Below are 55485 nucleotides of genomic sequence, written 5' to 3' on the forward strand. Positions count from 1 at the left end.
CCCCAGCCCCAGATCATCGTCGGGCCCTGGCCGGCGCCGATCGAGGTCTTGATCTTCTGCTTGTACGCGTCGTTCTGATAGAAGGTCGCGGTCAGCCTGGTGTCGGGGTTGGCCTTGTTGAACCGGTCGATCGCGGCCTGGCGGTAAGGCTCGCCGGGCGGGCCGCTGAGCGACCAGTAGGTGGCCGCGCCACCGCCACTGCTTCCGCCGCTGCTGCCGCTGCCACTCGGGCCGCTGCTGCCACAGGCCGCGAGCGCGGCGGCCGCGCCGGCTCCCACACCAAGACCGAGGAAATTACGCCGATTGATCACGTTGAACTCCGTACTCGAAGCCGGGAGGCGAGCTGGCGTTAACGTAAGATTGCGAAAAGGTCATGTCAAGGGTTCGAAAACTTTCGAAGGCCCCGCGGTCGATTTCCGGATGATCAGCTGAGTGGCCAGCTCGATCCGGGGCGAGGCCAGCTCCTCCCCCGCGATCAGGCGTAACAGATTTCGCATGGCGACCCGGCCCATTTCGGCGAACGGCTGCCGCACGGTGGTCAGCGGCGGCGCCGACCAGCGGGCGGCCGAGATGTCGTCGAAACCCACGATGCTGACGTCCTCGGGCACCCGCAGGCCCAGCGTGCGGGCGGCCTCGATGGCGCCCAGGGCCTGGCTGTCGTTCGAGGCGAACAGCGCGCTCGGGCGCCCGCTGCGACCCAGCAGCTCCAGGGCGGCCGTGAACCCGGTGTCGAACATGAACGGGCCGGCCATCATCAGTTCGGGGTCGCTGGTCAGGCCGCGCTGGGCCAGGGCGGCGTGATAGCCGTGCAGGCGGGCGATGGCCACCATGGCACCGGGCGGGCCCTCGATGAAGCCGATCCGGCGGTGCCCCAGCTCGAGCAGGTGGGTGGTGGCCGCCATCCCGCCGTTGAAGTTCGTGGCGCCGACGCTGGGCACGTCCGGGTTGGGCAGGTTGACCGGGTCGATCGTGACCACCGGGATGTGCTGCTCGGCGAAGTGCCGCGCCTGCTGCGAGTTGATGTCCGAGGTGACCAGGATCAGCCCCTCGCGCCGGGCCGCGGCCATCCGCCGGGCCCAGGCCGCGCCCAGCGGGTCCTCGGGCAGGATGCCCACCACGACGTCGACCTCTTCGGCCGCGGCGGCCTCGAGCGCGCCGTGCATGATGTCGAGATTGTTGGGCGTCTGCATGGCGTCGAAGACCAGTTCGACCGTACGGGCCGGGGCCTGGGCCCCACCGGCCCCGCGGGCCACATAACCGTGCCGGACCAGCAACGATTCGATCCGGGCCCGGGTGTCGGGCGCGACGTCGGTGCGCCCGTTCACCACCTTGGAGACGGTCGGCACCGAGACGCCGGCCTCCCGGGCCACCGCGGACAGGGTCGCCCGCCGAGCCTTCTCCACCCTGTGCCTCCGATCACACCGAAAGCAGTATCGCAACATTTCGAATGACCGAAGTCCAGAGCCCATTCGTGCGATGCGCTCGCCACCGGGAGGACGTTCCGCCACCCCCGGCCGGACGACGGTGGGCGCTGCCCGGAGTGTCCGAGGCCGCCGCCGGGCGGCTCAACGCCTGCCGCGGTCAGGCGCTGAGCGAGCGCAAGTGCAGAGCCAGCCGCAGGCGCAGGCCGTTCACCCCGTCCGGCCAGCCGTCGCCGAGCAGTTGGGTCACCCGTTCCAGCCGCTTGGTCATCGTGTTGGGGTGGATGAACAGCCGGCGCGCCGACTGGCTGGCGTTGCCCCCGGTGGCCAGGAAGACGTGGACCGTGCCGACCAGGTCGACGCGGTGCTCCCGCTCGTAGTCGAGCAACGGCCGCAGCGCGGTGTCGAGCAGGTCCCGCACGTCGCCGGAGCGTTCGGGGTCGAACAGCGGGCGGTACAGGGCCAGGTCGCGGGTGGTGGCGCTGCGGTGGGCCGAACCGGCCGCCCGCAGCAGGGCCAGGCCGTGCCGGGACGCCTCGAACGCCTCGGCCAGCGCGCCCTCGGCCGGGTGGGCCGGGTCGGAGCCGCACAGCCGCGGCGTCGCCCCGGTCACCCGGCGCATCCGGGCCGACAGGGCCTCGACCACGGCCTGCGGGTCGGCGCCGGGCAGCACCGCCACCGGCACCTCGTCGTGCCGGCCACCCACCCCGCCGAGCAGAGCCGCGGCGTCGGCCACGACCCGGCCCAGGGCGGCGTCGCCGTCGACCGCGACGACCACACACGGCCGGTCCAGGGCGAACCGCCGGGCCTCGGCCAGCACCCGGACCGGCCGGGACAGCGGTCGGCGGGCCGACAGCAGCTCGGTCAGCAGGTCGGTGCGCATCTCCTCGTACGCCTGCAGCAGCGCGTTCTGCCGGATGCGGAGCGCCGCCAGCACGTGCGCGGCCCGGCGCAACCCGGCCACCTCGTCCCCCGTGAGCGGCGTGCGCCGGACCAGCAGGACGGTCCCCTCGGATCGGGCCACGGTGGCCACCGACACCGCGTACCGGAACGAGGCCCCCGCCTCGAGGACCACCCGGCCCGGGTCGGCCGCGGCCCGCTGCACCAGCCCGGGCTCGGCCGCCACCGGGCCCGCCGGGTACGTGGCGAGCAGGCGGCCGCCCGGGTCGAGCAGGGCCGCGACCCCGCCCAGACCGGTGGCCAGGGCCTCGGCCACGGCGGCGGGCAGCGGCGGCTCGGGCGCCGTGCTCAGGGCCAGCAGGCTGTCCACCATCGACCCGGTCCGGTCGAGCACGGCCAGCCGCCCGGCCAGTTCGTCGGCCCGCTCGGCCAGGCCGGTAGCGGCGAGCCCGGCCAGCCCGCGGTCCAGGTCGGCGGCGGCCCGCCGGACCCGCGCCAGCGCCTCGTCGACCGGGTCGACGTTCCCGACGATCACCTGGCCGTTCCTCAGTGCGTTCATGGGCCCAATCTGCGGCGCCGGCCGGGGCGCCCACATCACTCAGACGCAGTATTCGCGCCGCTCATGACGAGCGTCACGACGCCGCAGCCTGGATCAGGAAGCGATGGGAGCGCACCCGGAACTCGCCGGTCGCTCCGATCCGGGCGTCGATGCGGCGCAGCGGCGCCTCATAACGGGCGATGGTGAAATCGCGGACCTGCCACGGCACGGCCCGTAATTGAAACACCAGAGCACCGATGTCCCGGAAGATGAAAAGCGGCCATTCCTCGCGGACGTCAAGAACAGTCATACCCGCGGCGGTCAGCTGCGCCACGGCGGTCTCGGCATTCCAGACGGTGTCGTAGGGCTCGGGAGCGCCGAGCGCTTCGTTGATCTCGCGGCAGTCGTCGCTGCCGACCTGCTGGGTCAGCAGGGTGCCGCCGGGCTGCAGCACCCGGGCGACCTCGCCCGGATGCAGGCGGCCGTGCCGGTTGAGCACAGCGTCGACCGAGCGGTCGGCGACGGGTAGTTCGGGGCCGGGCGCGAAACGCACCTCGACCCCGAGCGGGGCGAGCCGGTCGCGGGCCACGGCGACGTTCGGCTCCCAGCCCTCAGTGGCCACGGCGCCGGCGGGCAGCGGGGCCAGGGAGGCCAGCATCTCGCCGCCACCGGTGTCGGTGTCGAGCACGCTCCCGCTCGATCGCACCAGGTCACGAGCCCGTTCCGGATAGGACCAGGTGGGATCGGAGCCGGCCGCCCGGCCTTTCAGGAATGCGAAATCCCAGCCTTTCACCGGCGCCTCGGATGCTTCGGTCACCAATTGCTCGAACATCGGGCGACCGTAACGGTTCGAGCGTCCGGCCGCGCGCCGATTTTCGTCGGCTGATCAGCCTCCGGAATCGACCGTCCAGCCGAACAGCGGACGCACGACTTCGCCGTTAAGTGGTGCAGCGACATCCGAGTCTCATGTGGAAGGTGGAAACGGTGAAGAAGAAGTTTCTGGTCGCGGCCTCCGTCGCGGCCTCATTGATGGGGATGGGCTTCGCCGCGCCGGCTCAGGCGGCCGAGGCGCCGGTCTATTTCAGCCGGATCCAGTACGACTCGCCGGGCAAGGACACCCGCAGCAACGCGAGCCTGAACGCGGAATGGTTCCGGCTGTCCAACAGCACCAAGAAGGCCATCCAGCTCAAGGGTTTCACGGTGCGCGACGCCTCCAGCCACGTCTACACGTTCACCGCGTACGTGCTCAACCCCGGCAAGTCGGTGGTCGTCCGCACCGGCAAGGGCACCAACGGCAAGCCGGCCGCCACCGACCGGTACTGGGGTTCGGGCAACTACGTCTGGAACAACACCGGCGACACCGCGACCCTGCGCAGCGCCACCGGCAAGGTCATCAACACCTGCAAGTTCAAGAAGGGCACCGCTACGAATTGCTGAACAAGGTCACTCCGGCCGCGGTGAAGCCGAGGCCGAGGACCAGCATCCCGAGCACGTTGCGGACGTTCTCGCGACGCTCGTCGATGTACGCGCTGGCCGGATTCCCGGCCAGGTAGCGGACGGTCACCGGCTCGCCGATCCCGATGGTGGGCACGCTGGACGCCTGCGAACTGGTCAGTTGGTGGGTCGTGCCGTAGTCGTCGGTCCAGGAGACGACTACGGCCCGGGCGCCGCTGGGCTTGCGCTCGTGGCTGGTGACCGTGCCGAAGGCCTGGCGGCCCTCGCGGCGCAGCCGGCGGACGTGCTGCCATTCGCGGACGCCCTTGTAGAGCACGAACAACCCGATCAGCAAGAGGATCGCCGCCAGCACCATGCCGCCCATCCTGGGCCACCGCGCGGCCGCCGTCGATAGCGCCAACGGGCCGTTAGCAGATGACGTTCGGCCTGATGCCAGGCCCTTGATCAACCGTGACCTGCGCCCCGAGTTGCCCGGGCCACTGACCGGCTCCAGACTTCATTGTTAGGTTAGGCAGACCTTACTTGAAGATTGAAGAACTGGAGACCGCGCATGCGCGCTCACCGTTTGCTGGCGGCTGCTGTCGCCACCGCCACCGCCCTGGCGCTCGCCGCCTGCGGTGGCGGTTCCGACGATTCCGGCGAACCGGCAACCGGCGGCAGCTCCGCCGCGACCGCCTCGTTCCCGATCACCATCAAGCACAAGCTCGGCACGACCACGATCGAGAAGAAGCCCGAGCGCGTCGCCACCGTGCAGTGGGAGAACCACGAGGTCCCGCTGGCCCTGGGCATCGTCCCGGTCGGCATGGCCAAGGCCAACTTCGGGGACGACGACGGCGACGGCATGCTGCCGTGGGTCGGCGACAAGATCAAGGAGCTCGGCGGCCAGGCCCCGGTCATGTTCGACGAGACCGACGGCATCGCGTTCGAGGCCGTGGCCAACACCAAGCCGGACGTCATCCTGGCCACGTACTCCGGCCTGACCCAGCAGGACTACGACACGCTGAGCAAGATCGCGCCGGTCGTGGCCTACCCGGACGCCCCGTGGGCCACCCCGTGGCGCGACATCGTCAAGCTCTCGAGCCAGGCTCTCGGCCTCGAGGCGCAGGGCAACGAGCTCATCGCGAGCACCGAGAAGGCCATGAAGGACGCGGCCGCCAAGAAGCCGCAGCTGGCCGGTAAGCAGACGATGTTCGTCACGCACATCGACCCGACCGACCTCAGCAAGATCGGCTACTACACCTCGCACGACACCCGGACCCAGTTCTTCAGCGACCTCGGCCTCAAGATCGCCGACGTGGTCGAGAAGGACTCGGCGGGCACCGACGCGTTCACGCTCAACAAGAGCTCCGAGCAGATCCAGGCCTTCGACGACGTCGACGTCATCGTGATGTACGCCGACAGCGAGGACCAGCTGGCCAAGCTCCAGGCCGACCCGCTGCTGTCCAAGATCCCGGCGCTGAAGCGCGGCTCGGTGGTCAGCCTGGTCGGCAGCACCCCGCTCGCCACCGCGGCCAACCCGACCGTGCTGGCCATCCCGTTCGTGCTCGACGACTACGTCAACCTGCTGGCCGCCGCCGCCGACAAGGTGTCATGACGCAGCTCGACTCCCGTCCCGGGCCGGGCCCTGCCGTTCGCCGGCAGCGCCCGGCCCGGGTGCGTACGCTCTGGCTGCTCGCCGCGCTGGCCGTGCTCGCGCTGGTCATGGTCACGTCGGTCGCCTTCGGCTCACGGATCGTGGGCTGGTCCGACATCGTGGCCGGCGTCCAGGGCCACGACGACAACCTGGGCCAGGCCGCCGTGGTCAAGCGCATCCCCCGTACGTTCCTCGCGGTGCTGGCCGGGGCCGCGCTCGGCCTGGCCGGCGCGGTGATGCAGGGCGTCACCCGCAACCCGCTCGCCGACCCCGGCATCCTCGGCGTCAACATGGGCGCCTCGCTGGCCGTGGTCACCGGCATCGTCTCATTCGGCCTGTCCACGGCCACCGGCTACATCTGGGTGGCCATCCTGGGAGCGGCGGTCACGGCGGTTTTCGTGTACGCCGTGGGCTCCCTCGGCCGCGGCGGGGCCACCCCGCTCAAGCTGGCCCTGGCCGGCGCCGCCATCTCGGCCGCGCTGGCCTCGCTGATCAGCGCGTTCATCCTGCCCCGGAGCGACCTCGCGACCGGCTTCCAGTCGTGGCAGATCGGCGGCGTCGGCGGCGCCTCGTACGACAGCCTGCGCCACGTGCTGCCGTTCCTCGCGGTCGGCTTCGTGGTCTCGCTGCTCTCGGCCAAGGCGCTCAACTCGCTGGCCCTGGGCGACGACCTCGCGGCCGGGCTCGGCGAGCGGGTGGCCCTGGTCCGCGGTGTGGCCGCCCTCGGCGCGGTGCTGCTGTGCGGCGCGTCGACCGCCGTGGCCGGGCCGATCGCCTTCGTCGGGCTGGTCGTCCCCCACTTCTGCCGGCTGCTGGTCGGCCTCGACCACCGCTGGCTGCTGCCGTTCTCGGCCCTGACCGGCGCCGCCCTGCTGACCGCGGCCGACGTGGTGGGCCGGGTCGTGGCCCGCCCGCAGGAGATCGACGTCGGCATCATCACGGCGCTGATCGGCGCCCCGTTCTTCATCTACTTCGTCCGGCGGCAGAAGGTGCGCGAGCTGTGACTGTTCTTCCGCCGGCGTCGTCGCCGACTCTCGCGGCGGTCGTGGCCGACCGGGTGCGCCGCTCGCGCCGCCGCGCTCTGGTCATCGGCGTCCTGGCCGTGCTGGTCGTGGCCGCGTACGCCGTCAACCTGATGGTCGGCGAGACCTTCTACACCCCGGCCGAGATCGGGCGGGTGATCCTGGGCGAGACCGTGCCCGGCGCGTCGTTCACCGTGGGCGAGCTGCGGCTGCCCCGGGCGACCCTGGCCGCGCTGGCCGGGTTCTGCTTCGGGATGGGCGGGGTCACCTTCCAGACCATGCTGCGCAACCCCCTGGCCAGCCCCGACGTCATCGGCATCACGTCGGGCGCGAGCGCGGCCGCCGCCTTCGCCATCGTGGTGCTCGGCCTGACCGAGACCGGGGTGTCGGTGTTCGCCATCGTGGCCGGCCTCGGCGTGGCGGTCGTCGTCTACACGCTGTCGTTCCGCGACGGGGTGGCCGGCACCCGGCTCATCCTCATCGGCATCGGGATCGCGGCCATGCTCGACAGCGCCACCGCGTACGTGCTGAGCCAGGCCGCCCAGTGGGACCTGCAGCAGGCCCAGCGCTGGCTCACCGGCAGCCTCAACGGCGCCACCTGGGACGAGACGCTGCAGGTGGCGCCGGCCCTGATCGTGCTGGGTCCGCTGCTGCTGGGCCAGGCCCGCAACCTGTTCATGCTGCAACTCGGCGACGACACGGCGGCGGCCCTCGGCGTACGGCTGGAACGCACCCGCATCATCGTGATCGTGGCCGCCGTCGGGCTGCTCGCGTTCGCCACCGCGGCCACCGGCCCGATCGCCTTCGTGGCCTTCCTGTCCGGCCCGATCGCGGCTCGGATCATCGGCGGCGCCGGGTCCCTGCTCGTGCCGTCCGGCCTGGTCGGCGCGCTGCTGGTGCTGGTGGCCGATCTGATCGGGCAGTACGCGTTCGACACCCGCTACCCGGTCGGCGTGGTCACCGGCGTGCTCGGCGCGCCCTACCTCGTCTACCTGCTCATCCGCACCAACCGCGCAGGAGGCTCGCTGTGACCACCACCCACACCCTGCTCGTCGAGAACCTGAAGCTGGGCTACGGCGACCGCACGGTCATCGAGTCGCTCGACCTCTCGTTGCCGCCAGGGAAGATCACGGCGATCGTCGGGGCCAACGCGTGCGGCAAGTCGACGCTGCTGCGCTCGATGTCGCGCCTGCTCGCGCCGAAGCACGGCCACGTGCTGCTGGACGGCCGCGAGGTGCACCGCCTGCCGGCCAAGGAACTCGCCCGTACGCTCGGACTGCTCCCCCAGTCCCCGATCGCCCCCGAGGGCATCACCGTGAGCGACCTGGTCGGCCGCGGCCGCAACCCGCACCAGCGGCTGCTGTCGCGCTGGAGTCGCGAGGACGATCTTGCTGTCGCCGCCGCCCTGGACGCCACGCACACGGCCGACCTGGCCGACCGCTCGGTCGACGAGCTTTCGGGCGGGCAGCGGCAGCGGGTGTGGATCGCGATGGCGCTGGCCCAGCAGACCGACGTGCTGCTGCTCGACGAGCCGACCACGTTCCTCGACGTGAGCCACCAGGTCGAGGTGCTCGACCTGCTCACCGACCTCAACCAGGCCCGGGGCACGACCATCGTGATGGTGCTGCACGACCTGAACATGGCGGCCCGGTACGCCGACCATCTCATCGCGCTGGCCGACGGCCGCCTTCACGCCGCCGGGGACCCGGCCTCGGTGCTGACCGAGGATTGCGTACGGGCTGTCTTCGGTCTCGACAGCCAGGTGATCACCGATCCCACGTCGGGCAAGCCGCTCATGCTGCCGCTCGGCCGCCATCACGTGAACGCCTGACCCGGGCATGGCCTGATCGGCTAATCGGTCAGAAAGTGGGACAATTCGGTCATGGTTCTGACTGACTGGCACCGCCTGCTGACCACCGCCGTCGGCTTCCAACTGCGGATGGCGGCCACCGAGGAGGAACTGGCCTTCTACGAGGAACTGCTCCAGGCCACCCTGCCGCTGCAGCTCAGGCGCTTGTACCTGGTCAGCGACGGCGTCTACGACGAGCGCGGCCGGTGGTTCGTGGTCTGGCCGCTGGCCGCCCTGCCCGGACGCAACGAGCTCGACTGGTCCAAGGACGGTCCCCGCCGCCGCGAACTGGTCGCGTTCGGCGACGACGGCACCGGCGGCCCGTTCTGCGTCCCTCGCGACGGCGGCCACGGCGTGTTCCTGTGGGACGCGCTGACCCCGGCCCCGCTATGGCTGGCCAACGACGTCGGCGACTTCTGGACCGGCCGCCAGCGCCTCGCCCAGGGCGGTGCGGCGGTAAAGGACCGACCGGCCGGAACGGGCCCGTTCGACCAGGTGGGAGCGGCGTAGCACGGTCAGGTGGTCGCCGACGGCACCGGGCGACATGCCGAAGGCCCGGGCCAGCTGGCTGGTGCTGGCCGGGTGGGCCAGGGCCACCAGCAGCACCGCCCGCGACCGGCCGATCAGGGCCGACAGGTGGCCCGGCGGGTCGGGCGGCCCGCTCTCGAGCAGCGTCCCCACACCGCGGGCCGGATAGACGATCGCCTTGGGCCAGGGCTCGTCGGCGAAGACGGCCAACCCGGGCCAGACGAAGACCGACGGTACGAGCAACAGCCCCGCTCCGCCCAGGCCGACCTCGCCGCCCGGCCGGCCGAGCAGGTCGATGCCGCCGTCGCGCCACCGCACCTCCGGGTGCAACCCGCCGATGGCGCCGGCCCAGCCACCCCGGCTCAGCTCGCTGGTGCGGTGCACGACGTCGCGCTCGCAGAGCAGGCGCAGCATGGGCCAGTCGTCGGCCAGCAGCGCCGTCCACGCCGCGGCCAGCACATCGGCCAGCCGGTCGAGCACATCCGGCGCGGTGAGAATCGCGTCCGCGGCCGGACTCACGTCGGACCGCCGCCGCCGGTAGAAGTCGATCTCGTCGCGGGCTGCGGCGGCCGGGGCGTTGCGCACGGCCGCGAGGTCGTCGGCGATGGTCTGCCCGTAGCGGCGCGGCGGCGGGGCCAGCAGGGTCGCCCCGAGCTGCGGCAGGAAGAGCGCGAGCACCGCCTCGAGCGCCGGATCGGCCCGCAGCGGCTCGAAACGGGGCCGCAGCCGGGCCAGCCAGGCCGCAGGCACGCTGCGCCGGTCCGGGCCGGCCAGCGCCTGGATCAGGTGTTGCAGCTCGAAGATCGGCGACAGCGCGAACCGCGTGTGCAGCAGATCGTCCGCCCCGACCAGGAAACGCAGCACGAGCCCGACCTTACGCCCCTGAACGAAACATTCGTCAGCAGTAGCAAGAGACCCGACTCTGGTCGCATGACCGTCGCCGACCGTCCGGCCACCTACCGCGAGGTGTTCGCCGAGCGCACCTTCCGCTCCCTGTTCGTGGCCCGCACGTTCGCCATCAGCGCCACGTCGCTGCAGATCTTCGCGCTGTCGGTGCTGGTCTACGCGACCACGGGCTCCCCGCTGCTGAGCGCGCTGGCCTTCGCCGCCGGTTTCCTGCCCCAGATCTTCGGCGGCCTGCTGTTCGGCGCGCTGACCGATCGCCTGCGCCCCCGCCCCCTGATCGTGGCCGGCTACGCCGTGGAGACCGCCCTGGCCGCCGCACTGGGCGTGTTCGACCTGCCGGTAGCGGCCAGCCTGCTGCTGGTCGGCGTGGTAGCCCTGGGCACCCCCCTCTTCGCCGGCTCCGCGGCCCGGGTAATCGCCGAACGCCTCACCGGCGACGCCTACGTGCTGGGCCGCTCCCTGACCAACATGTCCTCCTCAGCCGCCCAACTACTGGGCCTGGCCGGCGGCGGCGTCGCCGTAGCCGCCCTGGGCCCCCAACACGCCCTCCTGGTCGCCGCCGCCTGCCACGCCGTAGCCGCCTTCATCGTCTGGCGCGGCCTCCCCACCACTGCCACCGCTGAGGAGCGGACTGGCGCTGAAAGCCGAACCGGCGCAGACAAGCGGGCCGGCGCGGTCCGCGACAGCTGGAGCGGGACTGTGCTGCTGTTCTCCGACCCCACCATCCGGCGTTTACTTCTCGCCCAGTGGCTGCCGTCGGCGCTGGTCGCCGGGGCCGAAGCCCTCCTGGTCGCCTACGGCGCGGCCCGCGGCTTCCCGTCGGGCGCGGCCGCGCTGTTGATGGCCGCCCCCGCCGTAGGCATGCTGGCCGGCAACTTCGTCATCGGCCGCTTCCTGCGGCCCTCCCTGCGCGAACGCTTCTCGAGCGCCTTCGTCCTGGTGCTGGGCGCACCGCTGATTCTTCTGCTGCTCGACGTCCCGCTGCTCGTGGTGAGCGCCCTGCTGGTCGTGGCCGGCTTCGGCTTCGCCTACGGCCTGGGCCTGCAACGCGCGTTCCTGGCCGCCTCCCCCGACGGCCGCCAGGGCCAACTGTTCGCCCTGCTCTCCACCGGCATGATGACCTTCCAGGGCCTGGCCCCACTGGCCCTGGGCGTTCTGGCCGAGGCCACCTCCCCCGCCACCGCGATAGCCACCGCCGGCGCAGCAACGATGCTGCTGGCGACCCTCATCCCCGCGCCAGTCCGCAGCACCCGTCACCGCCCTGCATAGATCACCCGCAACGAAGCGAGCTCCGGACACGCCCGGGCCGCACCGCCCGTCGATGAACGGAGCGACGGTGGGCGGTCGTGCTCGACATCCCGGGTAAGGCCGCGCGGCGACGCTCGACAAACGGAGCAACGGTGCGCGGCCGTGCTCGACGGGCGGAGCGGCGGCGTACGGCTGTAGTCGGGCGGCGGCGGGGTGTGGTGGATCAAGAATCGGGGGGAGTTCTTCATCAGTTCTGCACAGGCCGGGCTCAGGGTCCCGGGCCATGACAAGCAGCATGACCGCTACGCGGGCGGTGGGGGTTCGGACCAACCGGCTGCACGCGCTGGATGGGCTGCGGCTGGTGTGTGCGCTGGCCGTCGCGGGGTTTCACTACTCGGTGTCGTGGCGGCTCGACGGGGTGCGGCTGCCCGAGTACCACCTGCCCACGGCCAGCCACGTGCTGATCTACGGGTTTCTCGGGGTCGAGATGTTCTTTCTGATCAGCGGGTTCGTGATCGGGATGAGCGCCTTCGACCGCACGCCCCGGCAGTACGCCGCCGCTCGGATCGCGCGGCTCTACCCCGCCTTCTGGGCCTGCGTCGTCATCACGGCGGCCGTGGTGACGATCTGGCCCGTCAGCACGGGGGTGCCGGTCAGCGGCGTGCCCACCGTACGGGAAATTCTCGTGAATCTGACCATGCTGGGCGAGCCGGCCGGGGTGAAGCTGGTCGACACCGTCTATTGGACGCTCTGGATCGAGCTGCGCTTCTACCTGCTGTTCGCGCTGCTGGTGATGTGGGGCCTGACTTATCGGCGGGTGGCCGGTTTCGCCACGGTCTGGCTGGTCGCCGCGTCGGCCGGAGCCGTGCTGCCGGACTGGACGGACCAGGTGATCATGCCGGGGTACGCGCCGTACTTCGTGATCGGGCTGGCCCTGTGCCTGATGCGGCGATACGGGGCGGCGCCGTGGCTGTGGGCGCTGGTGGCCGGCGGCTGGCTGCTCGCCCTGCCCCGCCTGACGGCCCGGGTGGCCGACCTGCGCCCGGGCTTCCCGGTGCCGCCCGCGCCGGCGCTGGTGATACTCACGCTGGCCGTGGTCGTGCTGACCGCCATCGCGCTCGGCTGTACCGACCACTGGAACGTACGATGGCTGGCCACCGCGGGCGCCCTCACCTACCCGTTCTATCTGCTGCACCAGCGCATCGGCTACACCGTGCTGCGCCACGCCCGCGAGCACACCGAGCTCCCGGCCTGGTTGTTGCTCGCGGGCACCGTACTGCTGCTTCTCGGGGTGGCCTGGCTGGTCCACCGGTACGTCGAACGGCCGCTGGCGCCGCGGCTCAGGTCGCTCGTGGCAGCCTGATCTCGAAGGTGCTGCCCTCGCCCAGCGTGCTCCGCACCGTCACCTCGCCGCCGTGGTCACGCACGATCTGCCGGACGATGGCCAGGCCGAGCCCGCTGCCGCCGGACTCGCGCCCGCGGGCCGGGTCGGCCCGCCACAAGCGGTCGAAGACCAGCGGCAGGTGCTCGGGGTCGATGCCGGTGCCCGTGTCGGCCACTTCGAGCACCGCCCGGTCGCCGTCGGCCCGCGACCGCAGCGTGACCGTCCCGCCCTCGGGGACGGCCCGCAGCGCGTTGCCGACCAGGTTGCTCACGGCCTGCCGGATGCGGTCGGCGTCGACGTCGGCCATCAGCGGCCCGTCCGTCTCGACGACCAGGTCGGCCCGGTACGCCGTCCGGACCGTCTCGAGCAGCTCGGCCAGGTCGGTCGGGGCCCGGTGGTAGACCAGCGCGCCCGCCTCGGCCAGGGCCAGCTCCTGCAGGTCGTCGACGATGCGCTGGTTGTGGATGGCCTCGTCGTGCAGCGAGGCGAACAGTTCGGGCGTGGGGTCGAGCACCCCGTCCTGGATCGCCTCCAGGTAGCCGCGCAGGTTGGCCAGCGGGGTCCGCAGCTCGTGGGCCACGTCGGCGATCAGGCGGCGCTGGTCGGCCTCGGCCGCGCGCAGCGAGTCGGCCATCTGGTTGAACGCGCGGGACAGCTCGCCCAGCTCGTCGCGCGCGGTGTCGGGGACCCGGCGGAACCGGTCGCCGCTGCCCAGGCTGCGTACGGCCGAGGTCAGCGTCCCGATCGGACTGAGCACGCGCCGGCTGATCAGCAGCGCCCCGCCGGTCACCAGCACGGCCACCATGACCGTGATGAGCAGGATCGGACCGGGGTCGAACACCCGGGCCGGCTCGTTGGCGGCCCCGACGGTCAGGGTCAGCGGCGGCAGCTCCTCCACCGTGTAGACGATCTGCCGGCGGAACGCCGCCTGCAGGCACGCCGGCACCGCCCCGGTCCGGCCCGGACCGCACCGGTCGACCTCCGCCTGGTCGTCGAGTTCCTGTTGCTCGTTGACGGGCAGCGCCTCGCAGCCGGTCGCGTCCAGGTCGTAGTCGCGGGGCAGCAGATGCCGGGGCAGTCCGTCCGGACCGGTCACGACCTCCGGTTCGAACTCGCTCGCGAACAGGCAGACCGCGAGCTCGGCCTCGGCGCGGTAGCTGCGGATGGCCTTCAGCGTGGTTTTCTGCGGGTCCGGGTCGCCGGCGGCCAGGATCAGGGTGGGGGTGGGGTCGACGACCTGCACGTACGACCCGGCCGGGCGGCTGGCCCGCCCCTCCAGGTGATCGGTGTCCACCACCACCGTGCCGTACGGGTCGACCAGCCGGATCCGCTGCCCGGTCCGTTCCCGCAGCGAGAGCACGGTCTGGTCCACCCGCTGCCAGGTGCCGTCGCGCACGGCCTTGTCCAGCAACTCACCGCGGATCAACGCGGTCGTCTCCTGTGAGGCCGACGCCGCCTCCCGCACCTGGTTGCGCACCTGGTCGAGCAGGAGGCCCGCGGTGACCGCGGTCGCGCCGAACGCCACGAAGGCGATCAGCAGGAAGACCCGTACGCGGAAACTCACGAGCCGTCCGCGAGCCGGTAGCCCCGCCCGTACACGGTCTGCACGTAGCGCGGCTCGTCCGGGTTGTCGCCGAGCTTGCGGCGCAGGTTGCGCACGTGCGCGTCGACGGTGCGTTCCAGCACGTACTTGTCGAACCCGAACGCCTTCTCGATGATCTCGGCCCGGGTGAAGGCCCGCCCCGGCGTGCCCGCCAGCACCTCGAGGATGCCGAACTCCTTGGCCGTGAGCACGACCGCCCGGCCCCCGATCCGGGCCTCGAACCGCCCGACATCAACTTCCAGGTCCCCCGTACGCAGCACCGGTTGGTCCTTGTCCCGCAGCGCCCCCGACCGCCGCAGCAGCGCGCGCACCCGGGCCGCGAGCTCGCGCGGACTGTACGGCTTGGTCAGGTAGTCGTCGGCCCCCGCGTCCAGCCCGCGCAGCACGTCGTCCTCGGCCGTCCGCGCGGTCAGCATCAGGATCGGGATGTCCGACTCGGCCCGCAGCACCCGGCACACGGTGACCCCGTCCAGCAGCGGCATCATCACGTCCAGAACGACCAGGTCGGGCCGCAGCTCACGGTGCTTCTCGAGCGCCGCCGGCCCGTCACCGACCCAGGTCACCCGGTGCCCCTCGCGCCGCAGATAGGCGACGGCCACCTCGGCCTGCTTGGGGTTGTCCTCGGCGATCAGGATCTCCGTGCTCACCGCACGATGAAAGCAAAGATCCGCAAGTTCAAGGCCGCTTTCCCCGTACGCCGAGATACTCCTGCCAGATCAGCCGGGCCGCCACCGCCCGCCACGGCCGCCACGCGTCGGCCCGCTCGATGACCTCGGCCTTCGTGGGCAGAGCGGGCAGCTGCCACAACGCCGCGATCCCGGCGATGACCGCCAGGTCGGTAGCCGGCCACGCATCCGGGCGCCCCAGCACGGAGAGCCGGTAGATCGTCGAAGTCCACGGCCCGATCCCCGGCACAGCCTGCAGCCGGGCGTCCACCTCGTCATCGTCGAGGTCGCCCAGCACCGCGAAGTCGAGCGAGCCGGCCACCACCGCGGCGGCCACCGCCCGGGCGTACCGCGCTTTCTGACGGCTGAACCCGGCCTCCCGCAACTGAACGTCGTCGAGCCTCAGCACATTCTCGGCAGTGAGCGGATCCGCGAGTGCGCGCAGCCGATCGAACACAGCCCGCGCCGAGGCGAGCGAAACCTGCTGCTCCAGCATGATGTGCAGCAGCGACGCCATCCCCGGCTCCCGCGCCCAGGTCGGCGGCACCCCGTGCCGCTCCACCACCCCGGCGAAGACCGGCTCCCGCCGCACCAACTCCCCGACCCCGGCCAGCAGCACGTCCTCGCTCATCACCGGGCAGATCATGCCCCGGAGCGGCCCCCGTAAGCCAGTTCGGACAGGTTCATGGCCAGCTTGCGCTGCAGCGCCGGGGAGCGACCGGCCACGGTGAGCACGGCGTTGCGGGCGGACCGGGCCACCGGGCTGCGGACGGTGGCGACCCGCGTCATCCGGTCGGTCAGGGCGACCACCCCGGCCGCGACCGGGCGGCGTTCCCGCTCGTACGCGTCGAGGTCGGACCCCCGGCTCAGCACGCGGGCCAGGGCGACCGCGTCCTGGATGCCGGTGTTCATGCCCTGGCCGCCGGCCGGGCTGTGCACGTGGGCCGCGTCGCCGGCCAGGAAGACCGGGCCGCGACGATACGTGTCGGCCAGCCGGTGGTGCACCCGGAAGCGGGAGCTCCACGCCACGCCGGTCACCGAGCCACCGGGCGCCCGCTCGTCGAGCAGAGCCTGCACGTCGGCCGCCGTGGGGTGTTCGGGAGCGTCTTCGAGGGTGGCCACGATGCGGTAGCGGTCGCCGGGCAGGGGCGCGACCACGACCAGACCGCGCGGGGCGAAGAACAGGTTCACCTCGTCGCGTGGGTAGGGCCAGCGCATCGCCACGTCGGCCAGTACGAACGACTCGGCGTAGCGGGCGCCGGTGAAGCCGATGCCGGCCTGCTCGCGGACGATGCTGTTCATGCCGTCGCAGCCGACTATGTAGCGGGCCTGCACGTGCTGTTCGACGCCGTCCGGCCCGACCACGGTCGCCTTGTCGTGGTCGATACCCGTCACCCGATGCTGCCACTGAACGGTCACGTCCGCGGCCAGGATCTGCTCGGTCTCGTTCTGCGGGAGCATCAACGTGTACGGATATTTCGTGGGCAGGCCGCCGAACGGCACCTGGAACAGCGCCCGCTCACGGTCGCGGACCACGAAGCGCGGCACCACGATCCCCCGGCGGCCCAGTTCGTCGCTGAGGCCCAGATCGTCGAGGACTTCCAGCGTACGGGCGTGAATGACCGCCGCCCGTGAGGTGTTCGCGCCTCGTTCGGCCGCGTCGAGCAGCAGGTATTCGACGCCGCGGGCGGCCAGCGCGTGGGCCAGGGTGAGCCCGGTCGGGCCGGCTCCGACGATCAGGACAGTCATAGGCGCCTCCAGGTGGCAGCGAGAAACAGGGCGAACGCGGCCCAGGTCAGGACGGCGCGGATCCAGTTCAGGGCGAAGTAGCGGCGGCGAACCTCTTGCCAGTTCGCCGGCACGGACGAGGGGTCCCAGCCGAGGATCACGTCGTACAGCGGCTCGGACAGGCGGTTCGAGACCAGCAGCGGCCCGATGACGGTCAGCGCCAGCCCGATCGCCGTCAACGCCACCGGCGCCCCGCCGAGCCGCATGCTGGCCGAGCTGGGCGCGCGGGCCGACGCCCGGGGCATGCTCGTGCTCAGCGGCAGCGCCTCCGAATTCGAGCGCGACCTGCCGTTCTGGCTGTTCGTCGACGCGCTCGACGAGTATCTGCGGGCGGCCCCGCCGGACGGCCTGGACGACGACCTGGCCGAGGTGCTGCCGTCCTGGAAGGCGCCGGCGAAACGCGAAACGAGTGGCGACCCCCGCTACCGCGCCCACCGCGCGCTGCGCCAACTGCTCGAGGTGCTCGCCGCGGACCAGCCCGTGGTGCTGCTCCTGGACGATCTTCACTGGGCCGACTCGGCGTCGATCGAGCTGGTCTGCGCGCTGCTGCGCCGCCCGCCGGCCGCGCCCGTGCTGCTCGGCCTGGCCCTGCGCCCCCGGCAGACCCCGAGCCGGTTGATCACGGGCATGGAACGGGCCGGGGTCACCCGCTTCGACCTGGGCCCGCTCAGCCCCGACGACGTGCGCGAGCTGCTCGGCCCCGACGCCGCCGGACTGCACGCCGAGAGCGGTGGCAACCCGTTCTATCTGGGCGAGCTGGCCCGGGCCCGGCAGCGCGACGGCGACGTGCCGGACTCGCTCACGTCCGCCATGGCGGACGAGCTCGCCCTGCTCGACCGGGGCGTACGCCAGGTTCTCGAGGGTGCGGCCGTGGCCGGCGACCCGTTCCTGCTGGAACTCGTCGCGACCGCCGCCGACCGGCCCGAACCCGTGGTCGCCGACGCGCTCGACGTGCTGCTCGACCGCGACCTGGTCCGGCCGACCGACGCGCCCCGGCGCTTCCGGTTCCGGCATCCGCTGCTGCGCCGGGCTGTTCATGACGCCGCGCCCCGGGCCTGGCGCGTCGGCGCCCACGAACGCCTGGCCCGCGCCCTGGCCGACCGCGGCGTTCCCCCGGCCGGCCGGGCCCACCACATCGTGCAGGCCGCCCGCCCCCACGACCCCGAGGCCGTCGCGTTGCTCAAGACAGCCGGTGACGACGTCGTCCGCCGGGCCCCCGGTGAAGCCGCCCGCTGGTATCAGCACGCCACGGATCTGCAGCCCGATTCACCGGAGCTGTGGGCCGCACTGGGCAGCGCGCTCGGCGCCGCCGGTCACCTCGAAAGAGCCAAAGACGCTTTTGTACGAGCCATCGGGCTGGTGCCTCCGGCCGAGCTCGCCACACAGGTGCGCCTGATCGCGGCCTGCGCGGGCCTCGAGCACACGCTCGGCCACCACGACTCCGCCCACCGTCGTCTCACCACCGCGCTCGAACGGGCCGGCGAGGCGCACCCGGCCGAGGCGGCCACCCTGATGACCGCGATCGCCCAGGACCACCTGTTCCGCCTCGAGTTCGACCGGGCCGTCGACTGGTCCCGCCAGGCCCGGGACATGGCGGTCCGCCTGGGCGAGCCGAACGGGGTGGCCGCCGCGGCCATGCGCCTCGCGTTCAGCGCCGCCTTCGCCGGGGACCACGCCGCCGCCACGGCCGCCTGCGCCGAGGCCGCCGACCTGCTCGACGCGCGGGCCGACGACGAGCTGGAGCTCTCGCCCGAGCCGATCGTGGCCCAGCTGGCCGCGGCCGAGTTGCTGACCGGGCGGCTGACCGAGGCCGGCCGGCACGCGGAACGGGCCCTGGCCGTCACCCGGCACCACGTGCCCGTGATGTTCTGGACCGGCCTGGTGCGGGCCGCGCTGGGCCGGCTGCCGGACGCGGCCGCCCTGCTCGACGAGGCCGTCGAGATCGCCCGCGCCGCCGGCAACGACTCGATGCTGGGCTGGACGTTGATGGCGCGGTCGACAGTGGCCGCCACCTGCGGCGAAGCGGCCCTGGCGCGGACCCTGGCCGAGGACAGCGTCGAGGCCCACGGCCCGGCCACTGACACGTTCCCGGGCGTGTGGACGCGGCTCGCGCTGGCCGTCGCCCTGGTCGAGTCGGGCCAGGCGGCCACGGCCGTCGTCCCCGACCTTTCGCTGATCCCGGCCCCGCTGCGCCCGGCGGCCCTGGAGGCGGCCGTCCGCAGCGATCTGGCCGCCGGCCGTACGCCGAGGTCCGAGGGCCTGGCCGTGGTCGCCCTGCATCGGGGTCGAGCCCGCGAGGCGGCCGAGCTGGCCCTGGCCGACGCCGAGCACGGCACCGTCGTCGAGGTCGCCCGGGCCCGGTTCCTGGCCGCGCAGGCGCTGGCCGAGGCGGGCGACGTCGACGAGGCCGTCCGGCAGCTCCAGCTGGTCTGCGCGACCTACGACCGCTGCGGGGCGCCGCGCCGCCGGGCCGAGGCCGAACGCCTGCTGCGCCGCCTGGGCCACCGCCGCGTCCACCACCGCAGCACGCCCCGCTCCGGGCTGGCCACCCTGACCGAGCGCGAGCTGCAGATCGCCCGCCTCATCACCGACCGCCGCACCAACGCCGAGATCGCCGGCGAGCTCTACCTGAGCCGCAAGACGGTCGAGACCCACATCCGCAACCTGTTCCACAAACTGTCGGTCACGTCCCGCGTCGAGATCGCCCGCGCCGTCGAGCAGCACGACCGCGACTAAGGGTCACGCCCCGATGTCCGTCACGGGGGCCGCGCCATGATCGGGGCCGGGATCGCGTTCGGGGTGGCCGTCGCGCGAGCCCAGGTGCTGTCGGCCTGGACGGGCTGGACGCTCGTCGCCGGCATGGTGCTGATGGAGGTGTCACCGTTGCTGCCGGCCATCGGTCAGGTCGGCGCGGCCGCCGTACGGACCTGGCTCTTGCCTCTATGGGGTGGGCCGCCCTGGTATCACGCCGAGGTCAGGGCACCACGGTGACCGGCCAGCGCCCGCAACGCACGAGCTTGTGACCGATCGAGCCGGCCACCCGGTGCAGCAGCGCGGCCGAGCGGCCCACGACCACCACGTCGGCCTGCACCTCGCGGGCCGTGTCGCACAGTTCCGCGTACGGCTCGCCGTTGCGCACGACCAGGCGGGCGTCGAGGTCGCCCACCCGCTCGGCGAAGGCCGTCCGTAGCTCCTGCTCCACCGCGTCCTGCGTGTCGATCACTGTCGCAGCCACGCCGCCCGTGTCGGCCAGCGGGAGCAGGGCCGAGGGCGGGGTGCGGACATAGACGGCAACCAGGCGGCTGCCCTGGCGGCGGGCCAGACCCGCGGCGTACGCGGCCGCGCGCAGCGAGGAGGTGGAACCGTCGACACCGACCAGGATCGTGCTCGGGCCCATGACACCCTCAATTACTGAACGCCTAGTGTTTCGTTATCCACAGTGTATCCTGACGGTTACCGTTCAGCAATCGGGGTGAAACGTCATGAGCTCCGCCGGCCGCCCGCGCGACCCCGAGGTCGACCAGCGGATCACCCGCGCCGCCATGACCCTGTTCGGCGAGACGGGCTGGGCCGGCTTCGCCATGGAGGCCGTGGCCCGCCGCGCCGGCGTCGGCAAGGCCTCGCTCTACCTGCGCTGGAGCACCAAGGAGGCGCTCCTCACGGACGCCCTGACGGCCAGCCTGCCGCACGTCAGCGACGTCGACACCGGCACCCTGCGGGGCGACCTGATCGAGCTGGCGACCCAGATCCTCGACACGTACGCCGGCCCGTCGAGCCGCGCCGCCATCCGGCTCATGGTCGAGGGCCGCACCATCCCCGGCGTCGCCGAGAACTACGCGGCCACCCGCGAGGCGCAGATCGGGGCGGCCCGGGCCATCGTCCAGCGGGGGCAGGACAGGGGCGAGCTCTCCCCCGCGGTGTCGGTCACGCTGCTGCTCGAGACGCTGCTCGGCGGGGCGATGATGCACGCGCTGACCGCCCCGCCCGACGGCAACGCGGCTCACGCCCGCCGCCTCGTCGACTTCCTGCTGAACGCGGCATGACCGCCGCCCCCTGATGCATCATCGCGGCTCGCCGGCGTTCGATCCCGCGCCGGCCCACGCCTGCCGCGCCGTGGACTTCCTGCTGAACGCGGGCATAACCTCGGCCGCGCCGGGCACCCGTACGCCATGACAGACACGACGAATCCGTTCGCAGTAGTCACCGGCGCCTCCAGCGGGATCGGGTTCGAGCTCGCCCGTCAGTTCGCCCAGCACGGCTACGACCTGCTGGTGACCGCCGAGGAGGACGGCATCGAGGAGGCGGCCACCGCGCTGCGCCGCGACGGGCAGAACCAGGTCACCGCCGTACGCGCCGACCTGGCCCACTTCGAAGGCGTAGAGGCCCTGTACGCGGCGATCCTCGAGACCGGCCGCCCGGTCGACGCGATCGCCCTGAACGCGGGCCGCGGCATCGGCGGCGACTTCACCCACCAGACGACGCTCTCCGACGAAATGAACGTCATCGACGTCAACGTCACGTCGACGGTGCACCTGGCCAAGCGGGTGCTGCCCGACATGGTCGCCCGCGACGCCGGCAAGGTGCTGTTCACCTCGTCCATCGCCTCGACCATGCCCGGCACCTACCAGGCCGTTTACAACGCCTCGAAGTCGTTCGTCCAGTCCTTCGCCGAGGCCCTGCGAGCCGAACTGAAGGACACCAACGTCACCGTCACGGCCCTGATGCCCGGCCCGACCGACACGAACTTCTTCCACCGCGCCGAGATGGACGACACCAACGTCGGCGCCGGCCAGAAGGACGACCCCGCAGTGGTCGCCAAGCAGGGCTTCGAGGCCCTCATGAAGGACAAGGAAAAGGTCGTGGCGGGCTCGGCCAAGACCAAGATCCAGGGCGCCGCGTCGAAGGTCCTCCCCGACAAGGCCAAGGCCGAGATGCACCGCAAAATGGCCGAACCCGGCTCCGCCGACAAGTAACAGACCATGGGGTCGCCCTCGGGCGTACGCCGCACAGCCGGGCCGGCGCCTCGATCGACCCGCGCGGCGACTCGATCCGCAAGGAGTCGCCGGGCACCTCGGGCGCGGGCCGGTAGTCGGCGGCGAGCAGGAACGCCCGGCCGTCCGGTCGCTTCGCCCGGTGGGGCTCGGCCGGGTACTCGGCCCCGGTGCTCAGATCCTGCGCAGGGCCGTGCGGGCCGCGTAGTCGAGGAAGATGTCCAGGTCGGCCCGGGCCTCGCCGGGCGGGTCGACCGCCTTCTCGCTCAGGTGCACCGTGCGGTCGGCATTCGTGAACGTGCCCGTCTTCTCGCCCCAGGCCGCCGCGGGCAGCACGACATCGGCGTACGCCGTGGTCTCGGTGGGAAAATGTCCTGTGCCACCACGAACAGGTCGTCGCGGGCCAGGATGCGACGGATCCGCGGCAGGTCGGGCAGCGGCACCGCAGGATTCGTGCCGCTGATCCAGGGCGGCTTGATCGAGCCCTGTTCCGCGTACCGCCAGATCTGCACGGCGTGGGTGGGCGGCGACCAGTGCGAAACCGTGTGGAGCTCGACGTTCCAGAGGGCGGCCAGTTCGCGTACGCGGGAAGGGTTGTCCCAGTTGCGGAAGCCAGCCCCGCCGTGAGCTCCTTCGAGCGGCGCACGACCCGGCCCATCGCGTCGTCCCAGCTCGTCTCGACCAGCTTCCCGTCGACGCGCGCCAGCGGCCGGCCACGGTGACCCCGGGGGCGTACGGCGTGCGCACGCCCCAGGGATCGTGCCCGGTCACGGCTTGAGGACCACCTTGATGCAGCCGTCCTCCTTCTTCTTGAAGATCTCGTAGCCGTGCGGGGCCTCTTCGAGCGGGAGGCGGTGGGTGGTCAGGTCGTCCACGCCGAGCGGGTCGTCGTCACCGGTGAGCAGGGGCAGGATGTCGTCGGCCCACTGCTTCACGTGGGCCTGGCCCATCCGCATCGTGATGCCCTTGTCGAACAGGTCCATCATCGGGAACGGGTCGGCCTCGCCGCCGTAGACGCCGATGATCGAGATCGTGCCGGAGCGGCGGACCGCGTCGAACGCCGTGCGCAGCGCGCCCATCCGGTCGACGCCGAACGTCTCGGTGGCCTTGCGGGCCAGGGCGTCGGGCAGCAGGCCGGCCGCCTTCATGGCCGCGGACTGGAACGGGGTGCCGTGGGCCTCCATGCCGACCGCCTCGATCACCGAGTCGGCGCCGCGGCCGTGGGTCATGTCCCGCACGGCGTCGCCGATGTCGTCGATCTTCGAGGAGTCGAGCACCTCGATGCCGTTACGTTCGGCCATCGCGTTGCGCTCGGGGACGCTGTCGACGGCGATGACGCGCTCGGCGCCCAGGTGGCGGGCGATCCGGGCCGACATCTGGCCGATCGGGCCGAGACCGGTGACCAGCACCGTGCTGCCCTTCTCGATGTCGGCCCACTGGGCGGCCTGCCACGAGGTGGTGAGTACGTCGGAGAGGAACAGGTAGCGCTCGTCGGGGTGGTGGTCGGGCACCTTGATCGGGCCGAAGTGGGCCTGCGGCACCCGCAGCAGCTCGGCCTGACCGCCCGGCACCTGGCCGTACAACTTGGTGTAGCCGAACAGCGACGCGCCCTTGCCCTGCGACTTCACCTGGGTCGTCTCGCACTGCGCGAAGAAGCCCTTGCGGCAGTAGAAGCAGTGCCCGCACGAGATGTTGAACGGGATGACCACGCGGTCGCCCGGCTTGATGTGGGTGACCTCGGCCCCCACGGCCTCGACGATGCCCATCGGCTCGTGGCCGAGGATGTCGCCGGCGTCGAGGTACATGCCGAGCACGTCGTACAGGTGCAGGTCGGACCCGCAGATCGCCGTGGAGGTCATCCGCACGATCGCGTCGGTCGGTTCCTGGATCACCGGGTCGGGGACGGTCTCGACGCTGACCTTGCCGGTTCCTTGCCATGTCAATGCTCGCATGTGTCGCCGGATACCCGGCGATCGGACGGGTATGCAGAGCAACCATGAGTTCACGTGTAGTGGTCCTGACCGGCGCCTCCAGCGGCATCGGCCGAGCGGCGGCGGTCGCCTTCGCGGCCCGGGGCGACCGGCTGGTGCTGGCCGCGCGGGCCAAGGACGATCTCGACGAGACCGCCGCCGCCTGCGGGAACGACCCGCTCGTCGTCCCCACCGACATCACCCGCCGCGAGGACCTGGACCGGCTGGTCGCGCAGGCCGTCGCGGCTTACGGACGGGTCGACGTGTGGGTCGATTCGGCGGCCGTCATGGCGTACGGGAAGTTCGAGGATCTGCCGCCCGAGGTGTTCGACCGCATGATCGGTACGGATCTGCTGGGCTCGGCCAATGTCGCCCGCACGGCGCTGCGGCAGTTCCGGGCCCAGGGCCACGGCACGCTGATCGGGGTCAGCTCGCTGCTGGCCCATGTGACGGTTCCGTACATCTCGGCCTATGTGACGGCGAAGTGGGGACAACGCGGCCTGTTCCGCACGCTTCAGCACGAGACCCGGGACGCGCCCGACATCCACGTCTGCACGGTGGCCCCGGGCAGCGTCGACACCCCGATCTACACGAGCGCGGCCAACTACGCGGGGTTCGTCGGCCGTCCGCCGCCGCCGGTCGACTCGGCCGAGCGGATCGCCGCGCGCGTGGTCCGGCTGGCCGACAAGCCCCGCCCGTCGGCCTCGGTCGGCGCCACCAACCGCCTCATCGAGCTCGGTTTCACCCTCTTTCCCCCGGTGTACGACGCCCTGGTCACTCCCCTGATGAGGCGGGGCGGGCTGTCCCGGCAGGAGATCGCCGGCACCGACGGCAACGTCTTCGGTGCCCGGCCGCGGACCGAGGGTGGTCCGGGAAGGTGGGGCCGGCTCCCGGTCGGTCTCGCGGTGGCCGCCGTCGCCTTGGCCGCGGGAGCGTCGGTCAAACGTTTGCTGCCCCACAAATAGTTCGGCATAGAGGGCCGGGTTGCCGGGTATCCGATGCCCATGATCGAGACGCCGGACCTGCCGCTGCCGGGGCGGGGCGACACCGCTGAACGGTTCCGGCGACTGGCCGAGCTGGGCCGGGCCGATCCGGTCGCGGCGCGGCTGGGCGAGGGCCACGCCGACGCCCTGGCCATCCGGGCCGAGCTGGGCGATGACGGCCCCGGCGAGCGCTGGGGCGTGTGGGCGGCCGGGCCGAAGTCGCTGCGAGCCGTACGGGAAGACGGGGTGTGGCGGTTGAACGGCGACCGGCCCTGGTGCTCGGGCGCCGCCTGGTGCACGGACGCCCTGGTCACAGCCGAGGCCGAGGACGGGATCCGGCTGTTCGCGGTGGCCAACCGGGCCCCGCACGCGGTCCCGCTCAACGGCACGTGGCCCGCCGTGGGCATGGCAGCCAGCGACAGCCGCACGATCCGGTTCACCGACGCGCCGGCCCGGCCGGTCGGCGAGCCCGGCCAGTACGTGAACCGGCCCGGCTTCTGGCACGGCGGCATCGGCGTCGCCGCCTGCTGGTACGGCGGCGCCCTGGGCATCGCCGACGCCCTGCACGCGGCGCCCAAGGCCGACCCGCACACGCTGGCCCACCTGGGCGCGGTCGACGTCGCCCTGGGCGCGGCCCGCGCCGTCCTCATGGAGGCGGCCGCGATCATCGACGCCGACCCGCAGGCGATCCAGCACCGGCTGGCCCTGCGCGTGCGGGCCACCGTCGAGGCCGCGGCCACCGAGGTGATCGACCGGGTCGGGCGCGCGCTCGGCGCCGGCCCGCTGTGCCGCGACGAACGGCACGCCCACCGCGTCGCCGACCTCACCGTCTATCTGCGGCAGAGCCACGCCGAGGCCGACCTGGAACAGCTCGGCGGCCTGGTGCGGAACGAGAAGTCGCCGTGGTGAAGGCGATCGAGGGCGCGGGCACGGCCGAACAGACCTGGCTGGACTGGCCGGCGCCGGCCCGCTGGCCCGCGCTGCCGCTCGACCCGGCCGGGCCACCGCTGATCGTCGCGCCCCACCCGGACGACGAGATCCTGGGCGTGGCCGGGCTGATGGCGATGCTGGACGCGGCCGAGCTGGTCGCGGTGACCGACGGCGAGGCCTCCCACCCCCACTCGACCGTGCACACCCAGCTCGAACTGGCCGCGATCCGCCGCGACGAGACGGCCGAGGCATTGCGCCGGCTCGGGCTCGGCGCCGCGCCCGTGCACCGGCTCGGCCAGCCCGACGGCAAGATCGATGAGGACGCGGTGGCCGCCGACCTCACCGGCCGGCTCACGCCCGGGCGCTGGTGCCTGGCCACCTGGCGCGAGGACGGCCACCCCGATCACGAGGCGGTCGGCCGGGCCGCGGCCCGGGCCTGCGCGGTCACCGGGGCGGTGCTGCTGGAGTATCCGATCTGGATGTGGCACTGGGCCGGGCCGGACGACCCCCGCGTGCCCTGGCGCCGGGCCTACCGGATCGATCTGACCCCGGCCGCGCAGCGGGCGAAGGCCGCCGCCATCGCCGCCTTCCCGAGCCAGATCGCGCCGCTGGGCCCCGAGCCGGGCGACGCCGCGATCCTGCCGCCGCACATCCTGGCCCGGTTCACCCGCTCCTTCGAAACGGTGCTGCGATGACCACACCCCAGAGCTACTTCGAGCACATGTACGCCCGTAGCAGCGACCCGTGGAGCTTCGCCACCCGCTGGTACGACGCTCGCAAGCACGCGCTCACCGTGGCCTCGTTGCCCGCCCGCCGCTACCAGTCGGCGTTCGAGCCCGGCTGCTCGACCGGCCTGCTCACGGCCCGGCTGGCCGAGCGCTGCGACCACGTGCTGGCCGTCGACGCCGTCCCGGCCGCGGTCGCGTCGGCCGCCACCCACCTGGCCGCCGCCTCCAACGTCTCGCTGCGCGCCGGGCGGATGCCGGCCGACTGGCCCGGCGACACGTTCGACCTGATCGTGCTGTCCGAGCTCGGCTACTACTTCGACGACGGCGACCTGACCACGCTGCTCGACCGCGCGGTGGCCTCGCTCGAGCCGGGCGGCGACCTGGTGGCCGTGCACTGGCGGCGCCCGGTCGACGAGCACGCCCGCTCCGGCGACGACGTGCACGACCGGATCGCGGCGCTGCCCGGGCTGGCCCGCCAGGCCCGGCACGAGGAGGCCGACTTCCTGCTCGAGGTCTACACCCGGACGCCACCCGAGGCCCGCTCGGTGGCCCAGCGCGAGGGGCTCGCATGAACCACCGGATCGCCGTCGTCGTCCCCGCGCACAACGAGCACGACCTGCTGCCGGCCTGCCTGAGCAGCCTGTACGCGGCCACCTCACCGGTCCCGGTCGAGATCGTGGTGGTCGCCGACGCCTGCACCGACGACACCGCCGCCCTGGCCGCCGCGGCCGGCGCCACCGTGATCACCACCGACGCCCGCAACGTGGGCCGGGCCCGCGCCGCCGGCATGGAACACGCGCTACGTGCCGGAACCGACGGGCTATGGCTGGCCACCACCGACGCCGACAGCCGGGTCGCCCCGGAATGGCTGCTGTGGCACCTGACCCACGCCGCCTCCGGCGCCGACCTGCTGGCCGGCACGGTACTGGTCGACGACTGGGCGGCCTGGCCGGCCGCGCTGCCGGGCCTCTACGACAGCCAGTACGCGACCACCGACGCCCACGTGCACGGGGCCAACCTCGGTATCGCGGCCGCCACCTACCGAGCCGTGGGCGGCTTCCGGCCACTCGCCCACGACGAGGACCGCGACCTGATCACCCGCGTCCGCGCCACCGGCGCCCACGTGGTGGCCGACGCGACCTGCCCGGTCGTGACCAGCGCCCGCGCCGACGGCCGGGCCCCCCTGGGCTTCTCGTCCCACCTCACCGGCCTGGCCTCGACCTTGGCCGCCTAGAGGTTGTGGACGGCCAGGACGTCGGGCAGCGCCTTGGCCGGCACGCCGCGGCCGTCGGGGCGGGGCCAGTGGACGCTGACCTCGTCGAAGCCGAGTGAGGCGAGGCGGGCCACGGTGTCGGCGTAGCGGGCGCGGCTCTCGAAGGGCCAGTACGACTCCAGGCCCACGTTGACGATGCGGTGGATGCGGCGGCCCTCGAGCACGGCGTCGAGCTGGCGGGACTGCTTCTCGAGGGCGGCGAACCACTCGTCGGGGCCCACGGCGGGACCGTACGGGCCGTACGTGACCCAGGCCTGGCCGTACTTCGCGACCAGCTTGAGCGAGCGCGGGCCGGTGCCGGCCACGGTGAACGGCACCCGTGGCGTCTGGACGCAGCCGGGCAGCTGGTGGGCGTTGATCGCGCTGTAGCGGTCGCCGTGGGTGGTGACGATCGGCTCGACCAGCAGCTGGTCGAGCAGGCCGAGCCATTCGGCGAAGCGGTCCATCCGCTCGCGCGGGGTCAGCGGCGGGTCGCCCAGCACCAGCGCGTCCAGGCTTTCGGTGCCGGCGCCCAGGCCGACCTCGAGGCGGCCGCCGCTGAGCTGGTCGAGGGTCATCAGCTCTTTGGCGAACGGCACCGGGTGGCGGTAGTTGGGCGTGGCCACCTGCACGCCCAGGCGGACCCGTTCGGTCGCGCCGGCCGCCGCCGCCAGCAGGGGCACGCAGCCGTACCAGGGGTTGTCGCGCAGCAGCGGCCAGGTCAGGTGGTCGTACGTCCAGACGGTGCGCACCCCGGACCGCTCGGCCTCGACCACCTCGGCCAGGAACGTGCTCGTGGGGTGCCGGTCGGGCAGCACCAGGGCCGACAGCTCGGTCATAGGTTGTTCACCACGGCATCCGCGATCACGAGGTCCTCCCAGCCCATCCCCACGGTCTTGATCAGCCTGGGCCGGGCGGGGGTGGTTCCCCGGACCAGGTCGGCGAAGGTCACGAGCTCATCCTCGGTCACGCCGGCCAGAATGAGATCACCGGCTTCCCGTACGGCCGACGCGCGCGACTCGACCAGCGCGCCGCAGCGCCGCACGGTCTCGGTGTCGACCTCGCGGGCGTCGGGTTCGTGCGACCCCACGGCGACCACGACGGCGTCGTCCTTGAGCAGCCGGCCGTCGAACAGGGGCTCGCGGGCGGTGGTGCAGCAGGCGACGATGTCCGCCGCGGCCACGGCCGCGCGGCCGTCCTCGTCGCGGCCGATCAGGCGTACGGAATCGATCGGGCGCACGGCCTTGATCGCCTCGACATGACCGTACGCCTGGGGGCCTTTGCCGAAAACCACGAGCTTGCGAGCCTGGGGCGGGGCGACCAGGTCGACGCCGAGGGCCGAGACGGCGGGGGTGCGCAGCGCGGTGAGGGCGGCGCCGTCGAGAATGGCTCGCGGCACGAGCGTGGGGGCGTCGAACAACACGTACGTGCCGTGGATGCGCGGCAGACCGCGGGCCGGGTTGCCGGGCGCGATGCCGACCAGCTTGATGCCGGCGATGCGCTCGTCGCCGGACGGCATGACCAGCACCTCGCCGCCGCCCAGTCCTACGCGGGAGCGGGCGGGCTCGGCCTCCGGGTCGAGTCCACCGGCCAGGGCCGCCCGCAAGGCCTCGACCGCCCGGGGGAAGCCCAGCCCGAGCACCTGTCCGGCCGAGATCATGCGCTGTACCATGTCACATACCACCAGGGGAGGCAACAGTCATGACGTCACCGGCCATCGGCCCGCTGCGCACCGCCGGCAGCTTCCGCCAGCACGTGGAGGACGCCGTGGCCGCCGCGATCGTCTCCGGCGAGTTCGCCCCGGGCACGATGCTGACCGCCCCCACCCTGGCCGCCCGGTTCGACGTGTCCGCCACGCCTGTACGGGAAGCGCTCCTGAACCTGGAGAAGCGCGGCTTCGTCGAGATCGCGCGCAACAAGGGCTTCCGGGTCACCCGGGTCAGCGAGCAGGATCTGGCCCAGATCGTGCAGATCCGCCAGTGGCTCGAGGCCCCGCCCATGCGGCTGCTGGCCGGCGCCCTGAGCGGGCCCGACCTGGCCCGGCTGCGGGCCGAGGCCGAGGCCATCGTGACCAGCGCCGACGCCTCCGACCTGCCCACCTATCTGACCGCCGACACGACGTTCCACCTGCATCTGCTCAGTCTCACCGGCAACGACCGGCTGGTCACCCTGGTCGGCGATCTGCGCCAGCAGACCCGCCTGGTCGGTCTGGCCACGATGCTCGGCTCGCCCGAGCTGGCCTCGTCGTCGCAGGAGCATCTGACGCTGCTCGACCTGCTCGAGGCGGGTGACGGCGCCGCCGCCGAAGACCTGATGCGCCGCCACCTGGGCCACGTCACCGGGTGGTGGAGCGGGCGGGCCGAGCAGTGAGGGTCGTGGTGGTCGGGGCCGGCATCGTCGGGGCCGCCATCGCCCGCGAACTGGCCATGGCCGGCGTGTCGGTGACCGTGCTCGACCGGTCGGCCTCGGCCGGCGGCACCTCGTCGGCCGGCGAGGGCAACCTGCTGGTCTCGGACAAGGGACCGGGCCCGGAACTGGCGCTGGCGCTGCGGTCGCTGACGTTGTGGCAGGCGCTGCGGCCCGAGATGCCGTCCATCGAGTACGAGCCCAAGGGCGGCCTGGTCGTCGCGACCACTCCGGCCGGGGCGACTGCCCTGCACGCCTTCGCCGGGACGCAGCGGGCGGCCGGTGTCGAGTCCTCCGTGGTGAACGGGCTCGACCACGAGCCCGACCTCAACCCCGCCCACACGACGGCCGTGTTCTATCCGCAGGACGCGCAGGTGCAGCCGGCCATCGCCACGGAAGCGCTGCTCGCTTCGGCCCGGCGCCGTGGCGCTTCCGTCCGCCAGGGCGTCGAGGTGCTCGGTCCGGTGCTGCGCGGCGACCGGCTGGCCGGGGTCGTGACGTCCGACGGCGAGATCCACGCCGACCACGTGGTGGTGGCGGCCGGCCCGTGGTCGGGCGAGGTGGCCCGGCGCCTCGGCGTCGACCTGCCCGTCCGCCCCCGCCGCGGCACGATCCTGGTCACGACCCGGATGCGGCCGCGGATCCGGCACAAGGTGTACGACGCCGACTACGTGGGCGCGGTCGGCTCGGACGACGCCGCCCTGCAGACCTCCAGCGTGGTCGAGTCGACAGCGGCCGGCACCGTGCTGATCGGCTCGTCGCGCGAGCGGCGCGGCTTCGACGAGCGGATCGAGGCCCGGGTGCTGTCGGCGGTCGCGGCCAAGGCGCTGGTGCTGTTCCCGTTCCTGGCCGGCGTGGCGGTGATGCGGGCGTACGGCGGGTTCCGGCCCTTCGTCCCCGACCACCTGCCGGTCATCGGGCCCGACCCGCGCCGGCCCGGCCTGTGGCACGCCACCGGGCACGAGGGGGCGGGCATCGTGCTCTCCACCGCGACCGGCGAGTTGCTGGCCGACCTGATGCTGGACCGCCCGCCGCGGGTCGACGCGGCCGCCTTCGCCGTGGACCGGCCTACGCTGCTGCCGCACCTCTCGGCCGGCGGGTCGCCGGCCGAATCATGAGCGGCTGTCCGCTTCGCGGGCCTGCCGGACCGAGCGGTCGATCCGACGGTTCCGGGCCACTTGCGCAACGGCCGAGAAAACTCCGCCCATGACGCATACGACCACCGCCCCGATCCAGAACTCCCAGCCCGCGTCCCGCACCACAGCGAACGCGCTGACGACGGCGATCGCCCCCAGGGCGACCCAGGCGCCGGTCCAGGGTGACTTCGCAGCCATAGCCATCCCCTCTCTCACCTGCTCGAACAGCAGCGAGCCACGATCATGAACGCGGCTCCGGCCGGAGTCAATTCGGCCCGACCAGACCTCCCGGTTACGCATCAAACCCGACTTAATGCTCGGGATAACAATTTTCCGTAAACAATTCCTTCTTTTTACCGTGGGCCGAAGGGGCAGGTCAGACGGTCTTTTGTTGCCGAGACATTGACGGGTGGCAACGCCGAAGTAACAATCGGGAAAGCGCTCTCTCGGGAGCGCGGTTCGGTCATCCTCCCCGTTCCGCCGCGCGTCTGTCCCCAACGGACGTGTGGCCACCCGCCCGAAAAGGCAGGCACATGACATCCCCAACACAGACCCGCAGACGGCGCGGGCCGGTCCTGCTGAGCGCGGCGCTCGCCACCGCTCTCGGCCTCACCGTCGCCGCCGTCACCACCAACGCCAGCGCCGCCGAGGTCCCCGCCTCGCAGGGCAAGCCGGCCACCGCCTCGTCCGTCGAGAGCGCCGCCTTCCCCGCCTCGGCCGCGGTCGACGGTAACGCCGGCACCCGCTGGTCCAGCACCTTCGCCGACCCGCAGTGGCTGCAGGTCGACCTGGGCAGCACCCAGACGATCAGCCAGGTCGTGCTGAACTGGGAGGCGGCGTACGCCTCGGCCTTCACCATCCAGACCTCGGCCAACGGCAGCTCCTGGACCAACATCACGCCGACCACCGCGGGCCAGGCCGGTGTCCAGACGCTCAACGTCTCCGGCAGCGGCCGGTACGTGCGGCTGAACGGCACGACCCGGGCCACGCCGTACGGCTACTCGCTCTGGGAGTTCCAGGTCTTCACCAACGGCGGCCCGACGACGCCCACGCCGACCCCGACCGGCCCGTCGCTGCCGACCTCGGACCGGCCCGACTTCGGCCCCAACGTGCGGATCTTCGAGCCGGGCACCGCGGCGTCGACCATCCAGACGGCGGTCGACTCGGCGTTCAACGCGCAGCTGCGCAGCCCGACCGCGCAGTTCGGCACCCAGCGCCACGTGTTCCTGTTCAAGCCGGGCACGTACGGCCGGGTCTGGGCCAACGTCGGCTTCTACACGACGATCGCCGGCCTCGGCCAGAACCCCGACGACGTGACGATCAACGGCGCCGTCAACGTGGACTCGGGCTGGAACTACGGCGACGAGAAGAACGCGACCCAGAACTTCTGGCGCAGCATGGAGAACCTGTCCATCGTGCCCGAGGGCGGCACCAACCGCTGGGCCGTCTCGCAGGCCGCCCCGATGCGCCGCGTCCACATCAAGGGCAACCTGACCCTGGCCCCGTCCAACCAGGACAACGGGCAGGGCTACTCCAGCGGCGGCTACCTGGCCGACTCCGTGGTCGACGGCGTCGTGTCGTCGGGCTCGCAGCAGCAGTGGTACACCCGCGACAGCCGGATCGCGCGCTGGGACGGCGGCGTCTGGAACATGGTCTACTCCGGCGTCCAGGGCGCCCCGGCCAACGCCTTCCCGAACCCGCCCCACACCACGCTGGGCACCACCCCGGTCACCCGGGAGAAGCCCTTCCTCTACATCGACAGCTCGGCCAACTACCGCGTCTTCGTGCCCGCCCTGCGGCGCAACTCGGCCGGCGCCAGCTGGCCCAACACCGCGGGCAGCTCGATCCCGATGCGCGAGTTCTACGTGGCCAAGCCCGGTGACAGCGCCGCCCGCATCAACCAGGCGCTGGCCCAGGGCCTGAACCTGTTCTTCACCCCGGGCACGTACCAGCTCAACGACACCATCCGGGTCACCCGGGCCAACACCGTCGTGACCGGCATCGGCTACCCGACGCTGATCCCGACCAACGGCAACGAGGCGCTGAACATCGCCGACGTCGACGGGGTCAAGGTCAGCGGCATCACGTTCGACGCCGGCACGGTCAACAGCCCGACCCTGATGAGCGTCGGCCGGGCCGGTGTCCACACCGACCACGCCAACAACCCGATCAGCCTGCAGGACGTCTTCTTCCGCATCGGCAGCAGCGTCCAGGGCAAGGCCACCACCACCCTGGCCGTGCACGCCGACGACACGATCATCGACCACATCTGGGCCTGGCGGGCCGACCACGGCGGCGCGCCCACCGGCTGGACGGTCAACCCGGGCGACACCGGCCTGATCGTGAACGGTGACGACGTGCTCGCGACGGGTCTGTTCGTCGAGCACTACCAGAAGTACGAGGTCATCTGGAACGGCAACCGCGGCAAGACGATCTTCTTCCAGAACGAGAAGCCGTACGACGTGCCCAACCAGGCGGCCTGGATCGGGCCCCGCGGCAACGGGTACGCCGCCTACAAGGTCGCCGACAACGTCACCGACCACCAGCTCTGGGGTGGCGGTTCCTACGCCTACTTCAACGTCAACCCGAGCGTACGGGTGGACCGCGCCTTCGAGGTGCCGAACCGGCCCGGCGTCCAGCTCCGCAGCATCCTGACCGTCTCGCTGGGTGACGTCGGCACCATCGCCAACGTCGTCAACGACACCGGCGGCTCCGTCCCCAACCCGGCCGGCAACACCACCCCGCGCAACGTGGTGGCCTACCCGTAACCCTGCTCTTTTGAAATGAAAATGATCGGCGGCCACCGGTGCGACTTGCACCGGTGGCCGCTGCTCGTTGGCCGGGGGCTTCATGACCTGCATCGTCGGCATCACGGACGGGCACACCGTCACTGGGCCAGCTGCTGCGCTACTCCCTGGACGTCGGCGAGCCCGACACCTGGGACGTCGACCGCTTCATGGCCACCACGTTCATCGACGCCGTCCGCGCCTGCCTCTCCCAGGGCGGCTACGCCCGCACCGAGGACGTCCGCCCACCCTTCACCGTCGTGCAGGCGGAGTAGCCGTCAGTTCTGCAGGGCCGGCCAGAGGGCCTCGGGGTGGCAGCGGGCCGGGCACGCGAAGATGTAGAGCTCGTTGCCCAGGAAGAGCTGCGCCTGGTCGTCAGTCTCCCGGTTGCGCGGCGGCCACATGTCGAAGCCGAAGTTCTCCGGCACCTGGCCCAGGAAGACCATGTCCGTGCCGCAGGCGCAGCGGTAGTGCTCGGGCTCCTGCACCCAGGACGGATCGCCACCCACCTTGAAGCCGGGCGCGTCGCGACCTTCAGCGGGATGTAGGACCAGTCGCCGGGGCTCGATATGCGGGTCGGCTTCCGGTGACGGGGTTCCGGCCGGGCGCAGGAACATGCGCCAGAACGGGCCGTCGTAGGGTTCGACGACCTCGTCCCAGAAACGGGCGGGCAGTTCGGCCGGTCCGAAGGCCGGGTCGTCGTGCACCGGGCACTGGAAGACCAGCAGGTGGTCGCCGCCGAAGGCCGGGACGTCGACCTGGAAGAAGAAGACCATCGGGCGGCCGCAGAAGCAGGCGGGCCACGACTGGCCGTCGGCCAGCACGGGATGTCCGCCGATGGTGTTCCGGTCGCCGGCGGCCGGCGGCTCGGGCCGGATCTCGATCGTGTGCATCGGCTCAGCCCGCCAGCGAGCCCCAGCCGGCGGACTCCCCCGCAGCCGACCGGTGCTGCGGAACGTTCCAGGGGTTGTCGTCGCGCAGCGGCTCGGGCAGCAGGGCCGGCGGGCAGTCCTGGTAGACGACCGGCCGCAGGAACCGGCTGATCGCCGCCGTCCCGACCGAGGTCGTGGTCGGGTTGGTCGCGGCCGGGAACGGGCCGCCGTGCTGCATGGCCGGGGTCACGGCCACGCCGGTGGGCCAGCCGTTGAACAGCACCCGGCCCGACAGCGTCTGCAGGGCGCCGACCAGCTCGTGCAGCCACGGCGAGTTCTCGGCCGCGCCGATGTGGACGCCGGCCGTCAGCGAACCCTCGACCAGATCCGTCAGCGCCGCGCCCAAGGACTCGCCGGGCGTGTAGCGGACCACGATCGACAGCGGGCCGAACGCCTCCTGCAGCAGGGTGTCGCGGTGCTTGAGCAGCGTGGCCAGGTCGGTCTCGACCAGCGTGGGCGTCACCCCGTCGTCGGTCACGGCGCCCTCGACGGTGACGGTCACGCCGGGGGTGCCCAGAATTTCGCGGCGGCGCCGGGTGTAGCCATCGACGATGCCGGGGTGCAGCAGCGGGTGCGGGGCGACGGCGGCGAAGGCCTCGGCGGCGTCGATTTCGGCCGGTACGAACAACAGCCCCGGCTTCGTGCAGAGCTGCCCGGCCGAGCCGGAGACGCTGGCCGCGAAGCCCTGGGCGATGGCGGCGCCCCGCTCGGCCAGCGCGTCGGCGGTGACCACGACCGGGTTGAGGCTGCCCAGCTCACCGTAGAACGGGATGGGCCGCGGCCGGGCGGCGGCGATCGCGGCCAGGGCCTGACCACCGGCCAGCGACCCGGTGAAGGCGGCGGCGGCGATCCGCTCGTCCTTCAGCGCGGCCACGCCCTCCTCCTGGCCGTGGATCACGGTGAGGGCGCCGGGCGGCAGCACCGCGTTGAGCACCTCGGCGGTGCGGTCGGACAGGCGCGGGTGGCCGGGGTGGGCCTTGACCACGACCGGGCAGCCCGCGGCCAGGGCCGACGCCGTGTCGCCGCCGGCCACCGAGAACGCGAACGGGAAGTTGCTGGCCGCGAAGTTCAGCACGGGACCCAGCGGCACCAGATAGCGGCGCAGGTCGGGCCGCGGGCCGAGCACGAAGTCGGGGTCGGCCGCGTCCAGGCGTACGTCAAGGAACTCGCCGGCTGCCGCGACGTCGGCGAAAAGCTTGAGTTGCACCGCCGTCCGCTTGATCTCGCCGCGCAGGCGCGGCTCGGTCAGGCCGGTCTCCGCCATGGCCAGCGGCACCAGCTCGTCGGCCGCGGCCAGCAGGGCGTCGGCCGCGGCGACCAGCGCCTCGGCCCGTTGCCGCGGCGGCATCGTGGCGAGGGCGGGGGCGGCCGTCTCAGCGGCGGAAAGCGCAGAACTCATGAGTCACCTCAGAATGCGAAACCGGTCGGGTACGGGTCGGAGGGGTCGAGCAGATACTGCCCGAGCCCGGTCACCCAGGCCCGGCCGGTGATGGTGGGTACGACGGCGGCGCGCCCGGCCACCGTGGTCTCCCCGATCAGGCGGCCGGTGAAACGGCTGCCGATGAACGACTCGTTGACGAAGTCGTCGCCGATCGCGAGTTCGCCCCGCGCCCACAGCTCGGCCATGCGGGCCGAGGTGCCGGTGCCGCACGGCGAACGGTCGAACCAGCCGGGGTGGATGGCCATGGCGTGCCGCGACAACCGGGCGTCGGAGCCGGGCGCGATGAACTCGACGTGGTGGCAGTGGTCGACGCCGTCGATGAGCGGGTGCTTGGGCGGATCCTGGGAGTTGATCGCGTCCATGATGGCCAGCCCGGCGTCGAGGATGTCGCGTTGCCTCGTACGGTCGAACGGAAGACCGACCGCGTCGAGGTCGACCATCGCGTAGAAGTTGCCGCCGAAGGCCAGGCTGTAGGGCACCGCGCCCAGACCGGGCACCTCGATCGTGGCGTCCAGGCGTTCCGCGTACGCCGGCACGTTCTCGAGCGTCACCGAGTCGGCGTGCCCGTCCGTGACCTGCACGGTCGCCACCACGAGCCCGGCCGGCGTGTCGAGCCGGATCGTGGTGACGGGTTCGGTGACCGCCACCATGCCCGTCTCGACGAGCACGGTGGCGACCCCGATCGTGCCGTGCCCGCACATCGGCAGGCAGCCCGAGACCTCGATGTAGACGACGCCGAGGTCCGCGTCCGGGCGGGTCGGCGGCTGCAGGATGGCCCCGCTCATCGCCGAGTGCCCGCGGGGCTCGTTCATCAGCAGCAGCCGTACGTCGTCCAGGTGCTCGATGAAGTGCAGGCGCCGCTCGTTCATGGTTGCCCCGGGGATGGTGCCCAGGCCCGCGGTGACAACGCGGGTCGGCATGCCCTCGGTGTGCGAGTCGACGGCGGTGAACATCCTCGAGGCGCGCACGTCAGCGCCCCAGGGCGGCGACGGCCCGCTTGGTCTCGGCCTCGACCAGCGCCCGGTGCTCCGGGGTGAGCGGGCCGCGCGGCGGGCGGCACGGGCCCCCGTAGCGGCCGACCAGGTCCATGCTCAGCTTGATGGCCTGCACGAACTCCGTCCGCGAGTCCCAGCGGAACACGGCCACCAGGTGCTGGTAGAGCTGCCGGGCCTCGGCCACCTGCCCGGCCAGCATGAGGTCGTAGAGACGCCGCGACTCGGCCGGGAACACATTCGGGAACCCGGCGAACCAGCCCACCGCACCGTCGACCATCAGCTCGAACAGTACGTCGTCGGCGCCCGCGATCACGTCGAGGTCGCACTTCTCGCGGATCTCGAACAGCCGGCGCACGTCCCCACTGAACTCCTTGATCGCCACCACCTGGGGAATCTTCGCGATCTCGGCCACCAGCGACGGCACCAGGTCGACCTTGGTGTCGAACGGGTTGTTGTAGATCATGATGGGCAGCCCGGCCTCGGCGATCCGGGTGTAGTGCTCGACGACCTGGCTGTCGCTGGCCCGGTACATGGTCGGCGGCAACGCGAGCACCCCGTCGGCGCCGTCCTCGCCGGCAATTTCCGCCCAGTGCTTCGCCTGGTGCCACCCCGGTCCGTGTACGCCGGCGATCACCTTCCCGCGTCCGCCGACCGCCTCGACAGCGACCTGAACGACCCGGCGGCGCTCCTCGTCGGTCAGCGACGAGTACTCGCCGAGCGACCCGTTGGGGCCGACACCGTGGCAGCCGTTGCTCATCAGCCAGTCGACGTGCTCGGCGTACTTGTCGAAGTCGACGGCCAGCCCGGCCGGGGCGGACGGGTCTTCCTTGTACGGCAGGGCGGTGGCGACGACAACGCCGCGCAGATCGGTGGTCACAGGGGCTCCTTCTCTTCGGCGACTTGCTCGGTGGCCGCCAGCTCGCCGAGCCGGACGAACGCCGCGAGGGGGCGGCTCTCGGTTCGTCCCCGGTCGAGCAGGCCGCCGGTGTGGCGGTGCAACAGTTCTTCGACGGTGCGCCCGCAGACCCGGCCCTGGCAGACGCCCAGGCCGGCGCGGGTGCTGAGCTTGAGCGACCGCAGGCCGCGCGATTCGGTGGCGGCCGCCCCGGCCCGCAGGTCGCCGGCCGTGACCTCCTCACAGCGGCAGACGAGCGTGTCGTCGCCGAGCCAGCCGGTCCACCCCGGGCGGATGCCGTGCGCGGCCTCGAGACGGGCGGCGAAGGCCTGGTTGTCGCTCCTCGCGCGGCGCTGGGCGGCGGAAGCCGCCGAGCCGGCCGCAGCCAGCCCGGCCACGACGCCCTCGGCCAGGGCCAGGTCGGCCCCGCCGACGCCGGTGATCTCGCCGGCCGCGAACACCCCAGCGACGGTGGTCCGGCCGTCGTCGTCGGTCACCACCGCGCCGTACGCGTCGAGCCCGCACCCGGCCGACACGGCCAGCTCGACGCGGGGCACGAAGCCGTGGCTGACGCAGACGGCGTCCACCTCGATCTGTTCATCGGTGCCGGCGATGGGGGCCCAGCGCGGGTCGAGCCGCGCGACGGTGACGGCTTCGACGCGATCGGTGCCGTGGGCGGCGACGACGGCGGTGGCCGCCCGGTAGGGGATGCGGTGGCGGACCAGATCGCGGACGTAACCGGCCAGCTCGCCGCCCTTGTGCCGGGTCGCCAGCAGCTCGGCCGGGCGGCGGCTCCACCCCCGGGCCAGACGCGGCCAGCCGTTGGCCTCGAGCACACCGACGACGCCGGCGCCCGTACGGACCAGGCTCGAAGCAACGGGCAGCAGGAACGGGCCGGCCCCGGCGACGAGCACGCGGCGCCCGACGGCGATCCGCTCGGACTTGGCCAGGGCCTGGGCCGCCCCCGCGGTGAAGACGCCGGGCAGGTCCCAGCCCGGGAAAGGCAGGGTGCGCTCGTACGCCCCGGTCGCGAGCACCAGGGCCTTCGGCGCGAACGTCTTGCGTACGCGATCCCGCCCGTCGGCCGGGCCGACGAGCACGTGCAGCGTGGGCGGCCGGTCGTCGTGCCGCTCGGCCAGCCAGACCTGCGCGTCGGTCAGCACGTCCTGCCCGCGCAAGGCTGTGAACTTGCCCCACCCGTGGTGCAGGATCCGCTCACGCGCGGCGGGCCGCTCGGCCGGCAGGTGCCGCCAGTACTGCCCACCCGCGTCGCCCGCCGCATCGAGCAGCACCACCTGGGCGCCGGCCCTCCGCGCGGCATCAGCGGCAGCGAGCCCGGCCGGCCCCGCCCCCACCACCAGCACCTCGGGCGTCTCGACACTCACGCCTGCTCCTCGGTCGAGATCTCATCGCCGTCGATCGCCCGGCGCTGACAGGCCCGCACATCAGCCAGCCCGTTCACGACGACCAGGCAGTCGTGGCAGACCCCGATGCCACAGAAGACACCACGCGGCCGCCCGTTCCGGGTGGTGCGCCAACTCAGTCGCCCGGCCCCCATCAACACCCCGGCCACCGTCTGCCCGGCCACCCCCGGCATCGCGACCCCGTCCACCACAACCGTGATCGGCAACGTCACCCCAGGTCGCACCGGATCACGATGCGGTTCCACGGGAGCCGGTCCGGACGTCGTCACGCCAGTAGTATGTCACACACTACTATTCTCTGGCGATATCCCGCGCCCGGCCCGACGGCAGAACCGGAGCCGCCCGACCCGGACGCCAGTCGGAAATCCGACACATCGGCCGTCGCCGTTCTTACCTTCCGTAGCGTTATGGAGGCGTTTGCGTCGCGGAACAGCGGGAGGCATGAGTGTCCGAGGTCGTCGTCGAAGTAACCCTCACCGCACTGCCGGAGGACGACGATTTCTCGCTGGAGGTCGCGACGGACGAACTGTCCGCAGACCTGAGCGATCTCGGTGAGGTGCTTCGGCCCGAAGTCGCTACTGGCCCGGACAGCAAGGGTGTCGGCGAGGTTGCCCTAGGCACGCTGGCCGTGGTCGCGAGCATCGATCCCGGATACGCGCAGGCCCTGGTCGACTTGATTCTCGGTTTCCTCGGCCGGAACCGGGGTCGCAAGATTCACCTGAAAGTCGGCGACATCGAACTCACTGTCGACCAGCCGACCAAGGCGCAAACCTCCGAGATGATCGACATCGTTCGAAACGCTATCGAACGCTCGCGCTGATGGGCCGGCACGCGTTGGTGCTCGGCACCGCCATCTACCACGCCGATCCGAAACTGACCGCGCTGCCCGGCGTCCGCCAAGACGTCGAGCAGTTGCGAACCGTGCTGGACACCGACGGCAATTTCGACAGCGTCGAAGCTCGCCTGGATCTGTCTGCCACCGAGATGAAGCGGGTCGTCGAGGAGTTCTACGGCTCCCGCCGCACCGGCGATCTGGCCCTCTTGTACTACTCCGGCCACGGCATTCAGCACGACGATCGGCAGTCGCTGTTCTTCGGTACGGTCGACACCGACACCAAGTTCCTGCACACCACCGCGTTCGACGTCGAAGGCGTCCTGCGCCACCTGTTGAATCACACCAAGGCCAGCCAGAAGCTGGTCCTGCTGGATTGTTGTTTCTCGGGCCTGTTCACCGCGCGTCACCGATTCAGCGGTGGCGTCCGGCAGGAACCGCGGCGCCTCAAGCGTGAGCGGGGCACGTTCATGCTCCAGTCGAGCAACCACCTGAAGGCCTCGAAGGCGCAGGGGCCGGACCGGCCGTCGGTCTTCACCGAAGTCCTACTCACCGGTCTGCGTGGAGCCGCCCAGGCGAGCACAGAGGATGGCTGGATCACCGCGAACGACCTCTCCCAGTACGCGAGGAGCGAACTGGCGCGCCGCCAGGAGGAGAAGCCGGTCGAGTCGAGTGAGGGTGTCACCGACCCGATCCTGCTGGTGGGCGGGCAGGCCGCACGGCCGGAGCGGCCAAGGGGAACGGAAACGGCGGAGCCGGCCGACGCTCCGTTCGACAGCGACCGATGGCGACGGTTGCTCAACTACTACGCCGATTGCCGGCAACGTTCCGCCGTCCTGCAGTACTTCGTGAACCTGGACGACCGGGAGGCGTACGTCGTCGCACCCGCCGGCTCGGAGGTCGTCTTCTCGGCCATCGAACCTATCCCACTGAAAGATCGGGGTCAGCGGCTGGTCAAGGTCGCTGATGAGGGTGGCCGTTCGTTGCAGTACGGCTACCCGGTGGTGGCCCTGTATCAGAAGGGCACCAAACAGCAGGTCCGTCTGGCTCCGCTGCTGGTATCCGACTTGACCGTGGGAATTGAAGGTTCGGTGCATCCGGCGCCGCCCCAGCCCAGTCCCGCCCTGATCGACCATTTCGACCTGTCGGCGGTCGAGGCGGACGAACTCCGGCAGGCGGTGTCCGAACTGCTCGTCCCCGGTGATCGCGGGTCGCTTGCTTCGGCTGCCACTCTGGTCGCCACCACGTTCGCGCTGAAGCCGGTGTCCCCTCTCGATCCGGGCAACTTGGCCGGAACGGTCGGCCGAGGTCCGATCAACCGGGTGCAGAACGCTGGGATGCTGTTCGCAGCAGGCAGTGCCGACTCTCCGGAGCGGCAGCTGATCGAGGATCTGCGCGACATCACCAGGGATGCGGGGAAGATCCCGTCGACCGCTCTCGGCGCCCTGTCCGGTGAAACTGGGGCAGAACCGGACGAGCCTGACCCGGCCGTCTTGACCGCGGCGCTGAGCTCGGTCAACGAGACCCAGGAACGAATCATCCGGGCCGCGATGAGCCGCCGGCTGACCGTCGCCCAAGGGCCACCCGGCACCGGCAAGAGCCAGTTGGTGACCGCGTTGCTGGCCACCGCCACCGCGGCCGGGCAGAGCGTGCTGATCGGCTCGACCAACAACCGTGCTGTGAACGAGGTTGTCGAGCGGGTCACCGCCATGCTCGGCCCCGGATTGGTGCTGCGGACCGGGAACAAGGAGTACCGGCAGCAGGAGCCGCAGTACCTCACCGACGTGACGCAGGCTTGGCCGGCGCCGGTGCCGGACTCGCACGGACCGCTCCAGGAGTTGCGACTCACCGGGCAGCGGATCGACGACCTGCGGGACGCCCTCGATCACCGCCGCCGGCTGGAACGCGATCTCGCCGACCTGGCCGCGGTCAGGGATCTCGCCCTTGCCGACACCGACGACTCCCGGTTGGCCCAACTGGTCGACCACACCGACCGAGCTCTGACCAGCCGGTGGTTCGGGTGGTGGTACCGCCGGCGGCTCCGGTCCAGCGGGGTTTTCGACCGGGAGGCGATCACGACTCTTGGCGAGCGCGCAGTCGTCGAGCAATGCTGGCGCGAACGACTGCGGGAACTCCGGTCCCGGCCGGGCACCGCCGAGGAGGTCTGGAACCAACTTCGCGTACTCCAGGAGAGCACTCGGCCCGAACAGAGCAAACTACTGCTGCGAGCCCAGGTCACCGCGCGCGTGGTCGGCAACGCGACCCTGCTGCGCAACCGATCCGATGAGATGGCCAAGCCGGACGGCCGAAGCTGGTACTACATGCCCGAGATCCTCGCCGCTCTTCCCGGCTGGGCGACGACGGCGATGTCGGCCCGCCGGCTGCGCCCCCGGGCGGGGCTGTTCGACCTGGTCATCATCGACGAGGCGGCCCAATGCAGTGTCGCCGACATCCTGCCGATGCTCTACCGGGCGAAGCGTGCCCTGATCATCGGTGATCCGCGGCAACTCGCCCCTGTGATCGAGCTGTCCGAGGCGGACGACCGGGGTGAACAGGCCCGGAACGGCCTAGGGTACGAATGGCTGGCCAGTCGCCGGCTCACGTACCGCAACCACTCCGCGTATGAGGCGTTCGCCACTGCGGCCGGAAGTGCGATCCTGCTGGACGAGCACTACCGGTGCCACCCGGAGATCATCGAATCCCCCAACCGGGTCGTCTACCAGAACCGGCTGACCGTCCTCACTGACCCCGCCCGGCTGGCCGTCCGGGCCGAGCCCGCCGTCCATTGGGTGGACGTTCCGGGCCGCTTCACCCGCGGCGCCACCGGGTCCGGCCGTAACATCGACGAGGTCAGGGCCGTGGTCGCCGAGGTACAGCGTCTCCGCGCCGACCATCCCGAAATCTCCATCGGTGTGGTGACACCGCTCGCTGAGCATCAGCGGACGCTCGACGACGCCCTCAAGCGGGCCGGAATCGGCGGTGACCTTCTGTGCGCGACCATCCACAAGTTTCAGGGCAGCGAGAAAGACATCATGGTCGTGTCGCCGGTCGGTGCCCAGGGTGTCAGTGACCGCACCCGAGGATGGCTCGTCAACCAGACCAACCTCTGGAACGTCGCGATCACCCGGGCGAAGTCCCAGCTGGTCATCGTCGGCGATCGTTCGTGGTGGTCCGGGCAACGCGGACTTCTGGCCGGCTTCGCCGCACCGTCAGCGCCGACGGCCGGCAGCACAGATGCCGGGCCACGACCGGTCGACCGGCTGATCACCGGGCTGCGAGACGCCGGGCTAACCGTGCAGTGGGGCACCCCGCTCCCTGGCTATCAGGTCGATCTAACGCTCGGCCTCGGTGACAAGAGACTCGCGGTGCTCGTAGACGACCCTGAGGGCGACCCGGACGGGCGGCCCCTGCGCCGAATCCTGAGCCGCCTCGACATCATCGCTGCGTCCGCGGCCACAGAGGTGAGGCGAGTGCCGGCCTGGCGCTGCCTCAGCGAACCGGAACGAGTCGTGGCCGAACTGCGGGAAGCGATCGGCCAACCGAAGATGTAGTACCCCCCCACCCAAAGCCGGGCGGGGGGTACTCGGCCGGTCGGTCAGGAGGTGGCGCCCGGTTTGTCGACGATGAGGATTTTGCGGTACATCACCTGGCGGAAGAGGTCGCCCTTCTTGGTGTGCGTGGTGCCGTCGTCGGCGCGGTTCGTGTGGTCGGCGACGGCGATCAGGCGGTCGCCGATCAGGGCGTACGTCTGCTTGTCGAACAGCAGTTCCTGGGACAGGTAGCCCTCGACGACGCGGCCGAGCCCGATCGCCGGACGGCCGTCGAGGTTGCGGGCGTCCGTGTTCACCTTCATGCCGGGCTGCTGCGCGAGGTAGCGGAAGACTGCGGCCTGGACGGCCGGTGGCAGCACGTACTGCCCGGCCATCGCGTCGACGTCCACGAACAGTGGCCCGTCGGGCTTCTTGACATAGGCCGCCACCGCCTCAGGAGTGGTCAGCTCGGCGATCTGCGACCAGGCGAGCCGGCCCCAGAACTCGTTGCCCTGGCCCATCTCCTTGACGACCAGCCGGCCGTCCCGGATCGACGCCGTGACCTGGCCGTCCACCCGGTCCCACTGCTGGATCGTGCGGTACTTGGCCTGGCCGGGGACCAGGGCGCCGTTGGGCCGGCGGTTCTCGATCGTCTTCGGGTTGCGCAGTTCCCGGGTCTCGACGTACATGAACTGGGTGGGCGCCGGGTCGGTCCACTGCTTCCGCTCGGCCGTCCAGGCCGCGTTCTCGAGGTACTGCTGGGCGCTGACCGGCTTCAGGAACGGCGGGGCGGCCACCGCGGGAGCGCTGTCCACCGGCACGACCTCCGTCCCGTTGAGGCCGTCGACCGCGAAGGCGGCGACCACGGCCGCCGCTGTGGCCATGCTCAGCCCGACCGGCAGCGCCAGTCGCCACGGCCGGCGGCGCACCACAGCGGGCCGATCGGCGGCGTCGATCCGGCTCAGCAGCGCGGCCCGAGCCCGCTGCTGGGCTTCCGCCGACGGAACCGGGCCGGGCTCGAAGCTCTCCCGAAGTGTGTCGATCGCGTCCATCACTCGTCCCCCTCGTTCTCGATGCCCAGCGCCTGTCGCATTTCCTGTCGGGCCCGGTGCAGCCGCGACCGCGCGGTGCCGGCCGGGATTCCCAGCGCCGCCGCGGCCTCCGGCTGGCTCAGCCCGGCCCAGGCCACGAGCAGCAGAACGGCCCGTACGGGTTCGGGCAGCCGGCGCAGCGCCGCGGCCAGCGGGCCCCGCACCGCGGCCGCGTCGACCCGCCCCGCGACCGCGTCGACCTGGCCGTGCTGGTCGTCCGGGTGCTGTCCCCCGGCCTCGGCCAGCGCCTTGTAGTGCCGGGTCTCGGCCCGGACGTGCCGGGCGGCCAGGTTCGAGGCGATCCCGTACAGCCAGGGCCGCACCTCGCCGCGGGCCGGGTCGAAGCTGTGCCGCCGGTCGAAGGCGGTCAGGAAGGTCTCGGAGGCCACGTCCTCGGCCAGTTCAGGGCCGAGCCGCTTGGCCAGGTACGCGTAGATGTCGCGATAGTGGCGATCGAAGATCTCGGCGAACCGTTCGGGCGTCCGTCTCGCCTGGTCCATCAGGTCGGTGTCGGCGACCAGGCCCGGTCTCGTGCCTGGTCGCATCGTCACCGCCATGTCCTTGCTCGCTCAGGTCGCATCACACCAGTACTTCGCCACCCGCGCGGAAAGTGTTCGCGGGGCGGGCTCAGCTCAGCGTGAACCGGACGTCGTCGACGTCGAACGCGGTCACGCCGTTGCCGGCCGTCTCGCTGGCCGCGAAGACCACGGTCGCCGTACGTTCGGTGGCGGCGGTTCCGGTCGAGCCGCTGTACTGGTACCAGTCCGGCGAGCCGTCGGACGACAGCGAGAAGTACGTCTTCGGCGGCACACCGGTCACGGCGAAGCTGACGTTCATGTAGTCGCCCCGGCTGGTTTCGGTGGTCGTCGTGCGTACCCAGAACTTGACTGTGAGATTGCAGTTGGCCGGCACGGTGACGCTGGTGCGCAGCAGGTCGGTGCGGGTGACGTCCAGGCCGGCCAGGGCGGCGTACGCGCGTCCCTGGTGCGCGTCGCCGAGGACGACGATGCGGGGACCAGCGGTCCAGCCGGTGGTGCCGCGCTCGAAGCCGGGGTTCGGGTGGATCTGACCGGCGCAGGGGGCCGCGGCCTCCCGCGCAGAGGCGGCGCTCCCCGTCGTGAGGAGCAGGACAGTGGCGGAAACCGCCGTGAGCATAGTTCTCATGAAATCGAAGTTTATCGATTACTAGCCTCCTTCCGCAGGCCCGCCCGGACCGCCGCGGCCGGCCCGGCGAGTGCGCCGATCCAGGCCAGCAGCAGCTCACGGCCCGTCCACTGGGGATCGTCGACCTCTACGCAGAAGACTCCCTCGGGCAGCGCGCCGGCGGCCAGACCGGGCACGGTGGTCACACCGATCCCGGCCGCGACGAAGCCGAGCCGGGTCGACCAGTCGCCCAATTCGGCCACCACCCGCGGCCGCGACAGCGTGGGCCAGGCGCCGAACTGCGGCTCACCGCGGGCGCCGCGCCCGGCGATCCAGTCCTCATCGGCCAGGTCGGCCACCGCGACCCGCTCGGCCCGGGCCAGCCGGTGCCGCCGCCCGACAGCGAGCAGCAGCGGGCCGGAGGGCAGCCGCTCCACCTCGATGCCGGTCAGGTCCCAGCCCGGCAGCCCCTCCCCCGACGACAGCAGCGCGAGGTCGAGGCGCCCGGCCCGCAACCGCCGGATCTGCACGGGCGTCGACGACTCGAGGAAGTCGACCTCGACCGAGGGGTGCTCGGCGCGGACGCGGGCGATCGTCCGGGGCACGAGCCGCATGGCCGTGGTCGGGAAGCCGCCGAGCGCGACCCGCCCGCCGACCGGCGTCGCCAGGTCGTCGAGCTCGCGCTGCGCGGCGTCGTACTGGTCGAGGATCGACGCCGCCCGCGCCGCCAGCCGGTGCCCGGCCTCGGTCGGCTCGACCCCACGCGGGCCGCGGCGCAGCAGCTGCACACCGGCGGCGGTCTCGAGCGAGGCGATCTGCTTCGACAGGGCGGACTGCGTGAAGCCGAGGCGCTCGGACGCGGCGGTCAGCGAGCCGGTCTCGAGCACGGCCCGCAGCGCGCGCAGCAGTTGCGGATGAACGTCCATGCCATCCAGGAATACCTGAGTTGACGATCATTCGCTGGTGGCATACCCGGATCGTGACCAGACTCGACCCCATGAGCAAAACCTGGTTCATTACCGGTACGTCGAGCGGCTTCGGCCGCCTGTGGGCCGAGGCCGCCCTGGAACGCGGCGACCGCGTCGTGGCCACCGCGCGCAATACCGAGACGCTGGACGACCTGGCCGAGCGTTTCCCCGACACCGTCCTGCCGCTCGAACTCGACGTCACCGACCGCGAGGCCGTCCTCGAAGCCGTCGAGCGGGCCGGGCAACGCTTCGGGCGCCTCGACATCGTGCTCAACAACGCCGGCTACGGCCACGTCGGCATGGTCGAGGAGGTGACCGAACGCGAACTGCGCCAGCAGCTCGAGACGAACTTCTTCGGCGCCGTCTGGGTCACCCAGGCCGTCCTGCCGGTGCTGCGCCGTCAGGGCGGCGGCCACCTGCTGCAGGTGACCAGCGAGGGCGGCGTCCGCGCGTACCCCGGCTTCGGCGCCTACCACGCCTCGAAGTGGGCGGTCGAGGGTCTGACCGAGGCGCTCGCCGGAGAGGTCGAGGACTTCGGCATCCACGTCACGTGCGTCGAGCCCGGCCCGTTCGCCACCGATTTCGCCTCGCGCGGCCTCAGGACCAGTCAAGAGCTTCCCGCGTACGACGCCACTCGCGCGACAAAATCCCCCGAGTTCCGCATCGGCGACCCGGCGGCCACCGTGCCCGCGATCCTGGCCCTGGTCGACGCCGAGAACCCGCCGCGCCGCCTGATCCTGGGCGACGTGTTCCCCGAGGTCGAAGCCATCTACGAGGACCGGCTGAAGACCTGGCGCGACTGGCAGCCGGTGTCGCTGCGCGCCTTCGGCCACCCGGCGGAATAACACCGAGATCGCCGGATATGCCTTTTCCTCGGGCCGATCCGGAGGCGTTGCCCTTCGCCGTCGATCGATTAGCGTGATCGCGGGATCCCTGATCTTGTATCGCCAATCGAATTGCGGGGGCGCAATGCCACATCGATTTAAGCGAATGTTCAGCATCCTTGCCGCCGGTGCCGTGGTAATGCTCGGCTCGGTCGTCGGCGCCACTCCGGCCCAGGCTGTGACCGCCTGCCCGAACAATTACTTCTGCCTGTACCGCTGGATCAACTGGGAAGCCGGCCGCTGGCAGATCCCGAACAACGGCACCAACTGGGACAGGTGCTGGAACCTGAGCAACAGCACGTACACAGACGGGTACAACGTCGACCAGACGTCGGCCAGCGTCATCAACAACACCAACCTCGGCGACCGCCCGATCAACATCTCGCTCTACACGGGCCAGAACTGCACGGGGGCCAGCAGCAGCAACCGGCCCGAGACGGCCTTCCGGACGGGCTCCTACCGGCAGATCGCCAACTTGAACGACGTCGGGTACTACCACGCGTTCCGGAGCATCCGATTCGAACGAGCGTGAGCTGAGGAGAGAAAATGATGCTCAGCCTCAGACGCGTCTTCGCGGCCGTAGCCGTCGGCGCGGTGGCCATGCTCGGCACAGTGGTCGGGGCGGCCCCGGCTCAGGCCGCTCTCTACGACTGCCCGCGCAGTTTCTTCTGCCTCTATAAATGGATCAACCACGACGGTGGCCGGTGGCAGGTCAATGCCGACACCTATCCGACCGGAAACTGCTGGACGCTCACCAACAGCACGTACACCACCGGCGGAACTGTCTATGACACCTCGGCCAGCTTCCACGAAAATTCGAGCCGGCGACGGACACTCACCATCTACAACTGGATCGACTGCCAGTCGGGCGGAGGCAGTCTCACCATTCCGCTCGGACTCTACGAACACGAATTGAATCTCGCCGACATCAATTGGTACCACAAGATTTCGAGCATCAGGATCACCTGAGCGGCGGGGCCGTGTCCGTGACCGGGCACGGCCCCGCCGACGGGTCCTACTTGCAGGGGAAGTTCGAGGTCGTGCAGGTGACGCCGTTGTTGTAGGCGTCGTTGAAGTGGTTGTAGAAGCCGTTGTACAGCGGATGCGTCGTGCCCGACTCCGGGCCCATCTTCACGAAGATCTCGTCGTTCTCGCTCAGCGCGTCCTGGCTCCAGTTCTGCGAGCCGGTGTAGACCCGGTACTGGTAGGCCGAGCCGAACTTCGCGTAGAGGGCGAAGAACTTGTCGTGGACCTTGTCCATGCTGCGGATCTTCACCCCGGCCCCGAGCAGGTCGTCGTAGACGCTGCGGGTCATGTTGATGTCGCCGGTGCTGGTGGTGCCGACGACGACCCAGATCTGACAGCCGGCCGCCTTGAACCGCTTGACCAGGTTGGTGATGCCCGGACGGCCCGCGGTGACGAAGGACATCCCGATGCGCAGCCGGCAGTTCGCGTCCGGCGTGGCGTCGTTGAGCCGGGTGACGATCGTGTCGGTCTGCCCGGCCGCCTCCGGTGAGGCGTACGCGTCAGCGGCGGTGGCCTGGTAGTAACCCCGGCCCGAAGCGGCGTCGTAGTAGTCGTTCCCGGAGACCTGCCGCTGGTTCCACATGTCGGCGAAGTTCGCGTTCAGCCCGTTCATCAGCGCCGCGTCGCCGTACACAGTCACGGTGTTGTTGAACGAGTCGGGCCCGGTCGCGTACGTGAGGTTGGCCGAGCCGAACCACGAGACGTTGGTCCGGTCGGTGCCGTTGGGGTCCTTCGTGGCGGTGAAGGTGAACATCTTGGTGTGCATGTCGCCGTCGCCGCTGGAGCTGATGCACGCCCGCCCGCCGCTGCTGCGCGAACAGAACTTGTGCTCGGTCAGCTGCTTGATCGCCGCGACGCCGCCGTTGGTCAGGTCGGTGTTCTTGCCGTCGACCACGACCATCACCCTGACCCGGCGGTCCTGGGCCCGCTTCAGGGCCTGGCCCACCGAGGGGATGCTGATCGAGTGGATCGTGCCCCGGATCGTCGAGTTCTCGGGCGCGGCGTCGATCAACCGCTCGAGTTCGAGGTGGATGGTGTTGTCGCGGTCGTTGTTCGCGTGTGGGTTGTTGAAGTGGGCCCACACGGGATACCCGCCGATTGTCGCCTGCGCCGAGGCGACGAGCGTCTGTGCCGGCTCGTCGGCCGCAGCCGCGGCCGGGTGGGTGAATGTCAGCGCGGTCAGGGCCAGAACCAGCCCGGTGCGCAGCACGAATTGACGCCGCACGAAATGCCTCCCCGTGATCACAGTCATGTGGCACAGGGAGTATGGGAGATGTTTAGACAGGCGTCAATTGAAAGTCATGCCCCGGCCCGGCGTGCCGGGCCGGGGCATCTCACTCTCAGGCGCCGATGCCGTAGCGGTTGCGGGCCGCGTCGGCGGTGATGTTGTGGTCGAGCACGTCGGCCCGCACGTCGTCGGCGGCGCGTTCGGTCGGGTCGCCGTAGCCGCCACCGCCGCCGGTCGCGCAGCGCACCACGTCGCCCTTCCTGAGCGGCATGCCGTTGATCTTCAGGATGCGGCGTTCGTCGTCGCGGCCCGGGTTGATGACGACCTCGGGACCGACCGCGTCCTCGCCGCCGAACAGACCCCAGGCCGGCTGCCGCGACCGCTCGAACCACAGCGACACGGTCAGGTCGGTCTGGGCCTCGTACTCGCGGACGACGCCGTTGCCACCGCGCCATTTGCCCGAGCCGCCGGAGTCGGGGCGGATCCGGTATTCGTTGATGCGCCAAGGATAGCGGGTCTCGTACACCTCGACCGGGATGTCCTTGAGCGAGCCGTTGACGTTGTTGATCAGCGCGCTCTCGCCGTCCGAGCCGTTCCAGCCGCCCCAGCCGCCGACGGTGGCCTCGAGGCTGACGAACTCGCGCTGGACCCGCGGGTCGACCCCGGCCGACAGGATGATCATCGAGTCGCCGTGGCTGGCCCCGGCCACCTGGTCGGGCAGGGCGGGGGCGAGCGCCCGGGCCACCATGTCGATCAGCAGGCCGAGGTGCGAGAAGTACCACTGGCAGGCCGCGGGCGACCTCGCGCCGAGCACCGAGCCCTCGCGGACCTGGGTCGTCATCGACCGGAAGGAGCCGCCGTTGCCCGGCAGGTCGGGGCTGACCAGCAGCTTGTAGCCGACCCGGAGGGCCGACACGGCCTGCGAGACGCCGCAGTTGACCGGGCCCACGGTCTGGTCGGCCGACTCGGTCACGTCGAAGTCGATCTCCTCGCCGGACACGGTGATGCGCAGCCGGATCGGGACCGGGGTGTCGAGGTCGACGCCGTCGTTGTCGAGCACGCCCTCGGCGCTGTAGACGCCGTCCGGGATCTTCGCGATGACCGCCCGCTCGAGCAACTCGGTCTGGTGGAAGATCTCGTCGCGGGCGGCCTCCAGAGTGGACAGCCCGAACCGCCGTACGATCTCTTGCAGCCGTCGCTCCCCCATCTGGATGCAGGCCATCATGGCGTGCATGTCGCCCGTGGTCGGGTAGGGGAACCGCACGTTGGTGGCGATCGTGTCGGTGACCGAGCGCTCCTCGACGCCGCCCGAGACCAGCTTCTGCGGGCCGAGACGCAGGCCCTCCTGGAAGATGTTGACCGAGTCCATCGAGCCGCCCGGGTCTTTCGAGCCGACGTCGATCCAGTGGGCCCGCGAGGCGGTGAACCCGACCAGCGTCTCGTCCACGAAGACCGGGCCGAAGATGGTCACGTCGTTGAGGTGCGTGCCGCCCAGGTAGCTGTCGTTGAGGATCCACACATCACCCGGCTGCCACACCTCGCGGCCGAAGCGCTCCTCGGTGGCCAGCGTGCACGTCTCCAGGTTGCCGAGGAAGATCGGCAGGCCGGCCGACTGGCCCAGCACCTGGTGGTTGGCGTCGAGCAGGGCGACCACGCAGTCGCCGCACTCGTAGATGATCGGGGTGTAGGCCGAGCGGATCAGCGTGGCGTTCATGTCGTCCGCGGCGGCATTGAGCGCGTTGCGGATGATCTCGACGGTCACCGGATCGATGCTGACCGGGTCGATACTGACCGGGTCGATGCTGACCGGGTCGATGCTGACCGGGTCGATGCTGACCGGGTCGATGCTTACCGGATCGATGGTCACTGGCCGTCCTTCCGAGAGATGATCAGCGAGCCGATGTCGTCGACGCTCACCGCGTAGCCGGGCGGCACGACCGTGGTCGCGGTGTCCTCGACGACCACGGCCGGCCCGTCGAACGTGTGCCCCACGAACAGGTCGTCGCGCCGGGCCACCACCGTGTCCTGAGCCTGGCCGTCGAAGACCACCGACCGAATTTCGTACGGGAAATCGGGCTTCTCGGCCGCAGGCCATTTCTGCGGTTCCGGCCGTCCCAGGTCGCCGAAGGCCGCCGTGCGCAAGGCCACGAACTCGATCGGCGCGCCCAGGTTGGCGTGCCCGTACCGGCCCTTGTGCAGGTCGGCGAAGCGCTGCGCCACGTCGGCCCGGAACGTCTCCCCCAACGGCTCGTCGGCGCCGGTCAGCGGCACGGTCAGCGTGTACTCCTGGGCCGCGTACCGGATGTCGACCGCGTGACTCGCGTGGCGCGCGTCCCCGGCCACACCCTCGTGGTCGAGCCCGTCCAGGCCGTCCTTCTCGAGCCGGGCCAGCGTGGCCGCCATGTCCGCGGGGTCGAGGTCGGCGTCGAGGAAGAAGTACGGCTCGGTGTAGTCCTGCCGGATCTGCGTCTGCAGCATGCCCCAGGCCGAGAACGCGCCCGGGAACCGTGGCACCACCGTCTCGGCAATGCCCAGCTCGCGGGCCAGGAACACCGCGTGCATCGGCCCCGCGCCGCCGAAGGCGACCAGCGCCGAGTCGCGCGGCTCGATGCCGCGGGAGACGGTGATCGTACGAATGGCCTGGGCCATCTTGGAGTTGGCCACGTCGCAGATGCCCTCGGCCATCGACGTGGTGGTCATGCCGAACACCTCGGCCAGCCCGTCGACTGCGGTCTCGGCCGGCTTCGGGTCGAGCGTCATCTGACCGCCCGCGAAACCCTCGGGGTCGATCCGGCCCAGCACCAGGTTGGCGTCGGTCACGGTCGGTTCGGTGCCGCCGCGGCCGTAGCAGGCCGGCCCGGGGCGGGCGCCCGCGCTGCGCGGACCCACCCTCAGGCCGCCCGCCTCGGCCCAGGCCACCGAGCCGCCGCCGGCCCCGACGGTGTGGATGTTGACCACGCTCATCAGCATCGGCAGGCCCTCGAGCTGGGCCTCGGCCGACACGTCGGGCTCGCCGTCAACGATCAGCGACACGTCGAAGCTGGTGCCGCCCATGTCGATGCCGATCAGGTGCGGGCGGCCGGTCTGCCGGGAGAGCTCGGCGCTCGCGATCGCGCCACCGACCGGGCCCGACAGCAGCGTCTGCAGCGGGCGGCGGCGGGCCGACTCCGCGGTCAGGATGCCGCCGGACGACTGCATGACGTGCAACGGCACCCGCAACCCGCGCTCGTCGAGACGGCCTTCAAGATCGAGAAGATAATTCCGTACGATCGGACCGGTGTACGCCTCGACCACGGCCGACGAGGTCCGCTCGTACTCGCGCCATTCCTTGGCCGCCTCGTGCGAGACCGACACCGTGATGTCGTCGCCCAGCTCCTCGTGCAGGATCTCGCGGGCCCGCAGCTCGTGCGCCGGGTTCTTGTAGCTGAACAGGAAGGCCACGGCGATCGCTCGTTTTTGCTGAGAACGAGCCGTCTGAGCGGCGGCCCGGACGGCGTCCTCGTCGAGCGGCGTCAGCTCGGAGCCGTCGGCGGCGATGCGGCCGCCGATGCCCAGCACGTCCCGGCGCGGCACCAGCGGCGTCGGCTTGCGGTAGTGCAGGTCGTACAGACGGGCCCGGGGGCCACGGGCGATGTGGTACGTGTCCTCGAGCCCGGCCGTGCCGAGCAGCAGCACGGGCACGCCGCGCCGTTCGAGGAAGGCGTTGAGGCCCTGCGTGGTGCCGTGCACGAGGAAGTCGATGCCGGCCGGCTCGTCGACCACCGCGTCCAGGCCGGCCAGCACGCCCTGGCTGAGGTCACCGGGCGTGGTCGAGGCCTTGGTCGCCGCGAACGCCCCGCTCTGCTGGTCGTACGTCACGACATCGGTGAACGTGCCCCCGATGTCCATCGCGACTCGATACCGCCCCATGTGATCTCCCTCGCGTCCAGGCCGGTCAGGTAAGCGCAAGTTAGGGGGCGGTGGTACGCCCGGAGTGTGCGCCCGGCATAGCGCCGGGGTGCCCACGCGTGCGGCGCGCACGATCGGCGCCCGGGCGCCCCGGGGAGGATGCGCCGATACCGGTGACCCCCTGGGAGGCGTCGTGACCAGCACCGACAAGCGGGACCGGGCGGCCGAGATCGCCGCGGCGGCCGACGCCGTCGTGACCGGCATCGGACCGGTGACCGTCGATGCCGGAAAGGCGGACCGTGGCATCGCATTCGTGCCCTCCGTTCCCACTGGCGGCTGGGCGCCGCACGTGCGGGGCGACACGCTTCTGGTGGCGCTGGGCGAGGTCCCGACCGCGGAGACAGCCCGGCGGGCCGCCATCGCCGCCGGCGCCCGCCTGCGCTCCGGCGACACTGTCGCGGTGTCGGCCCCGCCCGGCCTGACCGGACCGGTCGTCGACGGCCTGATCACCGGAGCCCCGGCGGAGACCACTCTGCTCGTCGACGAGGCACAACTCCCGGACGCGCTGCGCGGTCAACTGGCGGCCGACGTCGCGCGCCTGGCCCGGCTGCTGGTCAGCGCGCCGGCCAACCTGCTCACGCCGAGCGCCGCCGCCGGGTGGGCGGCCCGGATCGCCGAGAACGCGGGCCTGACCTGCACCGTGCTCGGCCCCGACGAGGTGCGGTCGCAGGGCTTCGGCGGGCTGGCGGCGATCGGCGGCGGATCCTGGGATGGGCCGTACCTGGTTACGTTGGACCACTTGCCGGAGACTGGTGGCCCGGAGGTCGCACTGGTCGGGAAGGGGGTCACGTTCGACAGCGGCGGCTTGTCGCTCAAGTCGCCCGCGGCCATGCAGAGCATGCGGATGGATGTCGCGGGGGCGGTCACCGTGCTGGCGGTGATGGCGGGCCTGCGCCGAGCGGGTTGTGCCGTGCCCGTGCGGGCGGTGCTGCCGTTCGCCGAGAACATGCCCGGTCCCGGCGCCGCCCGGCCCGGCGACGTGGTCACCGCGTGGAACGGCACCGAGATCCAGATCCTCGACACCGA

At 71.6% G+C, this 55485-nt stretch carries 56 protein-coding genes and 1 pseudogene (1 of these 57 only partly in view); 27 read left to right on the forward strand and 30 right to left on the reverse strand.

Going from position 1 to position 55485, the window contains the following annotated elements; all coding sequences use genetic code 11:
- The 4 genes from M1L60_RS30070 to M1L60_RS30085 all read right to left on the reverse strand — a co-directional run.
- Positions 1-311 (reverse strand): extracellular solute-binding protein (locus M1L60_RS30070; RefSeq protein ID WP_253240920.1); only part of this gene is annotated, 311 nt, incomplete at its 3' end.
- Positions 312-371: 60 nt separating this feature from the next.
- Complete coding sequence (locus M1L60_RS30075; RefSeq protein ID WP_253240921.1) at positions 372-1403, reverse strand: LacI family DNA-binding transcriptional regulator; 1032 nt, start codon at positions 1401-1403, stop codon at positions 372-374.
- 178 nt (positions 1404-1581) lie between these two features.
- Positions 1582-2880, reverse strand: a complete 1299-nt coding sequence (locus M1L60_RS30080; protein ID WP_253240922.1) for a PucR family transcriptional regulator — start codon at positions 2878-2880, stop codon at positions 1582-1584.
- A gap of 73 nt (positions 2881-2953) precedes the next feature.
- Positions 2954-3691, reverse strand: a complete 738-nt coding sequence (locus tag M1L60_RS30085; protein WP_253240923.1) for a class I SAM-dependent methyltransferase — start codon at positions 3689-3691, stop codon at positions 2954-2956.
- A 152-nt stretch (positions 3692-3843) separates the two neighbouring features.
- Between M1L60_RS30085 and M1L60_RS30090 the strand changes: the two genes are divergently transcribed.
- A complete protein-coding gene (locus M1L60_RS30090; protein ID WP_253240924.1) occupies positions 3844-4296 on the forward strand; it encodes a lamin tail domain-containing protein in 453 nt (150 codons plus the stop codon).
- Here M1L60_RS30090 and M1L60_RS30095 read toward each other — a convergent pair.
- The gene (locus tag M1L60_RS30095; RefSeq protein ID WP_253240925.1) at positions 4283-4669 is read right to left on the reverse strand and encodes a DUF3592 domain-containing protein; all 387 of its coding nucleotides are present in this window, start codon (positions 4667-4669) and stop codon (positions 4283-4285) included. The genes M1L60_RS30090 and M1L60_RS30095 overlap by 14 nt on opposite strands.
- A gap of 195 nt (positions 4670-4864) precedes the next feature.
- Between M1L60_RS30095 and M1L60_RS30100 the strand changes: the two genes are divergently transcribed.
- The 5 genes and pseudogenes from M1L60_RS30100 to M1L60_RS48365 all read left to right on the forward strand — a co-directional run.
- On the forward strand, positions 4865-5908 hold the full coding sequence (locus tag M1L60_RS30100; RefSeq protein ID WP_253240926.1) for an iron-siderophore ABC transporter substrate-binding protein: 1044 nt from the start codon (positions 4865-4867) through the stop codon (positions 5906-5908).
- Positions 5905-6951, forward strand: a complete 1047-nt coding sequence (locus tag M1L60_RS30105) for a FecCD family ABC transporter permease (protein ID WP_253240927.1) — start codon at positions 5905-5907, stop codon at positions 6949-6951. The genes M1L60_RS30100 and M1L60_RS30105 overlap by 4 nt, the downstream gene beginning before the upstream one ends.
- Positions 6948-8000 (forward strand): FecCD family ABC transporter permease, encoded by a 1053-nt coding sequence (locus M1L60_RS30110; RefSeq protein WP_253240928.1) that lies wholly within the window; start codon positions 6948-6950, stop codon positions 7998-8000. The genes M1L60_RS30105 and M1L60_RS30110 overlap by 4 nt, the downstream gene beginning before the upstream one ends.
- Positions 7997-8800: an ABC transporter ATP-binding protein gene (locus M1L60_RS30115; RefSeq protein WP_253240929.1), complete on the forward strand. Its 804-nt coding sequence runs from the start codon at positions 7997-7999 to the stop codon at positions 8798-8800. Before M1L60_RS30110 ends, M1L60_RS30115 begins: the two co-directional genes overlap by 4 nt.
- 108 nt (positions 8801-8908) lie before the next feature.
- Positions 8909-9175 (forward strand): annotated as a pseudogene (locus tag M1L60_RS48365) (SMI1/KNR4 family protein); the annotation flags it as partial.
- Positions 9176-9205: 30 nt separating this feature from the next.
- On the opposite strand, the gene M1L60_RS30120 reads toward M1L60_RS48365, so the two are convergent.
- A complete protein-coding gene (locus tag M1L60_RS30120; protein WP_253240930.1) occupies positions 9206-10210 on the reverse strand; it encodes a winged helix-turn-helix domain-containing protein in 1005 nt (334 codons plus the stop codon).
- Positions 10211-10276: 66 nt separating this feature from the next.
- Between M1L60_RS30120 and M1L60_RS30125 the strand changes: the two genes are divergently transcribed.
- Complete coding sequence (locus M1L60_RS30125; protein ID WP_253240931.1) at positions 10277-11521, forward strand: MFS transporter; 1245 nt, start codon at positions 10277-10279, stop codon at positions 11519-11521.
- 262 nt (positions 11522-11783) lie between these two features.
- On the forward strand, positions 11784-12863 hold the full coding sequence (locus M1L60_RS30130) for an acyltransferase family protein (protein ID WP_253240932.1): 1080 nt from the start codon (positions 11784-11786) through the stop codon (positions 12861-12863).
- Here the strand turns inward: M1L60_RS30130 and M1L60_RS47985 are convergent.
- Genes M1L60_RS47985 through M1L60_RS30165 form a run of 5 tightly spaced genes read right to left on the reverse strand, consistent with a single transcriptional unit; the run spans position 12841 to position 17125 of the window.
- Positions 12841-14448 (reverse strand): sensor histidine kinase, encoded by a 1608-nt coding sequence (locus M1L60_RS47985; RefSeq protein ID WP_308208559.1) that lies wholly within the window; start codon positions 14446-14448, stop codon positions 12841-12843. The genes M1L60_RS30130 and M1L60_RS47985 overlap by 23 nt on opposite strands.
- Positions 14445-15134, reverse strand: coding sequence for a response regulator transcription factor (locus M1L60_RS30150; RefSeq protein ID WP_253240933.1), 690 nt, complete (start codon positions 15132-15134; stop codon positions 14445-14447). Before M1L60_RS30150 ends, M1L60_RS47985 begins: the two co-directional genes overlap by 4 nt.
- A 28-nt stretch (positions 15135-15162) precedes the next feature.
- Positions 15163-15783, reverse strand: a complete 621-nt coding sequence (locus tag M1L60_RS30155; RefSeq protein ID WP_253241117.1) for a DNA-3-methyladenine glycosylase family protein — start codon at positions 15781-15783, stop codon at positions 15163-15165.
- Positions 15784-15794: 11 nt separating this feature from the next.
- Positions 15795-16901, reverse strand: a complete 1107-nt coding sequence (locus M1L60_RS30160; RefSeq protein ID WP_253240934.1) for an FAD-dependent monooxygenase — start codon at positions 16899-16901, stop codon at positions 15795-15797.
- A complete protein-coding gene (locus tag M1L60_RS30165; protein ID WP_253240935.1) occupies positions 16898-17125 on the reverse strand; it encodes a hypothetical protein in 228 nt (75 codons plus the stop codon). The genes M1L60_RS30160 and M1L60_RS30165 overlap by 4 nt, the downstream gene beginning before the upstream one ends.
- On the opposite strand from M1L60_RS30165, the gene M1L60_RS47620 reads away from it, so the two are divergent.
- Together M1L60_RS47620 and M1L60_RS30185 are read left to right on the forward strand one after the other, a co-directional pair.
- A complete protein-coding gene (locus M1L60_RS47620) occupies positions 17088-19676 on the forward strand; it encodes an ATP-binding protein (RefSeq protein ID WP_274622915.1) in 2589 nt (862 codons plus the stop codon). The two genes, M1L60_RS30165 and M1L60_RS47620, sit on opposite strands and share 38 nt — an antisense overlap.
- Before the next feature lie 36 nt (positions 19677-19712).
- Positions 19713-19931 carry a hypothetical protein gene (locus M1L60_RS30185; RefSeq protein WP_253240937.1) on the forward strand — a complete coding sequence of 73 codons (219 nt, stop codon included), beginning with the start codon at positions 19713-19715 and terminating at the stop codon, positions 19929-19931.
- Here M1L60_RS30185 and M1L60_RS30190 read toward each other — a convergent pair.
- On the reverse strand, positions 19915-20337 hold the full coding sequence (locus tag M1L60_RS30190; RefSeq protein WP_253240938.1) for a universal stress protein: 423 nt from the start codon (positions 20335-20337) through the stop codon (positions 19915-19917). The genes M1L60_RS30185 and M1L60_RS30190 overlap by 17 nt on opposite strands.
- A gap of 85 nt (positions 20338-20422) precedes the next feature.
- Between M1L60_RS30190 and M1L60_RS30195 the strand changes: the two genes are divergently transcribed.
- Positions 20423-20983 (forward strand): TetR/AcrR family transcriptional regulator, encoded by a 561-nt coding sequence (locus tag M1L60_RS30195; protein ID WP_253240939.1) that lies wholly within the window; start codon positions 20423-20425, stop codon positions 20981-20983.
- 126 nt (positions 20984-21109) lie between these two features.
- Complete coding sequence (locus M1L60_RS30200; RefSeq protein WP_253240940.1) at positions 21110-21913, forward strand: SDR family NAD(P)-dependent oxidoreductase; 804 nt, start codon at positions 21110-21112, stop codon at positions 21911-21913.
- Between the two features lie 192 nt (positions 21914-22105).
- On the opposite strand, the gene M1L60_RS30205 is transcribed toward M1L60_RS30200, so the two are convergent.
- Positions 22106-22267 (reverse strand): molybdopterin-dependent oxidoreductase, encoded by a 162-nt coding sequence (locus M1L60_RS30205; RefSeq protein ID WP_253240941.1) that lies wholly within the window; start codon positions 22265-22267, stop codon positions 22106-22108.
- Between the two features lie 431 nt (positions 22268-22698).
- Positions 22699-23883, reverse strand: coding sequence for a zinc-dependent alcohol dehydrogenase (locus M1L60_RS30210; protein WP_253240942.1), 1185 nt, complete (start codon positions 23881-23883; stop codon positions 22699-22701).
- Between the two features lie 44 nt (positions 23884-23927).
- Here M1L60_RS30210 and M1L60_RS30215 point away from each other — a divergent pair, with 44 nt between their 5' ends.
- From M1L60_RS30215 to M1L60_RS30235, 5 genes are read left to right on the forward strand one after another with little or no spacing between them, the layout of a single operon-like run.
- Positions 23928-24866, forward strand: a complete 939-nt coding sequence (locus M1L60_RS30215; RefSeq protein ID WP_253240943.1) for an SDR family NAD(P)-dependent oxidoreductase — start codon at positions 23928-23930, stop codon at positions 24864-24866.
- Positions 24867-24905: 39 nt separating this feature from the next.
- Positions 24906-25793 (forward strand): acyl-CoA dehydrogenase family protein, encoded by an 888-nt coding sequence (locus tag M1L60_RS30220; protein ID WP_253240944.1) that lies wholly within the window; start codon positions 24906-24908, stop codon positions 25791-25793.
- On the forward strand, positions 25787-26509 hold the full coding sequence (locus tag M1L60_RS30225; protein ID WP_253240945.1) for a PIG-L deacetylase family protein: 723 nt from the start codon (positions 25787-25789) through the stop codon (positions 26507-26509). Before M1L60_RS30220 ends, M1L60_RS30225 begins: the two co-directional genes overlap by 7 nt.
- On the forward strand, positions 26506-27114 hold the full coding sequence (locus tag M1L60_RS30230; protein ID WP_253240946.1) for a methyltransferase domain-containing protein: 609 nt from the start codon (positions 26506-26508) through the stop codon (positions 27112-27114). Before M1L60_RS30225 ends, M1L60_RS30230 begins: the two co-directional genes overlap by 4 nt.
- Complete coding sequence (locus tag M1L60_RS30235; protein WP_253240947.1) at positions 27111-27776, forward strand: glycosyltransferase family 2 protein; 666 nt, start codon at positions 27111-27113, stop codon at positions 27774-27776. Before M1L60_RS30230 ends, M1L60_RS30235 begins: the two co-directional genes overlap by 4 nt.
- On the opposite strand, the gene M1L60_RS30240 is transcribed toward M1L60_RS30235, so the two are convergent.
- On the reverse strand, positions 27773-28633 hold the full coding sequence (locus tag M1L60_RS30240) for an LLM class flavin-dependent oxidoreductase (RefSeq protein WP_253240948.1): 861 nt from the start codon (positions 28631-28633) through the stop codon (positions 27773-27775). The two genes, M1L60_RS30235 and M1L60_RS30240, sit on opposite strands and share 4 nt — an antisense overlap.
- Positions 28630-29454, reverse strand: a complete 825-nt coding sequence (locus tag M1L60_RS30245; protein WP_253240949.1) for an ornithine cyclodeaminase family protein — start codon at positions 29452-29454, stop codon at positions 28630-28632. The genes M1L60_RS30240 and M1L60_RS30245 overlap by 4 nt, the downstream gene beginning before the upstream one ends.
- Positions 29455-29495: 41 nt before the next feature.
- Between M1L60_RS30245 and M1L60_RS30250 the strand changes: the two genes are divergently transcribed.
- A complete protein-coding gene (locus M1L60_RS30250; RefSeq protein WP_253240950.1) occupies positions 29496-30164 on the forward strand; it encodes a GntR family transcriptional regulator in 669 nt (222 codons plus the stop codon).
- Positions 30161-31318: an NAD(P)/FAD-dependent oxidoreductase gene (locus M1L60_RS30255; RefSeq protein ID WP_253240951.1), complete on the forward strand. Its 1158-nt coding sequence runs from the start codon at positions 30161-30163 to the stop codon at positions 31316-31318. The genes M1L60_RS30250 and M1L60_RS30255 overlap by 4 nt, the downstream gene beginning before the upstream one ends.
- Here M1L60_RS30255 and M1L60_RS30260 read toward each other — a convergent pair.
- Positions 31313-31534 carry a hypothetical protein gene (locus M1L60_RS30260; protein ID WP_253240952.1) on the reverse strand — a complete coding sequence of 74 codons (222 nt, stop codon included), beginning with the start codon at positions 31532-31534 and terminating at the stop codon, positions 31313-31315. The genes M1L60_RS30255 and M1L60_RS30260 overlap by 6 nt on opposite strands.
- A gap of 335 nt (positions 31535-31869) precedes the next feature.
- Between M1L60_RS30260 and M1L60_RS30265 the strand changes: the two genes are divergently transcribed.
- Positions 31870-34104 (forward strand): pectate lyase-like domain-containing protein, encoded by a 2235-nt coding sequence (locus tag M1L60_RS30265; RefSeq protein WP_253240953.1) that lies wholly within the window; start codon positions 31870-31872, stop codon positions 34102-34104.
- 296 nt (positions 34105-34400) lie between these two features.
- On the opposite strand, the gene M1L60_RS30270 is transcribed toward M1L60_RS30265, so the two are convergent.
- From M1L60_RS30270 to M1L60_RS30295, 6 genes are read right to left on the reverse strand one after another with little or no spacing between them, the layout of a single operon-like run.
- Positions 34401-35015 carry a hypothetical protein gene (locus M1L60_RS30270; RefSeq protein WP_253240954.1) on the reverse strand — a complete coding sequence of 205 codons (615 nt, stop codon included), beginning with the start codon at positions 35013-35015 and terminating at the stop codon, positions 34401-34403.
- Between the two features lie 4 nt (positions 35016-35019).
- Positions 35020-36453: an aldehyde dehydrogenase family protein gene (locus tag M1L60_RS30275; protein ID WP_253240955.1), complete on the reverse strand. Its 1434-nt coding sequence runs from the start codon at positions 36451-36453 to the stop codon at positions 35020-35022.
- Positions 36454-36461: 8 nt separating this feature from the next.
- On the reverse strand, positions 36462-37463 hold the full coding sequence (locus M1L60_RS30280; protein ID WP_253240956.1) for a proline racemase family protein: 1002 nt from the start codon (positions 37461-37463) through the stop codon (positions 36462-36464).
- Between the two features lies 1 nt (position 37464).
- Positions 37465-38367 carry a dihydrodipicolinate synthase family protein gene (locus M1L60_RS30285; protein WP_253240957.1) on the reverse strand — a complete coding sequence of 301 codons (903 nt, stop codon included), beginning with the start codon at positions 38365-38367 and terminating at the stop codon, positions 37465-37467.
- Positions 38364-39770 carry an FAD-dependent oxidoreductase gene (locus M1L60_RS30290; protein WP_253240958.1) on the reverse strand — a complete coding sequence of 469 codons (1407 nt, stop codon included), beginning with the start codon at positions 39768-39770 and terminating at the stop codon, positions 38364-38366. The genes M1L60_RS30285 and M1L60_RS30290 overlap by 4 nt, the downstream gene beginning before the upstream one ends.
- Positions 39767-40033 (reverse strand): (2Fe-2S)-binding protein, encoded by a 267-nt coding sequence (locus M1L60_RS30295; protein ID WP_253240959.1) that lies wholly within the window; start codon positions 40031-40033, stop codon positions 39767-39769. Before M1L60_RS30295 ends, M1L60_RS30290 begins: the two co-directional genes overlap by 4 nt.
- Before the next feature lie 221 nt (positions 40034-40254).
- Between M1L60_RS30295 and M1L60_RS30300 the strand changes: the two genes are divergently transcribed.
- Together M1L60_RS30300 and M1L60_RS30305 are read left to right on the forward strand one after the other, a co-directional pair.
- On the forward strand, positions 40255-40629 hold the full coding sequence (locus M1L60_RS30300) for a hypothetical protein (protein ID WP_253240960.1): 375 nt from the start codon (positions 40255-40257) through the stop codon (positions 40627-40629).
- Positions 40629-44192, forward strand: a complete 3564-nt coding sequence (locus M1L60_RS30305; RefSeq protein ID WP_253240961.1) for an AAA domain-containing protein — start codon at positions 40629-40631, stop codon at positions 44190-44192. Before M1L60_RS30300 ends, M1L60_RS30305 begins: the two co-directional genes overlap by 1 nt.
- Before the next feature lie 44 nt (positions 44193-44236).
- Here the strand turns inward: M1L60_RS30305 and M1L60_RS30310 are convergent, their stop codons facing one another.
- From M1L60_RS30310 to M1L60_RS30325, 4 genes are all read right to left on the reverse strand, one after another.
- Entirely contained in the window at positions 44237-45223 is a 987-nt protein-coding gene (locus tag M1L60_RS30310; protein WP_253240962.1) for a CU044_5270 family protein, read from the reverse strand.
- Entirely contained in the window at positions 45223-45807 is a 585-nt protein-coding gene (locus M1L60_RS30315) for an RNA polymerase sigma factor (RefSeq protein WP_253241118.1), read from the reverse strand. The genes M1L60_RS30310 and M1L60_RS30315 overlap by 1 nt, the downstream gene beginning before the upstream one ends.
- 82 nt (positions 45808-45889) lie before the next feature.
- Complete coding sequence (locus M1L60_RS30320) at positions 45890-46426, reverse strand: hypothetical protein (protein ID WP_253240963.1); 537 nt, start codon at positions 46424-46426, stop codon at positions 45890-45892.
- An 11-nt stretch (positions 46427-46437) separates the two neighbouring features.
- Positions 46438-47331 (reverse strand): LysR family transcriptional regulator, encoded by an 894-nt coding sequence (locus M1L60_RS30325; RefSeq protein ID WP_253240964.1) that lies wholly within the window; start codon positions 47329-47331, stop codon positions 46438-46440.
- Positions 47332-47402: 71 nt separating this feature from the next.
- Here M1L60_RS30325 and M1L60_RS30330 point away from each other — a divergent pair, with 71 nt between their 5' ends.
- The 3 genes from M1L60_RS30330 to M1L60_RS30340 all read left to right on the forward strand — a co-directional run bounded on the left by M1L60_RS30330 (position 47403) and on the right by M1L60_RS30340 (position 49226).
- On the forward strand, positions 47403-48218 hold the full coding sequence (locus tag M1L60_RS30330; protein WP_253240965.1) for an SDR family NAD(P)-dependent oxidoreductase: 816 nt from the start codon (positions 47403-47405) through the stop codon (positions 48216-48218).
- A 145-nt stretch (positions 48219-48363) separates the two neighbouring features.
- The gene (locus tag M1L60_RS30335) at positions 48364-48789 is read left to right on the forward strand and encodes a peptidase inhibitor family I36 protein (protein ID WP_253240966.1); all 426 of its coding nucleotides are present in this window, start codon (positions 48364-48366) and stop codon (positions 48787-48789) included.
- A gap of 14 nt (positions 48790-48803) precedes the next feature.
- The gene (locus tag M1L60_RS30340) at positions 48804-49226 is read left to right on the forward strand and encodes a peptidase inhibitor family I36 protein (RefSeq protein WP_253240967.1); all 423 of its coding nucleotides are present in this window, start codon (positions 48804-48806) and stop codon (positions 49224-49226) included.
- Between the two features lie 46 nt (positions 49227-49272).
- Here M1L60_RS30340 and M1L60_RS30345 read toward each other — a convergent pair whose 3' ends face one another.
- Complete coding sequence (locus tag M1L60_RS30345; protein ID WP_253240968.1) at positions 49273-50508, reverse strand: phospholipase D-like domain-containing protein; 1236 nt, start codon at positions 50506-50508, stop codon at positions 49273-49275.
- Between the two features lie 115 nt (positions 50509-50623).
- Positions 50624-52273, reverse strand: coding sequence for a hydantoinase B/oxoprolinase family protein (locus M1L60_RS30350; RefSeq protein WP_438862166.1), 1650 nt, complete (start codon positions 52271-52273; stop codon positions 50624-50626).
- A 37-nt stretch (positions 52274-52310) separates the two neighbouring features.
- On the opposite strand from M1L60_RS30350, the gene M1L60_RS48560 reads away from it, so the two are divergent.
- Positions 52311-52400, forward strand: coding sequence for a hypothetical protein (locus M1L60_RS48560; RefSeq protein WP_438862170.1), 90 nt, complete (start codon positions 52311-52313; stop codon positions 52398-52400).
- Here the strand turns inward: M1L60_RS48560 and M1L60_RS30355 are convergent.
- Positions 52375-54420, reverse strand: a complete 2046-nt coding sequence (locus M1L60_RS30355) for a hydantoinase/oxoprolinase family protein (protein WP_253240970.1) — start codon at positions 54418-54420, stop codon at positions 52375-52377. The genes M1L60_RS48560 and M1L60_RS30355 overlap by 26 nt on opposite strands.
- A gap of 172 nt (positions 54421-54592) precedes the next feature.
- On the opposite strand from M1L60_RS30355, the gene M1L60_RS30360 reads away from it, so the two are divergent.
- Positions 54593-55485: the 5' portion of a M17 family metallopeptidase gene (locus M1L60_RS30360; protein ID WP_253240971.1), read on the forward strand. 436 nt of this gene lie beyond the right edge of the window; only the first 893 of its 1329 coding nucleotides appear in the window; the start codon lies at positions 54593-54595; the stop codon falls past the right edge of the window.

Source organism: Paractinoplanes aksuensis, assembly GCF_024137025.1.
Taxonomy (GTDB): Bacteria; Actinomycetota; Actinomycetes; order Mycobacteriales; family Micromonosporaceae; genus Actinoplanes; species Actinoplanes aksuensis.

Bases quoted from the DNA above. Each gene is read 5' to 3' on its own strand.
- M1L60_RS30080 (WP_253240922.1), bottom strand. From the start codon at position 2,880: ATGAACGCACTGAGGAACGGCCAGGTGATCGTCGGGAACGTCGACCCG.
- M1L60_RS30085 (WP_253240923.1), bottom strand. From the start codon at position 3,691: ATGTTCGAGCAATTGGTGACCGAAGCATCCGAGGCGCCGGTGAAAGGC.
- M1L60_RS30095 (WP_253240925.1), bottom strand. From the start codon at position 4,669: ATGGTGCTGGCGGCGATCCTCTTGCTGATCGGGTTGTTCGTGCTCTAC.
- M1L60_RS30100 (WP_253240926.1), top strand. From the start codon at position 4,865: ATGCGCGCTCACCGTTTGCTGGCGGCTGCTGTCGCCACCGCCACCGCC.
- M1L60_RS30105 (WP_253240927.1), top strand. From the start codon at position 5,905: ATGACGCAGCTCGACTCCCGTCCCGGGCCGGGCCCTGCCGTTCGCCGG.
- M1L60_RS30125 (WP_253240931.1), top strand. From the start codon at position 10,277: ATGACCGTCGCCGACCGTCCGGCCACCTACCGCGAGGTGTTCGCCGAG.
- M1L60_RS30130 (WP_253240932.1), top strand. From the start codon at position 11,784: ATGACAAGCAGCATGACCGCTACGCGGGCGGTGGGGGTTCGGACCAAC.
- M1L60_RS30155 (WP_253241117.1), bottom strand. From the start codon at position 15,783: ATGAGCGAGGACGTGCTGCTGGCCGGGGTCGGGGAGTTGGTGCGGCGG.
- M1L60_RS30160 (WP_253240934.1), bottom strand. From the start codon at position 16,901: ATGACTGTCCTGATCGTCGGAGCCGGCCCGACCGGGCTCACCCTGGCC.
- M1L60_RS47620 (WP_274622915.1), top strand. From the start codon at position 17,088: ATGACGGTCAGCGCCAGCCCGATCGCCGTCAACGCCACCGGCGCCCCG.
- M1L60_RS30185 (WP_253240937.1), top strand. From the start codon at position 19,713: ATGATCGGGGCCGGGATCGCGTTCGGGGTGGCCGTCGCGCGAGCCCAG.
- M1L60_RS30190 (WP_253240938.1), bottom strand. From the start codon at position 20,337: ATGGGCCCGAGCACGATCCTGGTCGGTGTCGACGGTTCCACCTCCTCG.
- M1L60_RS30195 (WP_253240939.1), top strand. From the start codon at position 20,423: ATGAGCTCCGCCGGCCGCCCGCGCGACCCCGAGGTCGACCAGCGGATC.
- M1L60_RS30200 (WP_253240940.1), top strand. From the start codon at position 21,110: ATGACAGACACGACGAATCCGTTCGCAGTAGTCACCGGCGCCTCCAGC.
- M1L60_RS30210 (WP_253240942.1), bottom strand. From the start codon at position 23,883: ATGCGAGCATTGACATGGCAAGGAACCGGCAAGGTCAGCGTCGAGACC.
- M1L60_RS30215 (WP_253240943.1), top strand. From the start codon at position 23,928: ATGAGTTCACGTGTAGTGGTCCTGACCGGCGCCTCCAGCGGCATCGGC.
- M1L60_RS30220 (WP_253240944.1), top strand. From the start codon at position 24,906: ATGATCGAGACGCCGGACCTGCCGCTGCCGGGGCGGGGCGACACCGCT.
- M1L60_RS30230 (WP_253240946.1), top strand. From the start codon at position 26,506: ATGACCACACCCCAGAGCTACTTCGAGCACATGTACGCCCGTAGCAGC.
- M1L60_RS30235 (WP_253240947.1), top strand. From the start codon at position 27,111: ATGAACCACCGGATCGCCGTCGTCGTCCCCGCGCACAACGAGCACGAC.
- M1L60_RS30240 (WP_253240948.1), bottom strand. From the start codon at position 28,633: ATGACCGAGCTGTCGGCCCTGGTGCTGCCCGACCGGCACCCCACGAGC.
- M1L60_RS30245 (WP_253240949.1), bottom strand. From the start codon at position 29,454: ATGATCTCGGCCGGACAGGTGCTCGGGCTGGGCTTCCCCCGGGCGGTC.
- M1L60_RS30250 (WP_253240950.1), top strand. From the start codon at position 29,496: ATGACGTCACCGGCCATCGGCCCGCTGCGCACCGCCGGCAGCTTCCGC.
- M1L60_RS30260 (WP_253240952.1), bottom strand. From the start codon at position 31,534: ATGGCTGCGAAGTCACCCTGGACCGGCGCCTGGGTCGCCCTGGGGGCG.
- M1L60_RS30265 (WP_253240953.1), top strand. From the start codon at position 31,870: ATGACATCCCCAACACAGACCCGCAGACGGCGCGGGCCGGTCCTGCTG.
- M1L60_RS30270 (WP_253240954.1), bottom strand. From the start codon at position 35,015: ATGCACACGATCGAGATCCGGCCCGAGCCGCCGGCCGCCGGCGACCGG.
- M1L60_RS30275 (WP_253240955.1), bottom strand. From the start codon at position 36,453: ATGAGTTCTGCGCTTTCCGCCGCTGAGACGGCCGCCCCCGCCCTCGCC.
- M1L60_RS30305 (WP_253240961.1), top strand. From the start codon at position 40,629: ATGGGCCGGCACGCGTTGGTGCTCGGCACCGCCATCTACCACGCCGAT.
- M1L60_RS30310 (WP_253240962.1), bottom strand. From the start codon at position 45,223: ATGGACGCGATCGACACACTTCGGGAGAGCTTCGAGCCCGGCCCGGTT.
- M1L60_RS30315 (WP_253241118.1), bottom strand. From the start codon at position 45,807: ATGCGACCAGGCACGAGACCGGGCCTGGTCGCCGACACCGACCTGATG.
- M1L60_RS30320 (WP_253240963.1), bottom strand. From the start codon at position 46,426: ATGAGAACTATGCTCACGGCGGTTTCCGCCACTGTCCTGCTCCTCACG.
- M1L60_RS30325 (WP_253240964.1), bottom strand. From the start codon at position 47,331: ATGGACGTTCATCCGCAACTGCTGCGCGCGCTGCGGGCCGTGCTCGAG.
- M1L60_RS30330 (WP_253240965.1), top strand. From the start codon at position 47,403: ATGAGCAAAACCTGGTTCATTACCGGTACGTCGAGCGGCTTCGGCCGC.
- M1L60_RS30335 (WP_253240966.1), top strand. From the start codon at position 48,364: ATGTTCAGCATCCTTGCCGCCGGTGCCGTGGTAATGCTCGGCTCGGTC.
- M1L60_RS30340 (WP_253240967.1), top strand. From the start codon at position 48,804: ATGATGCTCAGCCTCAGACGCGTCTTCGCGGCCGTAGCCGTCGGCGCG.
- M1L60_RS48560 (WP_438862170.1), top strand. From the start codon at position 52,311: ATGCTGACCGGGTCGATGCTGACCGGGTCGATGCTGACCGGGTCGATG.
- M1L60_RS30355 (WP_253240970.1), bottom strand. From the start codon at position 54,420: ATGGGGCGGTATCGAGTCGCGATGGACATCGGGGGCACGTTCACCGAT.